Source organism: Citricoccus parietis, from assembly GCF_042433045.1.
Taxonomy (GTDB): domain Bacteria; phylum Actinomycetota; class Actinomycetes; order Actinomycetales; family Micrococcaceae; genus Citricoccus; species Citricoccus parietis.
The window spans coordinates 112,774-170,444 of the sequence record NZ_JBHLWH010000009.1 but is presented as its reverse complement, the minus strand read 5'-3'; the positions used below and the strand labels follow the sequence as shown (position 1 = coordinate 170,444).

The window sequence follows — 57,671 nt, the reverse complement described above, 5'->3', positions numbered from 1 at the left end:
GTGGCGCAGCAACGCCTCGGCCCGCGGTGGGCCGGCGACGGTGCGGTGGTCCAGGAAGGCGAGAGCCTCGAGAATCGATTCGGGTTCGGCGGACGCTCCGGAGAGCAACAGCAACAGGGCCAAGGTGGACTCCTCTCCGGGTCAGGACGATTATACGGACTTGGACAATGGCAGGATGGACGCGTGAAGCATCCATTGTTGGCCGCCGCGGCCGCGATCACCGCCGTGCTCGTGGGGGCCGCCTGCCTCGGCGGACCCTGGTTCTCGGTCGCCATCGCCGCGGTCCTGGTCATCGTGGCCGCCCTGGGCTGGCCCCAGCTGCTCGGGGCACCGGCACGGAAATCCCTCACGGCTGTCCTCGGCGTGTCCGGGTTGGCGGCCGTCGGTGCCGTGTCGCTGTGGCCCGGCCAGGGTCCCGGAGAGGGCCCCACCGCCTTCGGCGCGTCATTGATCGAACCCATTGCCGTCTGCGTGGCGCTGGGCGTGGTGGCGGCGTTCATGGTCCAGCTCTTCCGGGGCTCCGGCAGCCCCCAGCGGCTGGAGTCCACGGCCGGCACCATCACCGGCGTGGCGGTGATCTGCGCCGGCGCCGGGTGGGTCGCCCTCGCCCGGTTCGATGCCGGCCCGCTCGCCGTCTCCGTCGGCCTCTCGCTGGCGCTCGCGGCCCTGGCAGGGTTGGTGCCGTTCCCCGGCCGGAGCGGCCGCGGTCTGGCCGCTGGGCTCTCCCTGGTCCTGGCCGGCGTCGTCCCCGTGGTTCTGGAGCCGCTGTGGCCGGCCTCCTGGGGCGCGCTGCCCCTGCCGGCTGCCGTGGTGGCCGGGCTGTTGGGCGGGCTGGTGCTCGTCCTGACCGGACGCACCGCCCCGGACCGCGGGCTGGGCAGGCCGCTGGGGCGCCGTGCCGCGGTGGCCCTGGGGGTGGCACCCGTGGCGGTCGTGGGACTGCTGACCTATTTTGTGTTCAGGATCATGCCGGTCTGACCGGCGGGAGGAGTAAACATGTCTGAGGAAATGGCCGCCGCGAACTACACGGTGGCGTTGGAAGAGGGCGGTGACGACGCGTTCGAGCGGGTCTTCCGCTTCGTGGGCGGCGTGCTGACCCAGGTCCTGGGAGGCTCCGGGGCGGACGTCGTCGGGGTCTCCGTGGTGGTGCGCCGGCGCAGCGACGAGGAGGAGGTCCTGCGGATCGATGCCGTAAACCAGCAGGACGGGGATCAGATCCTGCAGGCGATCCAGCGGGACCTGGACACGTACCCCTCGGACGAGTTCGTCACCTTCTGGCTCGAACAGGTCCAGCACGGACGCCATGTGGCCGGCCGGGACGCGGACGGCACGCGCCTCGAGTAATCCCGCACGCGGGGGCGACCGGTCTGGAGTAGGATCGGGGCATGTCCCTTCTTGCACTCGAGGTCTTCTTCACCGTTCTTCTCGTCATCGCCGGACTGGCCATGGCCGCGTTCGCCGTGCTCGTGGTCTCCGGCCTGTACAAGGGCCAGCGCTGAGCATTCGTGCCCACTGAACTGCCTTTTGACCTGACCCCGGAGCTCGCTCCGCTGTCCTGGCTCATCGGCGCGTGGGAGGGGCAGGGCCGTCTCGGTTCCGGCGAGGAGGGTACCGAGATCTTCTACCAGCGGGTCGACTTCACCGACCATCGCCTGCCGTTCATCGAATACCGTGCCGAGTCCTGGCTGAGCGAGGCGGACGGCACCCTGCTCCGGCTCCTGACCGTGGAGAACGGCTTCTGGTCGCTGGACCGAGACCGCCGCGACGGCGACGTCGGTCCCGGGATGAGTCCCGGGGACGTGGTGCCGGTCCTCCGGTCCGCCGATGACGTGGAGGCCTTCCGCCGTGAGGACGGGTCCTTCCCGATCACCGCGCAGATCTCCCACCCCGGTTCCCTGACCGAGCTCTACTACGGCGTCATCAAGGGCCCCCAGCTGCAGCTGAAGACCGACTCCGTGCTGCGCGGTTCGGCGGCCGGCCCCTATGAGGGTGGCTCCCGGATCATGGGCCTGGTCAACGGCCAGTTGTTCTGGCGCTGGGACGCCACCCACCACGCTGGTGCCGGTGAAGAGCCGCACGCCTCGGCCATCCTGGACCGGATGCCCGATCCCACCCAGGGGCGCCTGGCCCCCGGCAGCCCCCGCACCTCGAACTGAGATTGAGGCCCCGCATGTTGTCTGTTCCTGGAGCAGTGGCCGGCAACGGCCCCGACGCTTCCGTAGCCGCCCATTACGGCCAGCCCACCGCAGAGCAGCGGGCTCTGGATGCCGGCACCGCCGTGGTCGATCTCTCCCACCGTGGCGTCGTGACCGTCTCCGGTCCGGACCGTCTGACCTGGTTGCACGTGCTGACCAGCCAGAAGCTCGACCGACTGGCACCGGGGACCTCCACGGAGACCCTCTTCCTGGACGTCCAGGGCCGCATCGAGTTCGACTGCCACCTGGTGGACGACGGTGAGACCACGTGGCTCACCGTCGAGCCCGGGGAGAACGCAGGCCTGGCCGACTGGCTGCAGAAGATGAAGTTCGCCTCCCGCGTGGAGATCGCGGATCGCATCGGCGAGATCGCCGTGGTGGGATCCACCGCAGCGATCCCCGGGTGGGACGAGCGGGAGGACATCGCCCGCTGGGAAGACCCGTGGCCCCGCATCGGCGAGGGCGGCTTCCCCTACACCGATGACCCGGATCCTGCCCAGCACCCCGCCGCGGACTGGTCCTGGAACGAGTACCTGGTGCCGGTGTCGTTGCTGGAGGAGCTGGCTGAACCATCGAGTCGTACAACGTCGAGCGGGGGCTCCGCCCTGCCCGAGGGGTGGACCCTCGCCGGGACGATGGCCTCCGAGGCGTTGCGCATCGCCGCCCTGCGGCCGCGGCACGGGATGGACACCGATGAGCGCACGATCCCGCACGAGATCGATCTGGTCCGCACCGCCGTGCACCTCGAGAAGGGGTGCTACAAGGGCCAGGAGACGATTGCCCGCGTCCACAACCTGGGACGTCCTCCCCGTCGGCTGACGTTCCTGCAACTCGACGGCTCCGGCCACACCTTGCCCGCTCCAGGTTCTGACGTCATCGTGCGTCCCGAATCCGAGGCGGAGGCCGCCACCGCTCGATCGGTCGGCACCGTCACCTCGGTGGCCCAGCACCATGAGATGGGCCCGATCGCCTTGGCCATCCTCAAGCGCAACACCGACCCCACGGCCGAGCTCCTGCTCCGCGACGGCAACGCCGAGGACGGCTGGTCCTTCACCGCGGCCACCCAGGAGACCGTGGTCTCTCCGCAGGCAGGCCAGGTCGTCGGACGCCAGTCCGGGTTCATCCGCAAGGGTGCTCGCTGAGCAGGTCCTACCCCAGTTGGTCCAGCTCCAGCCGGCCTCGGCCTAGTCGATCCTGCCTCAGTCGGGCCAGTCGCAGCCGGCCTCGGCCTAGTCGGTCCGCCTAGGCAGCCCTCGCGTACTCCACCCGCGTTCCGGGCCGGATCCGCGGCCCCATAAGGTCAACGGTTCTGATGTGCTCTTTGGTTCTGGGGCAGTCACCGGTTCTGAGGCCTTCGAGATCCCTGTGTCGGCCCCCTGCGAGGAGCGGCGTGGATGCCGGCAGCCTCACCGTTACGGGGGAATCTGTGGCACAGGCCGGATCCCTTGTTCCGCGCCGACGTTCGACAATGCCAGCGTCATCGCGAACGCCAACGCCAATGTCATCGACGTCAATGACGGCGCGAGGTGCCGGGGCGGGGCTCGCGGGGATGGCAGTGGCGGATGCGTTGGGCGGTGTGGACGCGATGGGTGGTGTGGACGAACCAGGTGTGGACGCGATGGGTGGTACGGACGAACCAGGCGCGGATGCGTCGGGTGGTGCGGAGAGCGGCCGGGACCGACTGGAATAGCGGTGTCCCGTTGGGGTCGTGATCTCGAGTTCGTTCGGGGATGCTCGATGCGACCATCCAGGGTGTTCCTTGGTGTAGTTGCAGCGAGCGCAGAGGCCGGAACCATTGCCGTAACTGGTGGGGCCGCCCTGACGATGAGGCGTGGCATGGTCGATGTGACGGATGGGTGCCCCGCAGTACGGCGTGCGGCAGATATTGTCCCGCAGAACGATCATGCGGCGTAGCTTGCCGGAGAACTCACGGAGCTGCGAGTCCATTGCCACCAGCTGTCCGGTCTCGGGTGACGTGTAGAGCCGGCGCAGGAACACCCTGGCCTCGGCGATCTCGTCGGTCTCGGGAATCTCAATGGCATCGGCGGCCTCGGGGGGCGCGGATGGTCCGGCGGCGGATGGTCGAGCGGCGAGATCGACGTCGCGCGTGCTAAGGGTCGACCCGTCTGCAGCTCCATGAGAAGTCTCGCCCGAAGTTCCCTCCGAAGTTCCCTCCGAAGTCTCGCCCGAAGTCTCGCCCGAAGTCTCGCCTGAAGCACCGCTTGAAGGCCCGCCTTGAGTGGCGCTGACGGCGAGTAGTTTCCGGGCGACGGCGGCCGGCAGGGGCCCGTGACCGGGGATCCACGCAGGTTCGTCGTCACCGGCGAACAGGGCGGCGTCCGTCATGATGAGCTGGACTTCCACCGGTGAGGCTTCGTCCGAGCTGCGGCCGGTGAGGCGTTCGACCATGATGTCAGTGAGGACCTGCTGGGGGCTGCGCCCCGCGGCTTCTCCGAAGGCCACCGCCGACCCTGCCTGGTCGGTCAGGGCCTGAAAGCAGGCAGCGGCTTCCAGGGCGGGCAGGAGGGCCGTCAGGTAGGCCATTCCGTTTTCAGCGGGCTTGAGGTTCACATGCCGGGTGGCCACGGCTTGGTCGTATTGCTCCGCTGCCGCCTCGGGATCTGCGCGATGTGCCACCGCTTGGGTCTCCAGCTTGAGATCGTGGATTCCCAGCACGGGGAGTCGGTCTGCCAGCGTGGAATCGACGCTCCGGCGGGCCTGCTCGGGAAGCCAATGGGTGTGCCGTTCCACCGTCGCGGCATGTTCCTCGCTGATCTGGCCGCATTGCAAGGCGGAGAGGGTGTTCGTCAGATCCCCGGTGAAGTGGAGGGCCTGGCGCAGTTGGATGCTGCCGCGCTGTTGGCTCACGCGGCGGGCCAGTGCGACCTCAGCACCCAGTCCGCGCCCACGCTGGGACGCCGGTATGCCGCGAGCCGCCTCCTCGCGGTGCCGGTGCTGGTGGAGGGCCGCCGTCTCGCGGGCCTGGGCTGCAGCACAGGCGGCCTTGAGGTCCTCCAATGCGCGGATCCGGGTGATGGCCTCGGCCTCGCGTGCCACGGCAGCCAGATCCTCATCGCTCGGACCGAAGCGAGGCTTGGGAGTGTGTGCTGCATCGGGCGTGGTGGTGTCGGAATCATGGTCGAAGGAGCCAGGGCTGCCGACGTCGAGGCTGGCCGATATCGTGGCGGCGGGAATCATGCCAGCGAGGGACACACGAAGGGCGATGAGCGACCGGGCGTCCTCCAGTGTGGGAACCGTCGGCATCTCGACGGTCTGGCTGGCATCGGCGCGCCCGGAGGTGTCCCCTGGGACTGATGTGCGCCCTGCCGAGTCGAACATGTGTACTACTCTACGGGTGATGACGGACACGGTAAAGAGAAGTGGTCCCGGCTGGGGATAAGTTGCTTCCCTGCTGCTTCCCTGCTTCCCTGCTTCCCGCTCGCTGTGGAGGGCGTGGTCCCGCCGGTCGGCTACTCGTCCCGAGCGGACAGCACGCAGAATTCATTGCCGTCCGGATCGGCGAGGACAGTCCAGGTGGCGTCCTCCGGTTCGCCGACGTCGATGAGGGTGGCCCCCAGCGCCTCCAGACGGTGGATCTCCGCGTCCCGGTCGTCCGAGGTATGGGGCGCGAAATCCCAGTGCAGGCGGTTCTTGCCGGACTTCTGATGCTCCACCGGGACGGAGACCATGCCGGGCGGAACGCGGTGGAACGGCAACGAGTCCGAGAGTTCGGCCGACCAGCGGGGGATCACCACGGACTCGAGATCGGATTCATAGGCGATCTCCCAGTCGAGCGCCGTCGCCCACCACCGCGCCCGGGCTCGGTGATCCGTTGATTCCACCACTGTCGAATACCACCTCAGGGACATGCCAACAGGGTAGGTCGGGCTTCAGCTGAGTGAATAGCGTCGACCCGCTGGCCAGCACCGACGGTCCCGCGAGCCCCTACTGGTTGAACAGCACCGTCGTCTGCGAGCCTGCGAGTTCGAATCCCAGCGACGCCGCCACCCGCTGCGCGCCGGCGTTCCCCAAGGCGGCCCGCCACTGGGGGATGAGCCCCTCGGTGAAGGCCTCCTCCATGGCGATCGCCCCCGCGTAGGCACCGAGGCCCCTGAGGCGGACATCGGGCCGGACCAACACGCCCAGGTGGCCGATGAGGCCCTGCCATTCCTCATACCCCGCGCCCGCGACCGGCTGGCCGGTCGGGGTGCCCGTGCCGTCGTCGGGAATGAGGGTGAAGGTGGAGTCCAGGCCGGACAGGCCCACCTCGGTGACGTCGTCCGCGGGGCACTGGGCCTCGAGTTCCCGGGCATCGGAAGCCTCGTAGGACACCGAGACGGAGGAGGAGCGGGCGATGTCCGGGATGTCCTCGGCGTAGTAGAGCACCCACTCGCCGAGGGAGCGGGCGGAGTGACCGGAACCCAACCGGATCATGGTGGACTCCAGGGCTAGCTCCTCGTCGTGCAGGCCGCGGGCGGCCTCCAGCAGCCAGGCCGGCCCGTACAGCACGGAGGACCCGTACAGCCGGACGAACGTGGCGATCTGGTCGTCCTCGCCCTGCTGCGAGTCGGCATCGGTCGGCACCTCGATCCGGCGCCCACCAGAGGATGAAGAGGAAGAAGAGGATGAAGCAGCAGTGAAGGCGCCGTCGTCCAGCCCCAGGATCCGGGACCAGGCCAACTCGATGATCTGGCGGGTGTGGGCGTTGACGGGCATGCACTCCACGCTACCCCTCCACGCCACCCCGCCGGGCCCGACGCCGGCCCGCCGGCTACCGGCCGAACAGCACCTTGGCCTCGTCGTAGCGGTGCTGGGGGACCTCCTTGAGGCCGTCCAGCGCTGCGCCCAGGGACACCTGGACGATCTCGGTGCCGTTGAGGGCGACCATCTGGCCGAACCGGCCCTGCGCCACCAGGTCGATGGCACCCATCCCGAAGCGGGTGGCCAGGACGCGGTCGAATCCGGTGGGCGCCCCGCCGCGCTGGATGTGGCCCAGGACGGTGCTGCGGGTCTCGATGCCGGACGTCTCCTCGATCTGCTGCGTGACCCACTCGCCGATCCCGCCCAGCCGCGCGCGCCCCGAGGCGTCCGCGCCGGCCTCGGACAGGGGGTCGTCGTGGCCCTCGGGGATGAAGCCCTCGGCCACCACCACGAGCGGTGACCGTCCACGGTCGTGCACCTGCTTCACCCACTCGCACACCTGCTCCATGGAGGTGCGCTGCTCCGGGATGAGGATCGCGTGCGCGCCGGCGGACATGCCCGAGTGCAGGGCGATCCAGCCGACGTGGCGGCCCATGACCTCGGCGACCATGCAGCGGTGGTGGGACTCGCCCGTGGTGCGCAACCGGTCCATGGCATCGGTGGCGATGGAGACCGCGGTGTCGAAACCGAAGGTGTAGTCCGTGGCCTTGAGGTCGTTGTCGATGGTCTTCGGCACGCCGACCAGGGGCACGCCGTCGTCGGACAACCGCTTCGCGCCGGCCAGCGTGCCCTCGCCGCCGATGGCGACCACCGCGTCCAGGCCCAGCTCTGCCATCCGCGCCTTGATGTTCTCCGGCCCGCCGCCCGGGTGGTCGTACGGGTGGGTGCGTGAGGTGCCGAGGATGGTGCCTCCCGTCCGGGCCAGCCCCCGGACCCTCTGGCGCGGAAGGTCTTCGACGTCGCCCTCGATCAGCCCCCGCCACCCGTCCCGGATGCCGACCAGTTCGTAGTCGTAGGACTTGATCCCGTGCAGGACCGCCGAGCGGATGACGGCGTTGAGACCGGGGCAGTCCCCGCCGCTGGTGAGGAGGCCGACGCGCATGTGGTGCCTTTCTGGAGGGGACACTGGAGGCTCTGGAGGGGACGAGGGCGGGCTAGAGCGGACGCTGCGTTCCGGGGAACACGCGCTCCAACGGAATCGTGTTGTCCTGCCACGGCAGCAGCACCCAGGCCACCAGGTACGTGGCAACGCCGATGAACGGCAGGATGAAGCTGAGCAGAACGACAATCCTGACCAGCGTAGGGTCCCAGCCGAATTTTGCCGAGAGTCCGCCGGCAACGCCGCCGACCCACCGCTTCGGGCCGCGGCGGAAGGGGATGTTCCTCAGGGAACGGTAGAAGGTGTCCATGGTGCTCCTCGATGCGTTTTGGTATGTGATTGGGGTGGACTAGGACGACTTGCTGCGGGCCGCGCCGGCGATGCCACCGGCCACCAGGGCCACGCCGCCGACCACGGCCAGGCCGATCATCACCAGAACCGGGTCGAGGTCCCAGTCAAGCACGGTCACGGACAGTGACCACAGGGCCAGCAGCAGGGCAATCACGCCCCAGACCAGGGTTCCGGTGCGGAGGGCGGATTTCTCCGGCCCGACGTCGGCCGGTCGGGTGTCGCTGTCCATGCGATGGGCGGCGTAGTCCCGGTCGTGGACAGTGCCCCGCGTGATCTCGTCCTCGAGGGCCTGGTCCTCGTCGTGGGTGGGGTCGTGGGAGAAGTCGTGGGGATGGGTGCTCATGTCATTCACTCCTGGGCAGTCTTGGCTAATCGACGTCAGTTCTGGGTGGTGCTGGTGGTGGTCGGGGCCTCGGCGCGGACGTTCAGGGTGGAGAAGGAGACGTCCGCCTCCACCACGATCTGCTCGTCACCGGGGGCGTCCACCACCTGGAGGCGGCCGGCGTCGTCGGTCCCGACGGAGGGGGAGTTGACGCTGCCGAAGGAACTGTCCGCGTCCAGGAAGACGTCCACGTCGTTCGGGACCACGAGGTCGGCCGTGGAGAAGCTCAGGTTCACGTCCACCGGGGTGGCCTCGGCGGCGCTGGATCCCGTGAGCTGCCGCAGGTCGATGGTGCCCTCGCCGAAGCTCAGCTCGTATCCCTCGGTGACGCTGCCGGTGACCACGCCGCCGTCCCAATTGCCGGTGTCCGTCCAGTTCGTGCCCCAGGGGCCGTCCTGGACGTAGGCGCCGGCGGTCGCGCCCACCACGGGGATCGCGAGGATCGCGGTGGTGACGGTCAGTCCGCCACCGCCGCGGCCGGCGATGGCCCCCGCGATGACGCCGATCGCCATGACAGCCAGCGCCGTGGCCAGGCTGGCGGCCCAGATGACGGGCCAGGCGGCCGTGAAGACGTCGAGATAGCGCAGCAGCGAGACCGCGGCACCGGCCAGCACCGCCAGCCCGACGACGACCAGCTGGGTCGCGCCGGACAGCGACGGCGGGGTGCGGTCGGCCGGGGGAGTGGGCGGCACTGTCGAAGCCGTGTGAGCAGGGTCGGCGCGTCGGTAGTCGGGCTGGTAGGGGTATGAGGCGGTGGCGCTCATGGGTTCGGGTCCTTCCGGGGAACGGTGGGCAGTGTCGGCAGTGCTGCCAGTGCCGGCGGCGGGGGTCGAATACCAACCGGTATCCGTGGGTGCCACGTAGAGGGGCTGGGTGGCCTGGGCGCTGGGCTGGCTTTCGGGGTGTGCACCGGTCAGGTCTCCGGGTTGGGAGGGTTCCGGGCCGGCGGCCGGGTCGGTGCCGGACGGAAGCTCCCGGGGGCGGCCGCGCTCGCCGTTCTGGGACAGGACCAGCCAGACGAAGAAGCCGATGATGCCCAGGCCGATCACGCTGCCGAAGCTCCAGAAGCCGTCGCTCCCGCCGAGGAAGCCGGGCCAGTTGAAGAGGTTGCCGATGCCGAGCACGGTGAAGACGAGCGCGCCGGTCATGCCGGCGGTCCACCGTCCCTGACCGGCCTCCTGGGAGTGGACGCGGCCGTCCGGCTCGGGCAGGAACATCCAGGCGAGCCCGAAGAACAGCACCGTCAGTCCGGAGGTGAGCAGGGTTAGGACCACGAACAGGGCGCGGCCCAGGGTGCGGTCCATGCCGATACGGTCGGCCAGGCCGGCGACGACGCCACCCATCCAGCGGTGGGGGGAGCGCACGGTGTGCAGCGAGTCGATCCAGGTGTAGAAGCCGCTGGTGCTGCCGGGGGCGGGGTTCTCGTTCATGTCTCCATCGTTCCGCCTGCGGGTCCCGGGCGGTATCCGGGGAGCCCCTGATCGGACCCGGAGAACCCCCGGATCTACGTCCGTAGCGCCACCCGGACGCCGCCGACTGAGGCAGGATGGAGGCATGACCACTGTCCTCACCCGCCCCCGGGAGCACCGGGCCATCGCCGGCGTCTGCGCCGGCCTGGCCCGCCATCTCGGTCTGCCCGTGGCCTGGGTGCGGGTCGGGGTCGTGGCCCTGGCGCTGCTCAGCGGGGTCGGCGTGGTGTTCTACGCCTGGTTGTGGATCTTCGTCCCGGATGAGCAGGAGGCCGTCGTCGGGGCCGCCGAACCCGTGCGTGGCGCCGCCGAGCAGACCCGGACGTGGGCCTTCGGCGACCGGCTGGGCGACCGGCTCGGCAGTTCGGCCGGCCGCGGCTGGCAGGTCATCGTCGGCATCGTGCTCCTCGTGCTGGCCGCGGCCCTCGGTCTGCAGATGACCGGGATCCGGCTGAACTGGGGCCTGATCGGGCCGGTCGCCGTCGTGCTCCTCGGGGTGGCGCTGGCCTGGCTGCAGCTCGACTCCCTCCGGGGCGATGCCACGGACCGGGCCGGGAGGACCCACCGCATCACCTCCCTCGTGCTCGGCCTGCTGCTGGTCATGGCCGGTATCCTGGCGCTCGCCGCCGGGCTCGTCGGTGCCCAGGACATGTGGCTGGGTCTCGTCGTCGCCATCGTCATCCTGGCCGGCGTCGTGCTCGTGGCCGCACCGTGGGTGATCAAGCTGTGGCGGGACGCCGCCGCGAAGTCGTCCGCGCTCGCCGTCCAGACCGAACGCGCGGAGATCGCCGCGCACCTGCACGACTCCGTGCTCCAGACCTTGGCGCTGATCCAGAAGAACGCGGACGACTCGGCCATGGTCGCCCGGCTGGCCCGCGCCCAGGAGCGAGACCTGCGCCAGTACCTCTACGCCGACCCGACCCGCCCCGACGGCAGCCTGACGGACCGGCTCCAGGACCTGGCGGCCGCCATCGAGGACGACCACGGCCAGCCGATCGAGGTCGTCACGGTCGGCGTGGCCACCGGGCCCTGGCTCGACCCGCTGCTGCAGGCCTCCCGAGAGGCCATGCTCAACGCGGTGCGCCACGCGGGGCCGGCGCGCGTCTACGCCGAAGCCGGCCCGGCCGCCGTCGAGATCTTCGTCAAGGACCGAGGCGACGGCTTCGACCTGGACGCCATCCCGCAGGACCGTCTCGGCATCCGCGAATCCGTGGTCGGCCGCATGGAGCGCGCCGGCGGGACGGCCACCATCTCCACCGGCGAGGGCGGCACGGAGGTCCGCCTGCACCTGCCGGTGCCCGAGCACGCCACTGGCCGTGGCACAGAAGAGGCCACAGAAGGGGCAACACCATGACCACACGCGTTGTCATCGTCGACGACCACGCCATCTTCCGCACCGGCCTGAAGGCCGACCTGGATCCGGCGGACATCGCGGTGGTGGGGGAGGCCGGTGACGTCGACTCGGCCATCCGGATCATCCACGAGCTCGAGCCGGAGGTGGTGCTGCTGGACGTGCACCTGCCCGGCGGCAAGGGCGGCGGCGGGGCCGAGGTCGCGGCGTCCTGCCAGGACCTGGCCCCCGAGGTCAGGTTCCTGGCGATCTCCGTGTCCGACGCCGCCGAGGACGTGGTCTCCGTCATCCGCGCCGGCGCCCGCGGCTACGTCACCAAGACCATCTCCGGGGCGGAGGTGTCCGCGGCCGTGCAGCGGGTGGCCGGCGGCGACGCCGTGTTCTCGCCCCGGCTGGCCGGCTTCGTCCTGGACGCCTTCGGCACCGCGGACGTGGCCGTGCGGGACGAGGAGCTCGACCTGCTCTCGGCCCGCGAACTCGAGGTCATGCGGCTGATCGCCCGTGGCTACACCTACCGCGAGGCCGCGAAGGACCTGTTCATCTCCGTGCGCACCATCGAGACCCATGTGTCCAACGTGCTGCGCAAGCTCCAGCTCTCCAACCGCCACGAGCTCACGCGCTGGGCGGGGGAGCGGGGGCTGCTTTAGATCCGGAACTCCGTGTCCGCCAGCGCCACCACGTCCGCCTCGTGGTGCGTGACGAGCACCGTGGTGCGCCCGGTCAGGACCTCGGCCAGCAGCTCGCGGATCTGCGGGACCACCTGGGCGTCCAGGGCGGACAGCGGCTCGTCCAACAGCACCAGCTCCGGCCCCGAGGCCAGCACCCGGGCGATCGCCGTGCGTTGCGCCTGGCCGCCGGACATCTCCCCGGGCCGGCGTGAGGCCAGCTGCCCCACGCCCACCCGCTCGAGCCAGTCCCGGGCCGCTTCGCGTCGGTCCCTCCGGCCCACGACGCCGGCGCGGGCCAGCCCGAAGGCGACGTTCGCCTCGGCCGTGAGGTGGGGGAAGAGCAGGGGGTCCTGCGTCAGGTAGCCGACATTCCGGCGTCGTGCCGGGATCCAGTTGTGCTCGTCGAAAAGGGTCATGTCCCCGAGCCGGGCGTGCCCGGTCTCCGGGCGCAGCCAGCCGGCGAGGGCGGACAGCACCGTGGACTTGCCGGATCCGTTGGGCCCGGTCAGGGCCAGGGTCTGGCCCTCGTCCACGGTGAAGGCGAGGTCCACCCCGCGTTCGGGGACGACCACGCGGCAGTCCAGGCCTGTCATGACTGTGCCCCCGTCCGCCGGCCGGCTCGGCGTCTATCCCTGCGCCCATAGGCCACGGTGATGACCACGAGGGCCACCACCACGAGCACGAGGGAGAGGGCGACGGCGGCCTCCGGATCGGTCTCGCGCTCGAGGTAGACCTGCAGCGGCAGGGTGCGCGTGGTGCCCTGCAGGGAGCCGGCGAAGGTGATCGTCGCACCGAACTCGCCCAGGGCGCGGGCGAAGGTCAGCACCAGTCCGGCGACGAGCCCGGGCACCAGGAGCGGCAGCGTCACGGTGAGGAACGTGCGCAGCGGGGAGGCTCCCAGGGACAGCGCGGTGCGCTCATGGGCCTCACCGCGTGTCAGCAGGGCACCTTCGAGCGCCACCACCAGGAACGGCAGGGACACGAAGACCTGCGCCATGACCACGGCCGCTGACGTGAATGCGATGTCGATCCCGAGCAGTTGCAGATGCTCGCCGATCAGCCCGCGCCGCCCGAACGCCTCGGTCAGCGCGATCCCGCCGACCACCGGCGGGACCACCAGCGGCAGCAGCACCAGGGACCGGGCGAAGCTGCGGCCCGGGAAGTCCAGCCGGGTGAGAACGAGGGCCAGCGGGGTGCCGATCACCAGGCAGATCGCGGTGGCCGTCAGCGCGGTCCGCAGGGACAGCCCGAGGGCGTCCAGGGCGGAGGGTGAGGTGAGCAGTTCGGGCAGCCGGGTGAGGTCCACGCCGGCCACCAGGGCGACGAACGGCACCAGGAGCACGGCCCCGCCCAGGATCCCGACGACGGCCAGCCCGGCCGGCGGGCGGACCCGCACCTCTCGGTTCCGTGCCTCCCAGACCCGCACCTCTCGGTTCGGTGTCAATCCTGCCGCGCGCCCCGGACGAGCCGTCACGGAGCGCCGAACCCGTCGGCCTCGAGCACCGACTGGCCGTCCTCGGAGAGCACATAGTCGACGAAGCGCTGGGCCAGTTCAGGGTGCTTCGGGCCGTTCTCCGCGGCAGCGGCCAGCACGGTGATGGGGTAGGTGTTCACGGCGGAGTGGGCGTTCTCGAGCTCGATGGCGTTCACGGACTCACGAGCACCGGCACCGAGAGCGTCCGTGACATAGACCAGGCCGGCGTCGGCCTCGCCGGAGGTGACCTTGCCGAGCACGTCGGTGACGCTGGCCTCCTCGCTGACGGGGGAGAGCTCCACGCCGGCGTCCTCGGCCACGTCGAGGGCGGCGCGGCCGCAGGGGACTTGGGGGGCGCAGACCACGAGCTTCACGCCCTCGGCCGCCGCGTCCTCGAGGGAGGTGATGTCGGGGATATCGGCCGAGGTGTCGGCCGGGATGTCGGCCGGGGTGACGAGCGTCAGGACGTTGGTGGCGAACGGTTCCGGCTCCCCGGAGTTCTCGCCGGCCGCCACGACCGTGTGCATGTTCGGTTCGTCGGCCGAGGCGAAGACGTCGGCGGGGGCACCGGCCAGGATCTGCTCCGCGAGGGAGGACGAGCCGGCGACGTTGTATTCGACCTCGACTCCCGGGTTCTCCTGCTCGAAGCCTGCCGCCAGTTCCTCGAAGGAGTCGCCGAGGGACGCTGCCGCGAAGACGGTGAGGGTGGTGCCGGATTCCGCGGAGCCACTTGCGCTGCAGCCGGCCAGGACCACCCCGGATCCCACGATCGCGGATCCCACGATGAGTCCCAGGGCAAGGCCGCGGTTGCGTCCGGTACGGCCCCGCATCAGCCGTCCGCCCGTTCGGTGCGTTCTGCTCGTTCCGTTCGTTCGGTTCGTTCCGTGCGTTCCATCCGTTCCACGATGACGGTGGTCGCCTTCACGATGGCCGTGGCGGGCATCCCCGGCTCGAGGCCGAGTTCCCGGGCCGCCTCCGCGCTCATGAGGGAGACCACCCGGAAGGGGCCGCACTGCAGCTCCACCTGGGCCATGACGGTGTCCATGACCACGTCCGTCACCAGCCCGTGGAAGCGGTTCCGTGCTGAGGAGGGGACGCCGTCGTCATCGGCGCCGTTGAGGGTGCTGTTGCCGTCCTTGACCAGCCGGGCCACCTCGACACCGTCGACGGCGGCCCGGCCGGTCCCGTCCGTGTGGGCGCTGAGCCGGCCGGAGGCGACCCACCGGCGGACGGAGTCGTCACTCACGCCGAGGAAGCGGGCGGCCTCAGAGATCCGCAGAAGCGTCATACAGGACACCCTAGGCGACGCAACTGCGGATCAGAACCTCGGATTGATCCGCACTTGCACAGTCCACCAGCCGATTGGGGGGAGGGCTGCCAGGCGAGACTAACGGGCGAGGAGCTGCTGGATCCGGCCGATGCCCTCGGCGAGGTCGTCGTCGCCCAGGGCGTAGGACAGGCGCAGGAAGCCCGAGGGGCCGAAGGCCTCGCCGGGCACGACGGCGACCTCGGCCTCGTCCAGGATGTAGCCGGCCAGCTCCGCCGATGTCTGGTGCTGGTGTCCATCGCCCAGCGCACCGCGGACGTCCACGTACGCGTAGAAGGCCCCGGCCGGCGTCGGGCAGGAGAATCCGGGCACCGCGTTGAGGCCCTCCACGATGGCCTTGCGGCGGCGGTTGAAGGCCGTCTTCATCTCCTCGACGGCGTCCAGCGGGCCGGCGACGGCGGCGAGGGCCGCGCGCTGGGAGACGTTCGCGACGTTCGAGGTGGCATGCGACTGCAGGTTGGTGGCCGCCTTGATGATGTCCACCGGACCGGCCATCCACCCCACGCGCCAGCCGGTCATGGCGTAGGTCTTGGCCACGCCGTTGAGGATGATGACCTGCTCGGCCATCTCCGGCACGGCGGCGGCGATCGAGGTGAAGGGGACGTTGTCATAGGTGAGGTGTTCGTAGATCTCGTCCGTGACCACCCAGAGGCCGCGGGATACGGCCCACTGTCCGATCGCGGCGGTCTCCTCCGGGTCGTACACGGCCCCGGTGGGGTTGGAGGGGGAGTTGAACAACAGCACCTTGGTCCGCTCGGTGACCGCGGCCTCGAGCTGGTCCACCGTGACCTTGTAGCCGGTCTCCGGGCCGGCGAACACCTCCACCGGCACGCCGCCGGCCAGGCGGATGGACTCGGGGTAGGTGGTCCAGAACGGGGTGGGGACGATGACCTCGTCGCCCGGATCCAGCAGGGTCGCGAAGGTGTTGTAGACGGCCTGCTTGCCGCCGTTGGTCACCAGGACCTGCTGGGGCTCGATCTCGAATCCGGAGTCACGCAGCGTCTTCTCCGCGATGGCCTGCTTCAGCTCGGGCAGGCCGCCGGCGGGGGAGTAGCGGTGGTTCTTGGGGTCCTGGGCGGCGTTCACGGCGGCCTCGACGATGTACCCCGGGGTGGGGAAGTCGGGTTCACCGGCGCCGAAGCCGATCACCGGTCGCCCGGCGGCCTTGAGGGCCTTGGCCTTGGCGTCGACGGCGAGGGTGGCGGATTCGGCGATCGAGCCGATGCGCTCGGAGACGCGGCTGCGGGGCGGGGTGGGCTGCGAGGTGGACAGCGAGCTAGACATGGGGTCCTTCCGGCGGGTGGTTTCCGGGGGTCGTCGCGATCCAGCCTAGTGGTACCCGGCACAGCTGTGGCTGTGTGCGCGCCCCGGAGAAGCGGCCGGTTCGACTCACTGCCCCCGATGGCGTAAAGTTGATCCCCGGTGTTGAAAAGCACCAGGCTGGGCCGTGCCGTGGGAAACCACTTCCGGCCCCTAGGGTAGTGGCGCAATTGGTAGCGCAGCGGTCTCCAAAACCGCAGGTTGCAGGTTCGAGTCCTGTCTACCCTGCGCAGGGTGGTCTTTCGGTGATCCGAGAAGCCCCCGGCAGGACAGTTTCAGTGTCGACCTAGCAAGTGAGGCCACGTGACCGAGGCAGTTGCGAACAGCACCGGGGACCAGAACCCCGGCACGCCACGGAAGCGCGGTTTCTTCGGCAGAATCGCCCTGTTCCTGCGGCAGGTGGTGGACGAGCTCAAGAAGGTCGTCACCCCCACCCGTGAGGAGCTGGTGAAGCTCACGGGCGTCGTGCTCGCCTTCGTGATCTTCATGATCTTGCTGGTGACCTTGTTGGACTTCTTGTTCGGCATGGGCGCCTCCTTCGTCTTCGGCGACGGCAGCGTCTGACGCTTCCCGCCGGTGGACGCATGCCCTGCCGGAAGTACGTTGAACGCGTGAAGAAAGCAGGAACCAGTGTCCGAGCAGGAACTCGAACCGCAGGCCGACGCCCTCGCTGAGGCTGACGCCCTCGAAGAGGAGCAGTCCCAGCCGTCTCAGGACCCCAAGACTGCTGAGGACGCCGCCGTCGCCGGTGACCCCGTCGTGCCGGCCGATTCCGGGGAGCCGGAGGCCGACGTCGACCCGCAGGTCGCCGTGGACCCGGCGATCGAGGCCGACGGCATCGACGAGAGCTACGACGAGGCCGCCGAGCCGGAGGTCGATCCCCAGGCTGAGACCCGCGAGGTCGCCTCTGAGGAATCCGCTGAGGACCAGGGTCAGATGACCCTGCAGGAGGAAGACCTGGCCCAGAGCGGCGCTGAGTCCGCCGATCGGCCCGACGCCGACCTGGTGGGCGAGGATTCCCTGGACGTGGAGCCGGTCGAGGCTGAGCCGGCCGCCGCGGCCGAGCCGGAGGTCGACCCCTCCGAGGAGCTCCGCACCCGCCTGCGCCGCCAGCCCGGCGACTGGTACGTCATCCACACCTACGCGGGCTACGAGAAGCGCGTGAAGACCAACCTGGAGACGCGAGTCCAGACCCAGGAGATGGAGGATTACGTCTATGAGATCGAAGTCCCCATGGAAGAGGTCGTGGAGATCCGCAACACCACGCGCAAGCTCGTCAACCGGGTGCGCATCCCCGGTTACGTGCTCGTCCGCATGGACCTGACGGACGCCTCCTGGGGCGTGGTCCGCCACACCCCGGGCGTCACCGGATTCGTGGGCAACGCCCATGACCCGTTCCCGCTCTCCCTCGACGAGATCCACTCCATGCTGGCCCCCTCGGTCATGCAGGAGGCCACCAAGGCCGCCCAGGCCGAGGGCCGGCCCGCCCCGGCGGGCGCCGAGACGTCCGCCCCGGCCATCGAGGTCGACTTCGAGGTCGGCGAGTCCGTCACCGTCAACGACGGTCCGTTCGAGACGTTGCCGGCCACGATCTCCGAGGTCAAGGTCGAGTCCCAGCAGCTCGTGGTCCTCGTGACCATCTTCGAGCGAGAGACTCCGGTCACCCTGTCCTTCAACCAGGTCACGAAGATCCGGTAGTAGGCACCACCAGACTTCGCCCCCTCCGGTTGCTTCGGCTGCTTTGGCCGGACGGTGGCGGACCGGTCACCGCGCCACGGTGGCCACCAGCTCCGGAACACGCTCCTGTGCTTCGGGGAACACGCAAGAAGTTACAGAAGAAGGACCCGATTATGGCCCCCAAGAAGAAGGTCGCAGGCCTGATCAAGCTGCAGATCCAGGCAGGAGCCGCCAACCCGGCCCCTCCGATCGGCCCTGCGCTCGGTCAGCACGGCGTGAACATCATGGAGTTCTGCAAGGCGTACAACGCTGCGACGGAATCCCAGCGTGGCAACGTCGTCCCCGTCGAGATCACCGTGTACGAAGACCGTTCGTTCACCTTCATCACCAAGACCCCGCCGGCCGCCGAGCTCATCAAGAAGGCTGCCAAGGTCGCCAAGGGCTCCTCCACCCCGCACACGGACAAGGTCGGCAAGCTGACCCAGGCCCAGTGCGAGGAGATCGCCCAGACCAAGATGGAAGACCTCAACGCCAACGATGTCCAGGCTGCAGCCAAGATCATCGCCGGCACCGCCCGCTCCATGGGCATCACCGTCGAAGGCTGACGGAGACACCTCTTTTCAGCACGGCAACACAGCACATTCCAGTGGCAGGGTCGCGCGCGACCCGCAGACCACGACTGCATAAGGAGAACAAGCAGATGGCACAGCGCAGCAAAGCATACAAGGCGGCTCAGGAGAAGATCGGCGAGGACATCTACGGTCCCGTCGAGGCCATCGCCCTGGCCAAGGACACCAACCCGTCCAAGTCGGACGCCACCGTGGAGGTCGCGTTCCGCCTGAGCGTCGATCCCCGTAAGGCCGATCAGATGGTGCGCGGCACCGTCAACCTGCCGCACGGCACCGGCAAGACCGCCCGCGTGGTCGTCTTCGCCACCGGTGACAAGGCCGCAGCGGCCGAGGCCGCCGGCGCCGACTGGGTGGGCTCGGACGACCTGATCGCCAAGGTCCAGGGCGGCTGGACCGACTTCGACGCCGCCGTGGCGTCCCCGGACATGATGGGCAAGGTCGGCCGTCTCGGCAAGGTCCTCGGCCCGCGCAACCTGATGCCGAACCCGAAGACCGGCACGGTTACCCCGGACGTGGCCAAGGCCGTGACCGACATCAAGGGCGGCAAGATCGACTTCCGCGTCGACAAGCACTCGAACCTGCACTTCATCATCGGCAAGACCAGCTTCGATGCTGACAAGCTGACCGAGAACTACGCCGCTGCCCTGGAGGAGGTGCTGCGCCTGAAGCCGTCCGCGTCCAAGGGCCGGTACATCTCCAAGGCCACCATCTCGACGACCTTCGGCCCCGGCATCCGGGTGGACCCGAACGTGGTCAAGATCGAGACCGAGGCGTCAGCTCAGGCCTGATCTCAGGTCGAAGCACTGGCTTCAAGTCAGTTTCACCACCAGCTTCATCATCAGGGCCGGAACCAGCGAGAGATCGCGGTTCCGGCCCTGGTGCGTTGATGCACACGGTCACACAGCCCGGTGCGGCATCATGAACACCATGAGGATCGAATGGCTGGACCTTCCCGACGCCCTGGACCAGACGCGGTTGCCGATGCCGCCCCCCACGGCGGACTTCCTGCAGGTCACGCAACTCGCCAACCTGGTGACGTCCCTGTTCTGGGGCAACAACGACTTCTACGTCTCCCCGGAGAACCAGTTGGCCGGCGCCACGTCCCGGGATGACGTACGCACCTCCTACGCCGTCGCCCGGGAGCCCCTGACCGGGGACCGTCCGGACCGCATCATCGGCTACGCCGCCCTGAGCCTGCCCTGGGAGCCGGGAGCCTCGGCGGATGCCCAGCCCACCGCCGCCGAGGTGCACGTGGCCGTGCACCCCGACTTCCGGCGTCGTGGGGTGGGGTCCGCCCTGCTGCGCGAGGCTGAGGCCGAAGCGGTGCGGCGGGGACGCACCGTGCTGCAGTCCTGGACGGACAACGCCCTGCTGGACCCGGCCGCCGTCGGATCCGGCCCGGTGTTCGTCGCAGGCACCTCGCTGGAGACCGGACTGACCCCGGTGGTCCGGACACCTGCGGAATCGGTGCCCGACGCCGGCCGGGACCGGGTCCGCTGGCAGGCGCCGGATGCGGCGTTCGCCGCCGCCCACGGCTACGAGCTGGCCCAGGTGGAGTGGGCGTCCGTGCTGGACCTACGGGAGGCAGCCGGTGCCGCCCTGGTGGCCGAATCCGGCTCCGGAGCCGCCGAGGAGCACGGCTATGACCTGGTCGGCTGGGAGGGGGCCTGCCCGGAGGAGGATGCCGGATCGATGGCCGGGCTGCTCGGCCGGATGGCGGCCGAGGCGCCCGCCGGGGCCCTGGAGCGGGTGGCAGAGCACTGGGATGTGCCCCGGCTGCGAGCCGAGGAGCGGGCCCGCCGGGAGATGGGACTGACCCTCATCACGACGGCGGCCCGCGACCGGTCGACCGGGCAGCTCGTCGGGCACTCGGACATCGAGACCTTCGCCGACCTGCCCCAGGCGGCCTACCAGGGCAACACCCTGGTCCACCCGGAGCACCGGGGCCGGGGACTGGCGGTGCTGCTCAAGGCCGTCAACGTCTCGCAACTGCTGCGGCTGAGGTCTGAGACCGAACGCCTCTACACCTGGAACGCCGCCGAGAACGGGGCAATCCTGCGCGCCAACCAGGAGCTGGGATTCGTGCCGGTGGCCACCCATCCCGCCTGGCAGAAGAAGGCCTGATAGAAGCTCCCGCATAGAAGCTCCCGCAGTTCCTATTCAATGGGAATCAACCTCCCGGCTTCGGTGGACGTGGGTGACGATGGACCGTGAGCCGCGTCACGGGCGCGGTGCCATATCCCGACTCGACGCAGACCTGGGCAGAACGCAGGCCTAGGCACTATGCAGACCTGGGCAGAACGCAGACCAACGCAAACTCAGGCAGAACAAGGCAGGCCCATGACCGAGAACCCTTCCGCACAGACGATTCCGACGCTCGCGCCGTGGGATCACGAGGTGGACCTCCTGGTGCTCGGCACCGGTGCCGCGGGTCTCGCCGCCGCCCTGACGGGTGTCCAGGAGGGGCTCACCGTGCTGGTCCTGGAGAAGACCGACTACATCGGCGGCACCACGGCCTACTCGGCCGGGACCTGCTGGATCCCCAACAACCACTTCCAGCGTGAGGACGGCATCACCGACGACGCCGACAAGGCCGAGCGCTACCTCGACCGGTTGGTGGGGGACAAGTCGGACAAGGCGCTGCGCCAGGCGTACCTGGACAACGGTCCCGCGATGCTGCGCTACATGGAGGACCTGGGGGTGACGTTCCGGCGGTCACCCGCCGTGGTGGACTACCACTCGGAGCTGCCGGAGACCGGCCAGACCGGACGCGCCCTGGAGCCGGAGCCCTTCGACGGCCGCACGCTGGGCCGGAACCGCTTCCGCCACGTCCGGCCGCCGGTGCCCGAGTTCGCGCTCATGGGCGGGACCATGATGCTGCGCCGGGCCGAGGTCGGCACCCTGTTGGGCCTGTTCTCCAAGAAGGCCGGCAAGACGGCGAAGGCCGGCGCCACGGCCCTGGGCCTGGGGGCGCGTTGGGCCCTGGACATGGTCCGGAATCCGCGCGGCACCCGGCTGGTGATGGGCAATGCCCTCGTGGCCCGCATGTACGCCGAGGTGCTCGGCCGGGGCGGGGAGGTGTGGCGCAACGCCTACACCACGGAGCTGTTGCGGGACCAGGACCGGGTGACGGGCGCCGTCGTGGGCCATGGGGGCCGCGAGCTGCGGATCCGGGCCCGGCGCGGAGTGGTGCTGGCCGCGGGCGGGTTCGCCCAGAGCCCCGAGCTGCGGGAGAAGTTCCTGCCCGAGCCCACGCCGCAATTCTCCCGTGCCGGGGAGGGCGCCACGGGTGACACCCTGCGCCTGAGCGAGGCGGTCGGTGCGGCGGCGGGAACAGACAACGGCGAGAACGCGCTGTGGTTCCCGTCCTCGATCGGGACCCGGGCGGACGGCTCCACCGTGGTCTTCCCGCACATCTGGGACCGGGCCAAGCCCGGCCTGATCGCCGTCAACGCCGCCGGCCGGCGCTTCGTGGACGAATCGCACTCCTACCACCGCTTCGTGCGGGCCATGTATGCATCGCACCAGACGGTGCCGACCGTCCCGGCCTGGCTCGTGGTGGACTCCAGCACCCTGGCGAAGTACGGGCTGGGCATGATCACCATGCCGCACCTGCCCGCCGCGATGCTGCAGAAGTACATCGACGACGGCTACCTCCACCGCGGCTCCACCCTGCGGGAGCTGGCCGAGGGGATCGGCGTGGACCCCGCCGGCCTCGAGGAGACCGTGCGCCGGTACAACGGCTTCGCCGAGACCGGTGTGGACGAGGACTTCCAGAAGGGAGAGCTGATGTTCGGGCGGGTGGCCGGGGACCCGGAGCACACGCCGAACCCGAACATCGGACCGATTCGGCAGGGGCCGTTCTACGCCGTGGCCGTGGTCCCGACCCCCTTGGCCACCGCCTACGGGATTCGGATCAACACGCAGGCCCAGGTGGTGGGCCGTGACGGCGCGGCGCTCGAAGGCCTGTACGCTGCCGGCAATGATGCCGCCTCCGTCATGGGCAGCGAATACCCGGGGGCCGGCTCCCAGGTCGGTGCCGGCATGACCTTCGGCTGGGTGGCCGCACGCCACGCGGCCGGGACCGACTGACCACCTGACGAGGAGGCACACCCATGGGCAGGACCCTGTCACTGCTCCTGGCGCTGGCCGGCGGCGTGGCGATTGCAATTCAGGCCCGGATCACCGGAGCCCTGAGGGCCGAGCTGGGGGATGCCTCCCTGGCCGCGACGGTGACCTTCGGCTCCGGCCTGGTGCTGATGCTGCTCGTCAACGGCCTGGTCCGGGCGAACCGCCGCGGGGTGGTCGAGCTGGTCCGAGGTGCGGCCACGGGGCGGTTCCCGTGGGTGTTCGTCTTCTCGGGGCTCCTCGGCGCCTTCGCCGTGTACGGACAGGCCGTCACCGTGGACCTCGTGGGCGTTGCACTGTTCTCCCTCGTCTTCATCTCCGGCCAGATGCTCTCCTCGACGCTGATGGACACGCTCGGGTGGGTGCCCTCCGGGCGCCACCGTCTGAGCCTGCGGAGGGCGGTGGGCGTGCTCGCGGGACTGGCCGGCGTCGGGCTGGCGCTCTCCCCGCGCCTGTTCGGGGGTGGGTTCGGAGTGGGTCCGGGGACGGCCCCGGACCCGGAGCTGCTGCTGGCCCTCGGCCTGCCCCTGTTGATCGTCCTCGCCGGCGGCCTGCTCCAGCCGCCCCAGATGGCGATGAACGCGGTGATGGGTGCAGCCGTCGGCCGGGTCGAGCCGCTCGTGCTGTTCAACTACCTGATCGGGACGCTGGCTCTGCTGGCCGTGGCCGCACCGCAGATCGCGGCCGGTGGCCTGGCCCGGCTGCCCTGGGGCCCGGGGGACTGGTGGTACTACACCGGCGGCCTGCTGGGTTCCGTGGTGGTGATCGGCGGAGCCCTGCTGACGCGGACCATCGGCTCGCTGTTGTTCACCCTCGGGCTCGTCGCCGGCCAGCTGGCCGGGTCACTGGTGGTGGACGCGGTATGGCCCACGCACGGCGCCGAGGTGACCTGGCAGGTCATGACCGGGGCAGTCATCACGCTGTTGGCCCTGGTGCTGGCCTCCTCCAGCACGCTGCGGACCTCGCTCCGGACCTCGCCGAGGACATCGCACCGGACGCCGTCTCAGACGCCGTTGCAGGCCACCCGGAGTGGGGGCTCCTGATGGCCAACTCACGTTCGGGCGAATCGCTCATCCAGCGCCTGGTGCGGGTGCTGCATGCCTTCGATACCGACCACCCGGAACTCACGGCCTCCGAGCTGGCCGTCCGCACGGGCCTGTCCACCTCCACCGCCCACCGCCTGGCGGGGGACATGGCCGAGGAGGGGCTGCTGCGGCGCACCCCGGACGGCCGGTTCCGGATCGGCCTGGTGCTGTGGGAACTGGGCCAGCGCAGCTCCACCTATCAGGAGTTCGGCCAGGCGGCGCTGCCGTTCATGGAGGCCGTGCACGTCACCCAACGCCAGAACACCTCGCTGGCCATCATGGACCACGACGACGGCACGATCATCTATCTGGAACGACTGATCAGCAAGGACGTGCCGACGGACCTGACCAAGGTCGCGGGCCGGTTGCCGGTGCTCTCCACGGCCCCGGGACTGGCCATCCTGGCGCACTCACCGCGCCAGCTGCAGGAGCGGTACCTCACCTCGACCTGGGACCGGGCCACGCGCAATTCCGGCATCACCGAGGTGGGGCTGCGCCGTCGACTCGCGCAGGCCCGCACCGACGGCTATGCCCACCTGCGCGGGGTCACCGTGTCCGGCTCCTCGGGGACGGCCGCACCCGTCTTCGGACCGGGTGGCCGGGTCCTGGGCGCCATCTCGATCGTGGCCGAGGTGGACCAGATCAACCTCCAGATCCAGGTCCCCGTCCTGCTGGCTGCGGCGAGGGGACTGTCCCGCCAGATGGGCTCACGGGGGAAGACTGCGGGTTGGGAGCCCTCCTGAAGGCTGGGCTGGGCTGGTGTTGGGGTTGACGGCCGGTCGGACTGGCGATCTGACGGCCGTCGAGCGCTCCGCATTGCCATTCAATGGGAATGTGGAGGCGGAGGAGGGCCTCCTCCCGGCACGATGGTCTGTAATGCCGGTCACAAGGCCGGCGTGCATCGACCCGAGGAGCTGCACCCATGGCCGCCTACGCCGTCACCTACGCCTACGTCCCCGAGACCGAGGAGATGGTCGCCACCCGTCCGTCCCATGTGGAGTTCCTCTCCGGTCTCCACGAGCAGGGCACGCTCCTGGTCTCCGGTCGGCTGACCGAGGGTGATCCGCTGGGCGCCCTGCTGATCATCAAGGGCGAGTCCGTGGACGAGGTCTCCTCGGTCATGGACGGCGACCCGTTCTTCCAGGGCGGGTTCGTCGCCGAGCGCACGGTGCGCAAGTGGAACATCGCCTTCGGCTCGATCGAGGGTGCCGAGTAATCTCATGACCTCGACCACCCCCGCCCCGGCAACCAGCACCGATCCCGCCGCCAGCGCTGCCGCCAGCGCTGCCGGCACCGCCCGCATGGCGACCGCAGCCGTGACCACGAGCCGCCGCACCATCGAGTACCGCAGCATCGCGGCACCGGTGCCGGCGCCCGGCATGGCGGTCATCCGGATGGCCTCCGTGACCCTCTGCGGTACCGATGCGCACATCTGGGATGACGACTACGCCACCGAGCTGCCGATCATCCAGGGCCATGAGGCTGCCGGCACCATCGTCGCTCTCGATCCTTCGGACACGGGCTCGGGGACCGGCGGCTGGGCCGTGGGCGACCGGGTGGCCATCTCCCCGATGTTCTACTGCGGGCTGTGCCACGCCTGCTCCATCGGGCGCGTCAACGCCTGCCGGCACATGAGCGTCTACGGCTGCTACGAGGACGGCTCGCTGGTGACCGAGCAGGCCGTCCCGCTGGAGAAGCTGTACCGGGTTCCGGACGGCCTGGAACTGTCCTTGGCACCGATGTCCGAGCCGACCTCCATCGCCATGCAGGCCGTCAACCGCGGCCGCGCCCAGGCCGGCGAGAAGGTCCTCGTCTCCGGTGCCGGGCCGATCGGCCTCCTGGCCACCGTCTACCTCAAGGACCTCGGCTGTGACGTCACCGTCTCGGACATGAACCCGTCCCGGCTGGCGCTGGCCACGGCCCTCGGCGCAGACCGCACCTTCACCGTCACTCCCGGGGATTTCCCGACGGCGGCGCAGCGGACCGAGCTGGACCAGCTCACCCGCGGCGACGGTCCGTCCCTGGTCATCGACGCCACCGGCGCCCCCGCCTCGGTGGCCACCGGGGTGGACCTGGTGGCCACGGCCGGCCGCGTCGTCTGTGTCGGCATCTCCGACGCGGAACTGCGCCTGACCCTGCGCACCCTGCCGGTCAAGGAGATCGACCTGCTCGGCTCGCGCAACTCACAGAACCTCATCGGCCAGGCGCTGGACCTGCTGGACCGCCACCAGGACAGCATCGGACGGCTGTTGACCCACCGGTTCGCGTTCGCGGACCTGGACGCCGCCTTCGAGACCCTCGTGGACCCCACGGCCGGCGTCGGGAAGATCGCGATCGACTTCCCTGAACGTTCTGAATTCCCTGAGATCCCTGAAGGAGCCAGCCGACCATGACCGACGCAGTGGAGACCCGTTCCCTCCTCACTCCGGTTCCGGAGCTCGCCGAGCGCTATGACCTGGTCGTCATCGGCTCCGGTGGCGCCGGGATGACAGCGGCCCTGGTGGCCCGCCAGGCTGGAGCCTCCGTGCTGGTGCTGGAGAAGGCGGACCGGCTGGGCGGGACCACGGCGGCCGGCGGCGGGGTGATGTGGGCGCCGAACAACCATCTGATGGGCGCTCGTGACTTCTCGGACAGTGATGAGGATGCCGCCGCCTATGTGCGGGCGGCCACGGCCGGGAAGCTCTCCGAGGAGGAGATCTCCTGGTACGTCTCCACCGCCGCCGAGGCGGTCCGCTTCCTGGATGCGAACACCAGGGTGGACTATGCGCCCCTGTTCCGCCCCGATTACCACATGGAGTGGCCGGGAGCCACGCCGGGTGGGCGGGGCCTGGACCACCGGGAGTTCGACCCCTCGGTGGTGCCCGGACTGGCCGAGGCCCTGCGCCCGCCCACGTACCTGCCGCTGATCACCATGGACGAGCGCGACCAGCTGCATGGCGCGGCTCCCGATCCCGCGCTGCTCACCGGCCGCGCCGAGCGCGGGGTGCGCACGATGGGCGGGGCGCTGGCGGGTGCCCTGACCGCCTCGGCCTGGGAGGCCGGCGTCGTGATCGCGGCTTCTGCCCCGGCCACGGGACTGCGGCGTGCTGCCGGCACAGCTACCAGTACTGAAACCGGCGGCTGGCAGGTGACCGTGGCCGGAGAGCGGGAGATCGCGGCCACATCCGTGGTCATCGCCTCCGGCGGCTTCGAATGGTCGCCCGAACTGACCGGCACCCTGCTGAAGTTCCCCGTCACCCCGATCTCGGCGCCGAGCAATGCCGGGGACGGACTGAAGCTGGGTCTGTCCGTGGGCGGTTCCTTCACGGAGACCACGGACATCTGGGGCGTGCCGGTGATCACCGCCCACGGTGCCACCTACGACGGCCGGCCCTCGGGCCGGATGGGCAACGTGGAGGCCACCCTGCCCGGCGGCATCGTGGTGAACTCCGCCGGCCGGCGCTTCGTCAACGAGGCCCTGAACTACCACGACTTCTCCCGGGTCTTCGCGAACATCGACCCCGCGACCTCCCAGTACGCCAACATCCCGGCCTACCTGGTGATGGACTCGAGGTTCGTCTCCCGGTACCCCGTCGCCGGGAACCCGGTCTTCGCCGAGCCGGCCGAGGCGCCGGACTGGCTGGTCCGGGCGGACACCCTGGCCGAGCTGGCGCAGATCATCGGGGTGGACCCGGCCGGCCTCGAGGAGACCGTGGCCCGATTCAACCCGGCGGCGGAACGCGGTGAGGACCCCGAGTTCGGCCGCGGGTCCTCCGCCCAGGACCGGCACCTGGGAGACCCTCAGAACCTCCCCAATCCCTGCCTGGCGCCCCTCGCGGCCCCACCGTTCTACGCCGTGCAGCTGCATCCCGGCGCCCTGGGCACCGCGGGCGGACTGCGCGCCGACCTGGACGGACGGGTCCTGGACTGGGACGGGGCCCCGCTGCCCGGACTGTATGCCGCCGGCAACTGCTCGGCGACCGTCTTCAAGGACGCCTATCCCGGCGGCGGGGCCACGATCGGCTCGGCGGTGACCCGCGCCTATGCCGCAGGCCGGCATCTCTCCCGGACCCATCTCTCCCAAGCCGGTCTCGGCGGGGAGACCGGTGCGGAGGACGTCCACGCATGAGCGCCACTGGACCCACCGCCGGGTCGGCCGTCCGCACTCTGCGCGTCGGCATCGCCGGAGGCGGTGCGATCTTCCGCAACCACCTGGAGGCCTACCGCGCCCTGCAGGACGTCGAGGTGGTGGCCGTGTGTGACATCGACGCCGAGCGGGCCGGTGCGGTCGCCGCGGCCCACGGGATCGAGCACGCCTTCGGGTCCGTCACGGACCTGCTGGCCTGGCGCGGTGCGGACGGCTGCGGGATCGACCTGATCTCGGTGTGCACCCCGCACCCCACCCACGAGGCCGTCGTCACGGAGGCCGCCGCCGCGGGTGTGCACGTGCTGTGCGAGAAGCCCATCGCGATCGACCTCGCGGCCGCCGAGCGGATGGTGGCCGCCTGCCGCGAGGCCTCCGTGACCTTCGGCGTGCTGTTCCAGCGCCGGTTCTGGCCCGCCGCCCAGCGGATCCGGGCGGCCATCGACGACGGGACGCTGGGCACCCCGATCCTCGGCCACTGCTCCGTGCTGCTGCACCGGGAACCCGAGTACTACTCCGCCACCGCCTGGAGGGGCACCTGGGCCTCGGACGGCGGCGGGGTGCTGATGACCCAGGGCATCCACTACATCGACCTGCTCCAGTGGTTCATGGGCGAGGTGGTCGAGGTGCACGGGCACATGGCGACCTTCGTGCACGGCGACCACATCGAGGTGGAGGACTCGGCCGTGGCGACCCTGAGGTTCGCCTCCGGGGCCATCGCCACCGTGCAGGCCTCCACCGCCGTCACCCCGTCACTGGGCGTCCAGGTGCGCGTCACCGGTTCCACGGGCGCCACCGCGCAGGTGACCGAGTTCCCGGAGGGCACCGACGGCCGGGTGGACATCTGGGCGGCCGGGGACAGTGTCGGTGCCCAGGAGACCTGGCCGTCCTCGCTCAACCCCAACGTGGACCTGGCCACCATCAACGGTGCCCTGATCCCGTGGCACCGGGCCCAGGTGGCCGACTTCGTGGACGCCGTCCGCACCGGCGGCACCCCCGCCGTGACGGGCGAGGAGGCCACCAAGTCCCTGCGCATCCTGCTGGCGGTGTATGAATCCTCCCGCACCGGCAAGCCGGTGGTGTTCTGAGCCGATCGGCCCGCTGACCTTGGTCTGAGACCGCCCATCCGAGAGGACTTCGCATGACCACCGTTGACCAGAACCACACACTGACCGGGACCGGAGTCGACGGCGTCAGTATCCCCGCCGTGGGGTTCGGCACCTGGCCCCTGACCGGGGCGGAGTGCACCGCGTCCGTCCTGCAGGCCCTGGAATTGGGCTATCGGCAGGTGGACACGGCCCAGAACTACGGGAATGAGGACGCGGTCGGTGCTGCCGTCCGCGAGTCCGGCCTGCCACGGGACGAGGTCTTCGTGACCACCAAGTTCAACCGGGAGTCCCATGGCGATGTCGCCACGCTGCGCCGGGCCGCGGAGGCCTCCCTGGAGCGGATGGGACTGGACCACCTGGACCTCCTGCTGATCCACTGGCCCAATCCGGACCAGGATCGGTACGTCCAGACCTGTGAGTCGCTCGCGACGCTCGTGGAGACGGGGCTCATCCGTGCCTGGGGCGTCTCCAACTTCACGCCGGCCCACCTGCACCGCGTGCTCGACGCCGGGCTGGTCCCGCCGGTCAACCAGGTCCAGCTGGACCCCCGGTGCGCCCAGCGTCAGGCCCAGGCGGCCCATGCGGCGGCAGGCGTGCGCACGGCGGCCTACAGCCCGCTGGCCCGCGGGGGCGAGGTCCTGGGCACGCCAGAGGTGACCGGGATCGCCGCCCGGCTGGAGCGGACCCCGGCGCAGGTCGTCCTGCGCTGGCACCTGCAGCAGGGCCGCCTGGTCGTTCCCCGCTCGGCCAACCGCGGGCGCCAGCAGGAGAACCTCGAGGTCTTCGGCTTCGAGCTCACCGCGGAGGACGTGGCGGTCATCGACGCCCTGGACACCGGCGAGGGGCCGCGGCTGGATGCGGACACGTACGGCCACTAGTACGGCCACCAGTGCGGCCACAATACGGCACTGGCACGGATCCCCAGCCGGGAGGTCACCTGAGGTGACGACAGGCAACGGCGCCCCCTTCCTGATGGAAGGGGGCGCCGTCGTCGTGGTGGTGTTGGTGTTGGTGGTGGAGATCCCGGTCAGGGGATCAGGACGGACAGTCCCTCGTCCTTGTCCTTCAGCGCCTGCTTGCGGCGCAGGCGCATCTGGCGCAGCGGGGGCAGCAGGAGTGCTGCGGCCGAGATGGCGAAGAGCACCAGGGCGATGGGGCTGGTGAGGAATCCGGTCCAACCGTCGCCGATCAGGGTGCGCCGCAGGTTGGATTCCGCGAGGGGACCGAGGATCAGGCCGAGGACGGCTGGTCCGGCGGGGAAACCGAAGCGGAGCATGAACAACCCGATCAGGCCCATGATCAGCATGACGAAGACGTCGAAGACCGAGTTGCTGATGGAGTAGGTGCCGACCATGCAGAACACCAGGATGATGATCCAGAGGTACTGGTTCTTCAGCTCCAGCAGCTTCACCATCGACTTCATGCGGACCAGGGACAGGCCCAGCGAGAGCACGGTTGCCACCAGCAGGATCGTTGCCAGGGTGTAGACCAGCGATGGATCGTTGGTGAACAGGGCCGGGCCCGGCTGGATGCCCCAGATCATCATGGAGCCGATCAGGACGGCCATGACCGAGTCGCCCGGCACGCCCAGGGCCATGGTGGTGGTGACGGAACCGCCGAGGGTGGCGGTGGACGAGGTGTCGGCGGAGGTCAGGCCCTCGATGGAGCCCTTGCCGAACTCCTCCTTGCGCTTGGAGAAGCGCTTGGCGTTGTCCCAGGCGATGATGCCGGCGATGTCCCCGCCGACGGCCGGGACCAGGCCCACCACGGACCCGGTGCCGGCGCCGATGCCCATGGGCTTGATCAGCCGGCGGAACATCGCCCGGTCCGGCATCCACTGTCCCAACTGACTGATGGGCTTGTCCTGGACCGCGTTGCGGCGGTGGGTGACCATCTGGTTGAGGACCTCGGCCACACCGAACAGGCCGATGATCACGGGGATGAAGGGCACTCCGCCGTTGAGCTCCAGGATGTCCAGGGTGAAGCGCTGGTCACCGGTGATCGGGTCACGGCCCACGGTGGCCAGCAGCAGGCCGAAGGCGCCGGCGACCAGTCCCTTGAAGATGCGGCCGGAGGAGACGCCGATCATCATCGTCAGTCCGAAGACCACCAGGGCGAACATCTCCGGTGGCCCGAACTGGCGGGCGAGGCCGGCCAGGGGGATGGCGAACAGCGAGAGCACGATGATGCCGATGATCATGCCGAACGCGGAGCCGAAGGCGGAGGCGGTCATCGCCAGGCCCGCCTTCCCCTGCTTGGCCAGGGGGTAGCCGTCGAAGGTGGTCGCGATCGAGGCCGGGGTGCCGGGGGTGTTGATGAGGATGGCCGGTACCCGGTCGCCGAACTGCGCGGCCACGTAGATCGTCAGCAGCACGGCCAGGCCCTGGATGGGATCCATGGTCAGGGTGAAGCCGGAGGCCAGGGCCACGGCCATGGTGGCCGTGACGCCGGGGAACGCGCCGACCAGCATGCCCACGAGCATGCCCAGGCCGATGTACAGCAGGGTGTCCCACTGCAGGACCACGCCGATGCCGTCGGTGACGGCGTTCGCCGCGATGGGCAGGGGCAGTTGCGGCAATTGCGGCAGTTGAGGCAGCTGCGGCAGCTGCGGCAGCTGGAGAAGGAGTTCGGGGATCACAGGGGCACCTTCAAGAGGACGATGAACAAGAGGTGCAGCAGGGCACCGATGATGATCGGGAGGAAGACGAGGACCTTCCAGTTCCGGATGCCGTAGAGCAAGAGCAGCACCACGGTGACGACCATGGTGATCAGCCAGAACTGCAGGACGTTGAACAGCAGCAGGTAACCGATCAGCACGGCGAAGGTCGCCGCCATCCGGCCGATCCCGGTCCAGTTCATGTCCTCGGGGATGTCTGAGGGACGGACCCCGCGCAGCACGTTCGTGAACACCAGCAGGACGCCGAGCCCGATGAGTGCCCAGGCGAGCATGGTCGGCCAGAACCGTGGGCCCAGGGCGTCCCCGCCCCGGTCGGTGATGCCACCGACCAAGACGAGGATCGTGATCCCGAGGCCGATCGACGCGACCACGGGAATCAGTTCCCGCAGCCGGTACGGCAGGTTCTTCAGCAGGACCAGATCCTCCGGATGGTCACCCGGACGTTCCGCGGTCCCGGCAGAAGAACCCATAGTGGAACCGGATGTGGAGCCGGTCGTGGAACCGGTCGTGAAACCAGAAGTGTCAGTCGGGGACACGATTAGCCCTGCTTGGACTTCGCGAGCTCGATCCAGGGGCCGTAGCGCTCTTCCTCGGCCTGGATGAACTCGGTGAACTCCCCGGCCGGAACGGAGACGGGGACCAGGTTGGACTGCTCGATGACGGACTGGTAGTCCTCGTCCTCCGTGGCCGCCACGATGGCGTCCGAGAGGGTCTGGACGACGTCGTCCGGGGTTCCGGCAGGAGCCATCAGCCCCGTGAAGGAGGCGTTCTGCAGGTCGACGCCCTGCTCGGCCGCGGTGGGCACGTCCGGGAATTCCTCCACGCGCTCCTCCGCCAGGACAGCCAGGTAGCGTAGCTCGCCGCCGTCCACCTGGGCCTTCTGGGAGCCCATGGCATCGATGGAGAAGTCCACGTCACCGGCCGCCGCGGCGGCGATCGAGGGGGCGGAGCCGTCATAGGGGACGTTGGTCAGCTCGATGCCGGCCATCTCCTGGAAGCCCTGGGCGGGGTTGTCCCACACGGAACCGACGCCGGGGGATGAGTAGGTGATCTCGCCCGGAGCCGCCTTCGCGGCATCGATCAGGTCCTGCAGCGTCTCGTAGGGGCTGTCCGCCTTGACGGCGATCGCGCCGGGGCCCTCGAGGATCTTGCCGAGGAAGGCGTAGTCGGCCGGGGCGATGTCGTAGTCCATGAACTGGAGGGTGGCCACCTCGGCTCCCAGCATGGAGAGGTTGTAGCCGTCCGGCTCCTGCTCCTTGAGCCAGTTGTAGCCCACGGAGCCGTTCGCGCCGGGGCGGTTCTCCACGATGACGCTGACGCCGAGCTCATCCTCGAGCAGCGGGGCCAGGGTGCGGGCGGAGAGGTCGCCCGAGCCGCCGGCGGCCCAGGGCACGACGAGGCGGATGTCCTCGGTTGGGAACTCGTCGCCTCCGCCTCCGCCTCCGGAGTTCGAGGCGCAACCGGACAGCAGCAGTCCGGCGGCGGCCAGGGTGGCCGCGGAAGTCATCAGGGTGCGTTGTTTCATGTCCGGCTCCTTGGGGGATAACTCGGGGATAAGTCGGGTTAAGACGGGTGCGGTGATGTGCCGTCGGCGTGGGCGGTGATGACGCTCACACCGGCAGGGTGGACAGAAGAATGGCATGAACCGAAAGTGATTGCCAGTCGATTGCCAAAAATTGCGGAAATGAAAGGGCTGTGACGCGGATTTCGTCCCTTGTGGCCCGTCACCAGGCGGATCGGCGAAAAATACATGCTGGACGAATCGCGGCAAAGAGTGGAAAGATCCTGCATGTCCAGTCGGTGCCCTCCGTCCCGGGTGGGACGACGCCGGCACCCTCCACCTCACGCGAAAAGTTGACAACACCATGGATGTTGAACGGGACGATGCCGCTGCGGCGAGGGTTCGCCTTGAAGACGTGGCCCGGGCGGCCGGTGTGGCCCCGTCCACGGCATCCCGCGCGTTCACGCGGCCCGACCGGGTGAACTTCCAGACGGTGGAGCGGGTCATGGATGCGGCCGCCCGGCTGGGATACCGGCGTGAGCCCCCGCGTGCGGCGGCCGTGACCCCGGCCCCCGCCTCTCGCGCGGTGAACCTCCTGGTGCAGGACCTGGCCAACCCCTTCTTCGCTGACCTGCTCAAGGGCGCCGTCAGTCAGGCGCGCTCCGCGGGTTTTCTGGTGACCCTGGGCGATGCCGAGGAGTCCGCCACCATGGAGCGGACGCACCTGGAGCGGTTGACCGGGGATGCGAACGGTGTGGTCGCCGCGGCCCGCTGGACCTCTGATGCCGAGCTGCGGGAGATGGCGCGGCGTCGGCCTCTGGTGCTGTTCAACCGGGAGGTGGCGGGCATCAGCTCCGTGGTGGCCGGGGACGCCGATTCCAGTCGGCATCTGATCGAACACCTGCATGCCCTGGGGCACCGGAAGATCGTGTACTGCGCGGGGCCGCACAATGCGTGGAGCAACGTCCTGCGCCAGAAGGCCCAGGACGAGGTGGCCCAGGCCTTGGGGATCGAGTTGATCACCACGGGGCCGTTCAAACCGCTGATCGGACAGGGTGCCGCCGCGGCTGCCTTGGCCTGGGCTCGGAGGCCGACCGCCATCATCGGCTACAACGACCAGCTGGCCGTCGGCATCCTCCGGCACCTGCTCGCCAACGGTGTGGACGTCCCAGGGGATGTCTCCGTGGTCGGCTACGACAACACCTATGGCTCCGACTTCGTGCATTCGGGTCTGACCTGTGTGGACGCGCCCGTGGAGCAGGCCGGCCGGGCGGCCGTGGACCTGCTGCTGGCCCGCATGGCGGGAGAGCGGACCGTGCACCAGCTCCGGCTGGCTTCGGGGCTACAGGTCCGTGGCTCGACCGGTCCGGCGTCCCCGTCCCCGTCCCCCTCCTCGGCCCCCAACCTGTCCACGGTGCGCCGGTGAGGAGCTGACCATCTGGGGAACCGGACCCGCCCGATTTGGTGAATGGCCGGCGTCGGGCCTAAGATCGGTTGCACCAAAGACCGCCGGTCGGCAGGTACCCGGATGTTCCCTGAACCTCTGGATGCCCGTCCGTAAAGCTCTCCCGATGGAGGCGACCTGCGCAGGTGAAACCGAGCAACGCTTGAAGGATGGCTGGACCCAGGTCCGCCGTGACGTCAACGCCACGCCCTGTGCACCTGCACGGGGCGTTTTTCATTGTCAGGGGGTACCGGCCCCACAGCAATGGAAGGAGTGCCATGGCGACGTCTGAAAAGAACGCTGTTGTGGCGGAGCTGGCGGAACTCTTCCGCACCTCCACCGCAGCAGTATTGACGGAGTACCGTGGTCTCACCGTGGCCGAGCTCAAGCAGCTCCGCCGTGCACTCGGTGAGAATGCGACCTACGCCGTGGTGAAGAACACGCTGACCGAGATTGCGGCCGATCAGGCCGGCGTCGATGCCTTCAAGGGCAAGATGACCGGCCCGTCCGCTATTGCCTTCGTCTCCGGTGATCCGGTGGACGCGGCCAAGGCGATGCGTGACTTTGCCAAGGACCACGAGGCCCTGGTCGTCAAGGGCGGCTACATGGAGGGCCAGTTCCTCGATGAGGCCGGCATGAAGAAGCTGGCGGACCTTGAGTCCCGCGAGGTTCTGCTGGCCAAGCTGGCAGGTGCCATGAAGGGCAACCTGACCAAGGCCGCCTACATGTTCCAGGCCCCCCTCTCGCAGGCTGTCCGCACCGTGGAAGCCCTGCGCGCGAAGGTCGAGGAGCAGGGTGGCGCAGCTGCGCCGGCCGCCGAGTAACACCACCCCGGTCGCTCTTGCGGCCACCCCACACCATCACATCCGTGAAAACTCATCCGTGATCACACGGAAGTAAAGGAGCCCACCATGGCTAAGCTGTCCACCGAAGAGCTGCTCGAGGCCTTCTCCGAGCTGTCCCTCATCGAGCTGTCCGAGTTCGTCAAGGCCTTCGAAGAGAAGTTCGAAGTGACCGCTGCCGCTCCGGTCGCCGCTGCCGGCGCCGCTCCGGCTGCCGCTGCCGCTGAGGCCGAGGAAGAGCAGTCCGAGTTCGACGTGGTCCTCGAGGCCGCCGGCGACAAGAAGATCGGCGTCATCAAGGAGGTCCGTGCACTGACCTCCCTGGGTCTGAAGGAAGCCAAGGACCTCGTCGACTCCGCTCCGAAGGCCGTCCTGGAGGGCGTTAACAAGGAGACTGCCGACAAGGCCAAGGAGCAGCTCGAGGGCGCCGGCGCCACCGTCACCCTCAAGTGATGACGGCGGCTTGAGCCGCTGTTCGTCTCTTCCAGTCTGGTCCCATCCGACCCGCTCATGCGGGAAGGGTGGGGCCGTTCTGCTTTAATGCCGGTTCAGCAATTCCGGTTCAGCAACCCCGGCTCAGTCCTGTTCTCATCGGATTCCCAGCAACCGCCCAGATTGGGTTCGTAAGGTAACGAAATCATAAAGGACGGGATGCAAGCAGAGTCCGACGCGCGGGGGACGGGAACCAGAGCGTGGCGCGGCTCGGTACGTGAGGGAGGGCGTCGACCCATGGTCGCGACGACGGAACTGCCGCGGATCGAGGTAGACCAGCAGGTTGGTCACCAGGCAGATCAACAGGTTGGTCAGCAGGTAAGTCAGCGGACAGACCACCAGGTAGGTCGCCGGGCACAGGACCAGACGGCCGATCGGCCCCGCCCCCGCCTCGCCCTGCTGGACGGGCTCCGACTGGTCGCCGCCCTCGCCGTGGTGCTCTTCCACTGGACCGCCTGGCACCACGATCATTGGGGCCGCCACGGGGAACCGGCCGCCGAGGCGTGGCCGTGGTTGAGCCAGTTCAGCTCCGTCGGGGCGCTCGGCGTGCAGCTCTTCTTCATCATCTCCGGCTTCGTGATCCTGCTCTCCTCCTATGGGAAGTCGCCGGCGAGGTTTATCGGTTCCCGGGTGGGGCGTCTCTACCCGGCCTACTGGGTCGCGGTGCTGGCCACCTCCACGCTGACCTTCGTCCTCTGGCCGGAGATGGGAACCCAGCGGTCGCCGGCGGACATCCCGGCGAACCTGACGATGTTCCAGGGCGGCCTCGGCGTCGGGCATATCGACGGGGTCTACTGGACCCTGTGGGTGGAGATGAAGTTCTACCTCTGGATCCTCGCGTTCACCCTGATCGGCATGACGGTGGGCCGGGTGCTCGTGTTCGCCTTCGCGTGGCCGATCCTCGGCAATGCGCTGTACTTCGGCCTGCATGCCGCCGGCCAGCCCATAGGCTGGGTGGAGCACGTGTTCTTCCCCCAGTACTCGGCCCTGTTCGCCGGCGGGATGGCACTGTTCCTGCTGTTCAAATTCGGCCATACCCCGCTGCGGTGGGCGGCCTTCGTGCTGAACGCGGGTGCCGGCAGCCTGTGGTCCGCCCGGGCCCAGCAGGCCGAGACGGTTAAGCTCACCGGCTACGACTACCCCTTCTGGGCCTTCGTCGCCATCGTCGTCGGGCTGTTCGTCCTGGTGGCGCTCATCGTGCTGACCCCCTTGGCCTCGCTCCGGGTGCCGGGGATGACACTGGCCGGACAGCTGACCTATCCGGTCTACCTCCTGCACCAGCTGTGGGGGTGGTGGCTGATCTCCCTGCTCTCGCCGTACCTGCCGCGCGAGGTGGTGCTCGTCCTCACCCTCGCCGCGATCCTGGGTGCCGCGTGGCTGCTGCACCGGTGGGTCGAACGCCCGCTGGGGCCGGGCCTACAGCGAGCGGTGACGGCCGGCGTCGGGACATTGCCGGTGGTGGGGCGGCGACTGGGTCGGGCGCGCACGCCGGTCTCCCGGGGATCCTCTGACGTCCGGCGTTCCTAGCATATTCACAGCCACGGGAACAGGACCGACTGGACTTCGGGCGTGCCGAAAGTTAGTATGGTTCCTTACGTCTCCCCTGAAGTCCACTTTGTCATGCCACCGGTCGTGTCCGGGGGCATCTCGGTGTGGCATTCGGTCTGGCCTTCAAATAGCGGTGGGCCCCGGTGCTGTGGACCAGTGGGGGAGTGCACGGAAGTAAAGACGGTCTGTGGAAGGATCCCTCTTGGTCGCCTCGAGCACCTCAAATACCGAAACCGCTAATTTCCCCGGGGGCGTCTCGCCCCGCTCCGGCGCCAGTGCCGGCCGAATCTCGTTCGCGAAGATTCATGAGCCGCTGGAGGTCCCGGACCTGCTGGCCCTGCAGACCGAGTCGTTCGACCGGCTCGTGGGCAACGAGCGCTGGGCCGAACGGGTGGCCCACGCTCGCGAGATCAACGACGACTCCGTGGCTGTCACGTCCGGCTTCGCGGACATCTTCGAGGAGATCTCCCCGATCGAGGACTTCCAGGGCACCATGTCCCTGTCCTTCACCGATCCGGAGTTCTCGGACCCGAAGATGCCGGTCGACGAGTGCAAGGAGCGCGACACCACGTACGCGGCTCCGCTGTACGTCAAGGCCGAGTTCATGAACAACAACACCGGCGAGATCAAGCAGCAGACGGTGTTCATGGGTGACTTCCCGCTCATGACGGACAAGGGCACCTTCGTGATCAACGGCACCGAGCGTGTCGTCGTGTCCCAGCTCGTCCGCTCGCCCGGTGCCTACTTCGAGCGCACCCCGGACAAGACCAGCGACAAGGACATCTTCACCGCGAAGATCATCCCGTCCCGTGGCGCCTGGTTCGAGCTCGAGGTGGACAAGCGCGACCAGGTCGGCGTCCGCCTCGACCGCAAGCGCAAGCAGCCGGTCACCGTGCTGCTCAAGGCCATGGGCTGGTCCGAGTCCCGCATCCTCGAGGAGTTCGGCCAGTACGACTCCATCCGTGCCACCCTCGAGAAGGACCCCACCGAGGGCCAGAACGAGGCGCTGCTGGACATCTACCGCAAGCTCCGCCCGGGCGAGCCCGCCGCCGTGGACGCCGCGCAGAACCTGCTGAACAACCTGTACTTCACCCCGAAGCGCTATGACCTGGCGAAGGTGGGCCGTTACAAGCTCAACCGCAAGCTGGGCGTGGACATGCCGCTGTCCGATCCGCACGCCTCCGTGCTGACGCAGGACGACATCGTCCAGATGGTCCATTTCATCGTGGCCCTGCACGCCAACGAGAAGACGATCACCGGCAAGCGCGCCGGCGAGGACGTCGAGGTGCGCGTGGAGGTCGACGACATCGACCACTTCGGCAACCGTCGCATCCGCGCCGTGGGCGAGCTGATCGAGAACCAGATCCGCACCGGCCTGTCCCGCATGGAGCGCGTCGTGCGTGAGCGCATGACCACCCAGGACGTCGAGGCGATCACCCCGCAGACCCTGATCAACATCCGCCCCGTGGTGGCCTCGATCAAGGAGTTCTTCGGAACCTCCCAGCTGTCCCAGTTCATGGACCAGAACAACCCGCTGGCGGGCCTGACCCACAAGCGGCGCCTGTCCGCGCTCGGCCCGGGCGGCCTGTCCCGTGACCGTGCCGGCATGGAAGTCCGTGACGTGCACCCGTCGCACTACGGCCGCATGTGCCCCATCGAGACCCCGGAAGGCCCGAACATCGGCCTCATCGGCTCGCTGGCCACGTTCGGGCGCATCAACCCGTTCGGCTTCATCGAGACCCCGTACCGCAAGGTCGTGGAGGGGATCGTCACCGAGCAGGTGGACTACCTCACCGCCGATGACGAGCTGGAAGCCCAGATCGCCCAGGCCAACGCCCCGCTGAACGACGACGGCTCCTTCGCCGAGGACCTCGTGCTCTGCCGCCAACGCGGCGGCGGCGGCGAGCCGGTGCTGTCCACCGTGGACGACATCGACTACATGGACGTCTCCCCGCGCCAGATGGTCTCCGCCGCCACGGCGCTGATCCCGTTCCTCGAGCACGACGACGCCAACCGCGCCCTCATGGGTGCGAACATGCAGCGACAGGCCGTGCCGCTGCTCCAGGCCGAGGCGCCCCTGGTGGGCACCGGCATGGAGAAGTACATCGCCGTCGACGCCGGCGACTCCATCACGGCCGACGCCCCCGGCGTCGTGACCGAGGTGGCGGCGGACATGGTGACCGTCATGAACGACGACGGCACGATGCGCCACTACCCGATCATGAAGTTCGCCCGCTCCAACCAGGGCAACGCCTACAACCAGCGGGTGCGCGTCTCCGAGGGTGACCGCGTGGAGAAGCTGTCCATCATCGCCGACGGCCCCGCCACGGACCACGGCGAGCTGGCGCTCGGCAAGAACCTCCTCGTCGCGTTCATGCCCTGGGAGGGCCTGAACTACGAGGATGCCATCATCCTGTCCCAGCGCATGGTCTCCGAGGACGTGCTCACCTCGATCCACATCGAGGAGCACGAGGTCGACGCCCGTGACACCAAGCTGGGCGCCGAGGAGGTCACCCGGGACATCCCGAACGTCTCCGACGAGGTGCTGGCCCAGCTCGACGAGCGCGGCATCATCCACATCGGTGCCGAGGTCGAGGCCGGGGACATCCTGGTCGGCCGCGTGACCCCGAAGGGCGAGACCGAGCTGACCCCGGAGGAGCGCCTGCTGCGTGCCATCTTCGGCGAGAAGTCCCGCGAAGTGCGTGACACCTCCCTGAAGGTGCCCCACGGCGAGTCCGGCACCGTCATCGGCGTGCGCATCTTCGATCGCGACGAGGACGACGACCTGCCCCCGGGCGTGAACCAGCTGGTCCGCGTGTACGTGGCCCAGAAGCGCAAGATCACCGACGGTGACAAGATGGCCGGCCGCCACGGCAACAAGGGCGTCATCTCCAAGATCCTGCCGATGGAGGACATGCCGTTCCTCGAGGATGGCACCCCGGTGGACATCATCCTGAACCCGCTGGGCGTTCCGGGCCGTATGAACCTGGGCCAGGTCATGGAGCTGCACCTGGGCTGGGCCGCGTCCCGCGGCTGGGACATCCAGGGCGAGCCGGAGTGGATCAAGGACCTGCCGAACTTCCCACGGTCCTCCGGTCCGGTCAACGTCGCCACCCCGGTGTTCGACGGTGCCGAGGCCCACGAGATCGAGGGCCTGCTCGGCCACGTCAACGTCACCCGTGACGGCGACCGCCTGATGGGCACCAACGGCAAGGCCACCCTGTTCGACGGCCGCTCCGGCGAGCCGTTCCCGGACGCGGTCTCCGTGGGCTACATGTACATGCTGAAGCTGCACCACCTGGTGGATGACAAGATCCACGCGCGCTCCACCGGCCCGTACTCCATGATCACGCAGCAGCCGCTGGGTGGTAAGGCACAGTTCGGTGGTCAGCGCTTCGGTGAGATGGAGGTCTGGGCCCTGGAGGCGTACGGCGCTGCCTACACCCTGCAGGAGCTGCTGACCATCAAGTCGGATGACATCCACGGTCGTGTGAAGGTCTACGAGGCCATCGTGAAGGGCGAGAACATCCCGGAGCCGGGCGTTCCCGAGTCCTTCAAGGTCCTCATCAAGGAAATGCAGTCGCTGTGCCTGAACGTGGAGGTCCTCTCCGCCGACGGCACCGCGATTGAAATGCGTGACTCGGAGGATGAAGTCTTCCGGGCCGCCGAGGAACTGGGCATCGACCTGTCCCACAACGAGCCCAGCTCGGTTGAAGAGGTCTGAGCAACACCCGTTCCCCGTCCCACCCCAGACTTCATCAACGTTACGAATCAGGAGTTCAACGGACCATGTCCAACGACAACTCATCATTTGGCCTCATGCGCATTGGCCTCGCGACCGCGGACGAGATCCGCAATTGGTCCTACGGCGAGGTCAGGAAGCCCGAAACCATCAACTACCGCACCCTGAAGCCCGAGAAGGACGGACTCTTCTGCGAGAAGATCTTTGGCCCCACCCGGGACTGGGAGTGCTACTGCGGCAAGTACAAGCGAGTGCGCTTCAAGGGCATCATCTGTGAGCGCTGCGGCGTCGAGGTGACCCGTTCCAAGGTGCGTCGCGACCGGATGGGCCACATCGAGCTGGCCGCCCCGGTCACCCACATCTGGTACTTCAAGGGTGTGCCCTCCCGCCTGGGCTACCTGCTGGATCTGGCCCCGAAGGATCTCGAGAAGATCATCTACTTCGCGGCCTACATGATCACCTCGGTGGACGAGGAGGCACGCCACGCCGACCTGCCCAACCTGCAGGCCGAGCATGACCAGGAGACCCGTCACCTGACGGACACCCGCGATGCCGACATCGCCGCCGTCGCCGGTGACCTGGAGAAGGACCTCGCCAAGCTCGAGTCCGAGGGGGCCAAGGCCGCCGAGAAGAAGAAGGCGCGCGATTCCGCGGACAAGACCATGGCGCAGATCCGCAAGCGGGCCGACGCCGAGCTGGACCGGATGGAGAAGATCTGGGACCGCTTCAAGAACCTCAAGGTCGCCGACCTCGAGGGCGACGAGGGCCTGTTCCGTGCGATGCGTGACAAGTACGGACAGTACTTCGAGGGCTCCATGGGCGCCGAGTCCATCAAGAAGCGCCTGGAGACCTTCGACCTCGAAGCCGAGGCCGAGTTCCTGCGCGAGGTCATCAAGACCGGCAAGGGCCAGCGCAAGACGCGTGCCCTGAAGCGCCTGAAGGTCGTCAACGCGTTCCTCACCACGGACAACTCCCCGCTGGGCATGGTCCTGGACGCCGTCCCGGTGATCCCGCCGGAGCTGCGCCCGATGGTGCAGCTGGACGGTGGCCGCTTCGCGACCTCCGACCTGAACGACCTGTACCGCCGCGTGATCAACCGCAACAACCGCCTGAAGCGACTGCTGGACCTCGGTGCCCCCGAGATCATCGTGAACAACGAGAAGCGCATGCTCCAGGAAGCGGTCGATTCCCTGTTCGACAACGGCCGTCGCGGCCGTCCCGTCACCGGGCCGGGCAACCGTCCGTTGAAGTCGCTCTCCGACATGCTCAAGGGCAAGCAGGGACGCTTCCGGCAGAACCTGCTCGGCAAGCGCGTGGACTACTCCGGCCGTTCCGTGATCGTGGTGGGCCCGCAGCTCAAGCTGCACCAGTGCGGCCTGCCGAAGCAGATGGCCCTGGAGCTCTTCAAGCCCTTCGTGATGAAGCGCCTGGTGGACCTCAACCACGCCCAGAACATCAAGTCCGCCAAGCGGATGGTGGAGCGTTTCCGCCCGCAGGTGTGGGATGTGCTGGAAGAGGTCATCAGCGAGCACCCGGTGCTGCTGAACCGTGCACCCACCCTGCACCGCCTCGGCATCCAGGCCTTCGAGCCGATGCTGGTGGAGGGCAAGGCACTGCAGCTGCACCCGCTGGTCTGTGGCGCCTTCAACGCCGACTTCGACGGTGACCAGATGGCAGTGCACCTGCCGTTGAGCCCCGAGGCGCAGGCCGAGTCGCGACTGCTGATGCTGTCCTCCCACAACATCCTGAAGCCCTCCGACGGCCGCGCTGTGGCCGTTCCGGCCCAGGACATGATCATCGGCCTCAACCACCTCACCACCGTGCGTGAGGACGAGGTCGGCGCCGGGACGGAGTACTCGTCGGTCGCCGAGGCCATCATGGCCTTCGACGCCGGACAGCTGCACCTGAACGCACCGGTCAAGATCACCGTGGACGGCTTCGTCCCGTCTGCCCAGAGCCCGGCCCCCGAGGGCTGGGAAGAGGGCACCTCGGCCGTGCTGGACACGACCCTCGGCGTGGTGCTGTTCAACGAGCTGCTCCCGGTCGACTACCCGTGGCTCTCCACGCAGGCGACCAAGGGCACCCTCGGCGCACTGGTCAACGACCTGGCCGAGCGGTACCCGATGGTGCAGACCGCCGCGACGCTGGACAACCTCAAGGACGCCGGCTTCCACTGGGGCACCTGGTCGGGCGTCACCGTGGCCATCTCGGACATCACCTCGGACTTCGACAAGGCCTCGATCATGGCCGGGTACGAGGACCAGGCACTCAAGGTCCAGGCCCAGTACGAGAAGGGCCTGATCGCTGACGAGGAGCGCCGTTCCGAGCTGATCGACATCTGGAACAAGGCCACCGACGAGGTCGCCGCCGCCATGCAGGCGGGGCTGCCGAAGCTCAACACCATCAACCGCATGGTGACCTCCGGTGCGCGTGGTAACTGGCTGCAGGTCCGGCAGATCGCCGGCATCCGCGGCCTCGTGGCCAACCCGCAGGGCGAGATCATCCCGCGTCCGATCAAGTCCTCCTACCGTGAGGGCCTGTCCGTGCTCGAGTACTTCATCGCCACCCACGGTGCCCGTAAGGGCCTCGCGGACACGGCGCTGAAGACCGCCAACTCGGGTTACCTGACCCGTCGTCTGGTGGACGTGTCCCAGGACGTCATCGTCCGCGAAGAGGACTGCGGCACCGAGCGTGGCCTGACCGAGATCATCGGCGTGCCGAACGCCGACGGCGAGCTGGTGCGCCACGAGACCGTGGAGAACTCCTCGTTCGCCCGGACCCTCGCGGTCGATGTCACCTCCGAGGACGGCACCGTGCTGGGCCAGTCCGGCGAGGCTATCGGCGACGTGGCGATCGACGCCTACATCGCCGCAGGTGTCACCGAGATCAAGGTGCGCTCCGTGCTCACCTGTGAGTCCGCCGTCGGGACCTGCGCGAAGTGCTACGGCCGCTCCATGGCCACGGGTCAGCTCGTGGACATCGGCGAGGCCGTGGGCATCATCGCCGCACAGTCCATCGGTGAGCCGGGAACCCAGCTCACCATGCGTACCTTCCACACCGGTGGTGTCGCCTCCGCAGACGACATCACCCAGGGTCTGCCCCGTATCCAAGAGCTCTTCGAGGCCCGCACCCCGAAGGGTGTGGCCCCGATCTCCGAGGTCGCCGGCCGCGTGGTCATCGAGGACGGCGAGAAGCAGCTGCGGCTGGTGCTCACCCCGGACGACGGCTCCGAGGAGATCGCCTACCCGGTGCTGCGCCGTGCGCGTCTGCTGGTGTCCGATGGCGAGCACGTGGGCGTCGGTACCCAGCTGGTCGCCGGTGCCGTGGACCCGAAGCAGGTGCTGCGTGTGCTCGGTCCCCGGGCCGCCCAGAAGTTCCTGGTCCAGGAGGTCCAGGACGTGTACCAGTCCCAGGGTGTGGGCATCCACGACAAGCACGTGGAGGTCATCGTCCGCCAGATGCTGCGCCGCATCACCGTCATCGAGTCGGGCGAGACCGACCTGCTGCCGGGCGAGCTGACGGACCGCGCCCGCTTCACCGCCGCGAACCGCAAGGCCGTGGCGGAGGGCCGCCAGCCGGCCTCCGGTCGTGACGAACTCATGGGCATCACCAAGGCCTCGCTCGCCACCGACTCGTGGCTGTCCGCCGCATCCTTCCAGGAGACCACCCGCGTCCTGACGCAGGCGGCCATGGAGGGCAAATCGGATCCGCTGCTGGGCCTGAAGGAGAACGTGATCATCGGCAAGCTGATCCCGGCCGGCACCGGCCTGGATCGCTACACCAAGGTCAACGTCGAGCCCACCGAGGAGGCCAAGGCCAACCTGTTCACCGGGCCGGCCGGCTTCGCGGACTTCGACTACCCGGGCCTGGATTCCTCGGCCACGCCGGAGTTCCACGCGATCTCGCTGGACGACTACGGCATGGGCGGCGACTTCCGCGGCTGATCGCTGAGCCAGCACATCGCTGAGCCAGCACATCGCTGAATCAGCACACACAGAGTGGCCTGATCCCGTCTCACCAGACGGGGCCAGGTCACTCTGTGCGTTAAGGCCCGGTGGATCTTCCCGACGCCGGCGTGACAGGCTGGGTGCCATGGTCACCCAGAGATATGCTCCACTGTCCGGCACCAACACCAACACCAACACCAACACCGGAACCGGAACCGGCGGCGCCGGCACCAGCAACGCACGCCCGGCGGTCCAGATCCCCCTGATCGGGCTCGGTACCTGGCCGATGACCGGCGCCGAGTGCAGCGAGGCGGTGACGAGCGCGCTGGAGGCCGGATACCGGCACGTGGACACGGCCGAGAACTACCGGAACGAGGACGCGGTGGGGCGCGCCGTCGTCGGCTCCGGGATCAGCCGGGATGAGGTCTTCGTGACCTCCAAGTTCAACCGGGAGTGGCATGGGCCCGTGGACACGGTGCGCGCCGGCCTCGAGGCCGGGCTCGAGCGGACGGGGCTGGACTACTTCGACCTGTACCTGGTGCACTGGCCGAACCCGGGACTGGACCGCTATGTGCAGGCGTGCGAGTCGCTGGCCGAGCTGACGGAGTCCGGACTCATCCGGTCCTGGGGCGTCTCCAACTTCAAGCCCGCGCACCTGCAACGGGTGCTGGAGGCGGGACTGGTGCCGAGCGTCAACCAGATCCACTGCCAGCCGATCGATGCCCAGGCAGACGTGCAGGAGGCTAACACCGCGGCCGGAGTCCTGACGGCGGCTTACACCCCGATCGGGCGGGGGAGTGAGTTGCTCGACCGCCCCGAGATCACCACGATCGCCTCACGGCTGGGGCGGACGCCAGCGCAGGTGGTGCTGCGCTGGCACGTGCAGCAGGGGCGGATCGCCATCCCGAAGTCGGCCGACCCACAGCGGCAGCGGGAGAACCTGGACGTGTTCTCCTTCGAACTGGCCGCAGATGAGATGGCGGCGCTCGACGGACTCGATGCCGGCGTCCCCTCGGAGACCCGCCAGGACGCGGACGAGTTCGGGCACTGACAGGGGTGTGCAGGGGTGTGCAGGGGTGTGCTGCGCCGGGGCGTTCAGCCCCGGCGGGACATGTACAGGTTGAAGCCGCGGGCCAGCACCCGGTTCACGGGGTAGTCCCACTCGCCGAGCGTCTGCACCACGTCGGCCCCCATAGTCGTCTTGAACCGGGTCAGCCCCGCCAGCTCGTACTCCGGGTCCAGTGACGGGCTCATCCCGCCGAGGTCGTACCAGGTGCACCCGGCGGCGAGGGAGTCCTGGATCTGACGCAACTGCAGGGCACGCGGGGCGTAGCGCTTGCGTTCCTCTGAGGACGAGGCCCCGTAGACGTACCACCCGAACTGGCCCTGGCGGACGTAGATGGCGGCGGCCAGCAGTTGCTCGCCGAAGTGGGCCAGGTACAGGGTGCACTCGGTGTCCATTGCGCTGTCCCCGGAGCCACCGGAGCCACCCGAGCCCGCGGAGTTCAACTCGGTGAACATGCGCTGGAAGTAGGCGAGCGGACGCCCGGTGAAGCCGTCACGCGCCGCGGTCTCCTCGTAGAGGGCCTGCCACGCCGGCAGGTCCTCGACCGTGCCCACGGACACCGTGAGTTCGGACCGGGTCGACTTGCGGGTCTGCCGGCGGGAGGTCGAGTCCATCCGGTTCAGCGCAGCCTCCAGGGCGGGGGACTCACCGTTCTTGTTGGGCTCAGCCTTGGTGCCATCAGGCGCGATGTCCAGCTCCGGCTGCAGCGGGATGCGTGCCTGGAACTGGGGCTGCCCGGCCTCGAATTCCTCCGACTCGGATGGAGCCTGCCAGCCCAAGGCCAGGAGGCGGGAACGAACGTCCTCGGCGGCGGGGTCGGTGTGGAGGGGCGTGAGGTCGGTGACCGAGCGGTGCGTGCCGGCGGCCAGGGCCTTGCGGACCTCGGATCCGTCCCAGCGGTTGACGACGCCCGGCAGGCCCACGCGGACGAGGAACGCGCCCCGGGACTTGAGGTACTGCACCAGCGGGACGAGGACGGACTCCAACTGGACGGCGGAGGAGTCGAACACCGGTCCCTCGGCGACGTAGGCGAGGGAGCGCTTCTTCAGCACCGGGACCGGGACGGGCAGCCCGCGGAACAGCACCAGGGCCGTGGCCTTGAGGCTGTGGCCGTCGAAGAAACCCAGGGAGTCCCCGCGCCAGTCGATCTTGACCCCGGGCCACTGCGGGTTCTGGAGGAAGGAGGCCCTGGGGTGATCCGCCAGGAACCGCCCATGGTCTGCGGGAGTGATCCGCCGGACGGTCAGGGGCCGGGAGTCCTGGCCGGAGGGGGTGGGGGAACCGAACGGGGAAGCTAGATCAGGCACGGTCCCCACCCTAGCCGCCGGTAGCATCGAAGCCATGGAAGACCCCGCTGCCTCCTCGGCCAAGCCATCAGCCAGCCCGTCAGTCATTCCCACGGAGCAGCCCTTCGTGCCGGTGATCACCGGGGGAGACGTGGGCGCGTACTCCCTGGCCCGGGAGTTCCACGAGGCCTACGGCGTGATCTCCGCGGTGGTCCCGACGTCCCTGAACCGCAACCTGAAGCACTCCGCCATCCTGGAGGCGTTCCCGGCCGGGCCCATGACGGAGGAGCAGTCCGTCATCGACGCGCTCGTGCGGGTCGCCGGGCGATTGCGCGGGGAACCCCGCCGACCGCTGTTGCTGCTGGCCAGCTATGACCACCTCGTGCGCTTCGCCGTACGCCACCGCGAGACCCTCGAGGCCGCCGGCTACACCGTTCCCTATCCGGATGAGGACGCCCTGGACGCGGCAGCCCTCAAGGAGAACTTCTACGCGCTGTGCGAGCAGCACGGGGTGCCGTATCCGAGGACCGCCACCTACGACGCCGGCTCCCACACCCCCGAGGCCGCGCGCCGGTTCGCTGCCGGACTGGGCCTGACGTACCCCGTGATCCTCAAGGCCGGCGACGGCGGGGCGTGGGCGGACATCCGCTTCGAGGGCCGGCGCAAGGTGCACATCATCGAGGGCACCGACACAGGCACCGGGGGAAGTGACACCGACCCAGGCTTCGGGGGAGGCGGAGCCGCCGAGGTGGAGGCCCTCCTCGGCAAGGCCAGCGCGGCCGGCTATCGAGGAGCCTTGATCGTCCAGGAGATGGTGCCCGGGCCGGACTCCCAGCTGGGTATCGCCACGTTCTTCCGTGACCGCACCGGTTCCACCCGGCTCGTCTCCTACGGAGAGGTCATCGTCGAGGACCATGCCCCCGGCCTGGAGGGCAACGCGCGAGCGGTGCTGGCCTCCGCACACCCGGTGATCGCGGACCAGGGCATCACCCTGATGGAGGCGCTCGACTGGCACGGTTTCGCGATGTTCGACACCAAGATCGACCCCCGCACCGGCGTGGCCCAGTTCCTGGAGATGAACCCACGGCTGGGCCGGAACCACTACTACCTCACGGCTGCCGGGGAGAACCCGGCCCCATACCTGGTGGAGGAGTACCTGAACCTGGACCTCAAGACGGACCTGCGACTGGACGAGGGGCGGGTGACCACCACCGGTCCCGCCCTCATCACCACCATCCCGCTCTCCTTGGTGGATCAGTACGCCACCGACGCGCAACGGCAGCGCATCCGGCAGGCGAAGCGGGCCGGGCGGGTCGTGCGTCCCTTCTCCTACCCCGCGGACCGCGACCTGCGGCGCGAGCTCTATCTCCGCGCCGCCGAGCTGAAGGCACGTCGGGTGTTCCGTAACCACCCGGCTCCCCGGGATTAGCCGGGCCGGCCCCTTCTCTGCCCGTCCCTTCTGTTCGACCCCCTCTCCACCCGGCCCCACCCTCTCCACCCGACCTCACCTTCTCCACCGGTCCCACCCTCTCCACCGGCCCCACCCTCTCGCCGGCCCTCAGTTTCACCGCTGCCCCCGGGGGGTGGTAGGCTGGTCTCAATTGTTTTTGTGTGGCAATAGGGACACAGTCCGGGTTGCGGGGTTCTTGCGCAGCGAATGCCACACTTTTGCACGCCTGCGGTCGTTCTCGCTGAACCCCCCGGGTGCGAAGAAACGACCATCAGCAGTCCAGGTTGACGCGGGCCCGTCCTGTGCGCCCGCCGGGCTGGAAGCAGGACAGCTGTGAGAGCAGCCAACCTGGAACCGAACAACGGAGAGACCAAGAGTGCCTACGATTCAGCAGCTGGTCCGCAAGGGCCGCTCACCGAAGGTCGTCAAGACCAAGGCCCCTGCACTGCAGGGGAACCCCATGCGCCGTGGCGTGTGCACCCGTGTGTACACCACCACCCCGAAGAAGCCGAACTCCGCACTGCGCAAGGTGGCACGTGTCCGCCTCAACGGCGGCATCGAAGTCACCGCCTACATTCCGGGCGAGGGCCACAACCTGCAGGAGCACTCCATCGTGCTCGTGCGCGGCGGTCGTGTGAAGGACCTCCCGGGCGTCCGCTACAAGATCGTCCGTGGCGCCTTGGACACCCAGGGTGTCAAGGGCCGCGGCCAGGCCCGCAGCCGCTACGGCGCGAAGAAGGAGAAGAAGTAATGCCACGTAAGGGTCCTGCGCCGAAGCGCCCCCTCGTCGTCGACCCGGTCTACGGGTCCCCGCTGGTCACCCAGCTGATCAACAAGGTGCTGGTGGACGGCAAGAAGTCCACCGCCGAGCACATCGTCTACGGTGCCCTCGAGGGTACTCGTGACAAGGGCGGCGCCGATCCGGTGGCCACCCTCAAGAAGGCCATGGACAACGTCCGCCCGGCCCTCGAGGTCCGCTCCCGCCGCGTCGGCGGCGCCACCTACCAGGTGCCCGTCGAGGTCAAGCCGGGGCGTTCCACCGCGCTGGCCCTGCGTTGGCTCGTGGGCTACTCCAAGGCCCGTCGCGAGAAGACGATGACCGAGCGCCTCATGAACGAGATCCTCGACGCGTCGAACGGTCTCGGTGCCGCGGTCAAGCGCCGCGAGGACACCCACAAGATGGCCGAGTCCAACAAGGCATTCGCCCACTACCGCTGGTGATTCTCGTGCGCCCGGAAACCGTTACGGCGGTTTCCGGGCGCCGTGCCGCCTGCACTCGCTGCCGGCACCGGCTACCGGCATCACTACAGGACCCACCCACCAACCTTAGGGAGACACCGTGGCACAGGACGTGCTGACCGACCTCAAAAAGGTCCGCAACATCGGCATCATGGCGCATATCGATGCTGGCAAGACCACCACCACCGAGCGCATCCTCTTCTACACGGGCGTCAACCACAAGTTGGGCGAGACCCACGACGGCGCCTCCACCACGGACTGGATGGAGCAGGAGAAGGAACGCGGCATCACCATCACCTCCGCCGCGGTGACCTGCTTCTGGGACGACAACCAGATCAACATCATCGACACCCCGGGCCACGTCGACTTCACCGTCGAGGTGGAGCGTTCCCTGCGCGTGCTCGATGGCGCCGTTGCCGTGTTCGATGGCAAGGAAGGCGTGGAGCCGCAGTCCGAGACCGTGTGGCGCCAGGCTGACAAGTACAACGTGCCCCGCATCTGCTTCGTCAACAAGATGGACAAGCTCGGCGCCGACTTCTACTACACCGTCGACACCATCGTGTCCCGCCTCGGCGCCAAGCCGCTCGTGATGCAGCTGCCGATCGGTGCCGAGAACGACTTCGTCGGCGTCGTCGACCTGCTGTCCATGAAGGCGCTCGTCTGGGAGGGCGACGCCAAGGGCGACGTCACCATGGGTGCCGCCTACGAGACCCGCGAGATCCCGGCCGACCTCCAGGAGAAGGCCGAGCAGTACCGCGCCCAGCTCATCGAGGCCGTGGCCGACACCTCCGAGGAACTCATGATGAAGTACCTCGAGGGTGAGGAGATCTCCAACGAGGAGATCCAGGCAGGCGTGCGCCACCTGACCATCAACGCCGAGGCCTACCCGGTCTTCTGTGGTTCCGCGTTCAAGAACCGTGGTGTGCAGCCGATGCTGGACGCCGTGGTCTCCTACCTGCCGAACCCCATGGACGCCGGGGCCATCACCGGCCTCGACGTGAAGGACGAGGAGAAGGAACTGACCCGCGAGCCCTCGAAGGACGGTCCGTTCGCGGCCCTGGCCTTCAAGATCGCCGCGCACCCGTTCTTCGGTCAGCTGACCTTCATCCGCGTGTACTCCGGGCGCTTGAACCCCGGTGACCAGATCCTGAACTCCACCAAGGGGAAGAAGGAGCGCATCGGCAAGCTGTTCCAGATGCACGCGAACAAGGAGAACCCGGTCGAGGAGGTCGTGGCGGGTCACATCTACGCCGTGATCGGCCTCAAGGACACCACCACCGGTGACACCTTGTGCTCCATCAGCGATCCGATCATCCTCGAGTCCATGTCCTTCCCGGAGCCCGTGATCTCCGTGGCCATCGAGCCGAAGACCAAGGGCGACCAGGAGAAGCTCTCCACCGCCATCCAGAAGCTCGTCGCCGAGGACCCCACGTTCACCGTGAACCTCGACGATGAGACCGGCCAGACCGTCATCGGCGGCATGGGCGAGTTGCACCTGGACGTCTTCGTGGACCGCATGCGCCGCGAGTTCAGGGTGGAGGCCAACGTGGGCAAGCCCCAGGTGGCCTACCGCGAGACCATCAAGAAGAAGGTCGACAAGGTCGACTACACGCACAAGAAGCAGACCGGTGGCTCCGGCCAGTTCGCCAAGGTGCAGATGGCCTTCGAGCCGATGGACACCTCCGAGGGCGAGTTCTACGAGTTCGTCAACGCCGTCACCGGCGGTCGCATCCCGCGCGAGTACATCCCCTCCGTGGACGCCGGCATCCAGGACGCCATGCAGTTCGGCATCCTGGCCGGCTACCCCATGGTCGGCGTGAAGGCGACCCTCCTGGACGGCGCCTACCACGATGTCGACTCCTCGGAAATGGCGTTCAAGCTCGCCGGCTCCATGGTCTACAAAGAGGGCATGCGCCGGGCCAACCCGGTCATCCTCGAGCCGCTGATGGCCGTGGAGGTCCGCACCCCGGAGGAGTACATGGGCGATGTCATCGGCGACTTGAACTCCCGCCGTGGCCAGATCCAGTCCATGGAGGACGCGCAGGGTGTCAAGGTCGTCAAGGCCAACGTCCCGCTGTCCGAGATGTTCGGCTACATCGGCGACCTGCGGTCCAAGACCCAGGGTCGTGCCGTGTACTCGATGACGTTCGACTCCTACGCCGAGGTCCCGAAGGCCGTGGCCGACGAGATCATCCAGAAGAACAGCGGCGAATAGTCAGCTGTCACAGAACGTGTCCGGAAGGGTGGCGGATTCCCTGGTACTCCAGGGGATCCGCCACCGGACCGGACAGGTGGCCCGTCCGCACTCCGGAGGATGGAACCACCACAGGACGGAAGGTCGGTCCGCGGAACAGGCGGTCCGAGTGGCCTGATCCAGGACCGGTCCTGACGCAATCCGGAGAATTATCACCAGCAGACAGATCGAAGTAGACTTTCCCAAGTTGTCAGCACGCCACCCGTGTCTGAGAAGTCTCTTCAGATGAACAGTTCTAGGAGGAACCTGTGTCGAAGGCAAAGTTCGAGCGGTCGAAGCCGCACGTTAACGTCGGTACCATCGGCCACGTTGACCACGGTAAGACCACGCTGACCGCCGCTATCTCGAAGGTCCTGTACGACAAGTACCCGGACATCAACGAGGCACGCGACTTCGCGACGATTGACTCGGCGCCGGAAGAGCGTCAGCGCGGCATTACCATCAACATCTCCCACGTGGAGTACCAGACCGAGAAGCGCCACTACGCCCACGTGGACGCCCCGGGCCACGCGGACTACATCAAGAACATGATCACCGGCGCTGCCCAGATGGACGGTGCCATCCTCGTGGTCGCCGCCACTGACGGCCCGATGGCCCAGACCCGTGAGCACGTCCTCCTGGCTCGCCAGGTTGGCGTTCCCGCCCTGCTGGTCGCCTTGAACAAGTCCGACATGGTCGAGGACGAGGAGCTCCTGGAGCTCGTCGAGATGGAGGTCCGCGAACTGCTGTCCTCCCAGGAGTTCGACGGCGACGACGCCCCGGTCATCCGCACCTCCGGCCTGAAGGCCCTCGAGGGCGATGAGAAGTGGGTCAAGTCCGTCGAGGAACTGATGGACGCCGTGGACAGCTTCATCCCGGATCCGGTCCGCGACAAGGACAAGCCGTTCCTGATGCCGATCGAGGACGTCTTCACCATCACCGGCCGCGGCACCGTCGTGACCGGCCGCGCCGAGCGTGGCACGCTGAAGATCAACTCCGAGGTCGAGATCGTGGGCATCCGCGATATGCAGAAGACCACGGTCACCGGCATCGAGATGTTCCACAAGCAGCTCGACGAGGCCTGGGCCGGCGAGAACTGTGGCCTGCTGCTTCGCGGTCTGAAGCGTGAGGACGTCGAGCGCGGCCAGGTTGTTGTGGCTCCGGGTTCCATCACCCCCCACACCAACTTCGAGGGCAACGTCTACATCCTGTCCAAGGACGAGGGCGGCCGTCACAACCCGTTCTACTCGAACTACCGCCCGCAGTTCTACTTCCGCACCACCGACGTCACCGGCGTCATCACGCTGCCGGAAGGCACCGAGATGGTCATGCCGGGCGACACCACCGAAATGTCGGTCGAGCTGATCCAGCCGATCGCCATGGAGGAGGGCCTCGGCTTCGCCATCCGTGAGGGTGGCCGCACCGTGGGCTCCGGCCGCGTCACCAAGATCCTCAAGTGATCTAAGGCGTCAGCCAAGCATCAGCGAGAACCCCTTCGGCTTCGGCCGGAGGGGTTCTGGCGTTTAATGCTGTGCCTGTTCGCGCCTTGGGTGCTTGCGCTCCCTGGTCAGGTTCTCCGGTTCGATACCTCCTGTCAGGTCTGGCGTTCCGGTGACGGCGTCCTGTCAGGGGTCACAGCTGTGGACAACCGGGTCCGACCTGCGGTGGCACCGTACGCTGTCGGTGTGGGGATCTTCATAGCGTTGGTATTGGGGCTGCTCGTCGGCGCGGCCGTGGCTCGGTTCGTGGTGCGCCGTGGGTCCACCACGGCACCCGGTGAGGTGATGGGGACGTACTCGCGCTCGGACCTCGCCCGCGCGTGGCAGCAGGGGTACGACGCCGGCTCGGCCGCCTCCGGTGTCCCGGCCGCCTCTGGTGTCCCAGCCGCCTCCAGTGTCCCAATGGTGTCTGGTGCCCCCATGGGATCTGGATCTCCGGTTGCTCCAGTGGGCCCGACTGATCACGTCGCTGCACCCTTCCCTCCACCGGTCGCTCCGCCCGTCCCTTCTCCGTCGCCTCCTGTGTCTCCTCCAACCTCCCCGCCAACCTCCCCGCCAGCCCCTCCTCGTGTCTCTCCTCCTGTCGCCCCTCCGAACTCTCCTTGTGCCTTCCTGCCGCCGGCATCGTCCCTCCCGGTGCAGACGCCTGAAGAACGTGCGGCGGAGAAGGAGCGGCGCGATCGGCGCAACGTCAACATCACCCTGTACACCGCTTGCCTCCTGCTGGTGGCAGCTGCCTCCCTGTTCATCGGGGCCGCCCTGCCGGTGACGGCCAGGGTCGCGGGACTGGCCGTCGTCGTGGGCCTGTTTTACGGCGCGGGACTGGTGGTGCACGCGACGAGCCGCACCCTGCGACCGGCGTCCACCGCCTTCACCGGGACGGGGCTGGCGCTGGTGCCCGTGGCCGGCGTGGCCCTGGATGTGCTTGTCCTGCACGACCCGGCCCTCTCCTGGCTGCTCACCTCGGCGGTGGGGACCGCCATGATGGTGTTCGCGGCAGTGCGCCTCGACAGCCGGATCGTGGCCTACCTGACCGTGCCGTTCCTGCTCAGCACCGTCATGGCCTCCGGCGCCGCAGTGCAGCAGGGCCTGGTGTGGGCCCTGATCGCCTCGATCGGCCTGGCCGTCCTGATGGCGTGGATCTCTGTGGAGGGGCCTGGCCGCAACCGTTGGTTGCCGGCCGCCTTTCGGACGGCCTTCGCCCAGACCCATCAATGGATCGTGCCCGGCATGGTGGTCCTGGGACTGACCGTCGGCGTTTGGATCGAGCCGGTGCAGATGTTCCTGCTCCTGTTGTCCGCGTGTGCCTACTACGCCACCGTTGCGGTGATCGGGCCGGAGCGATACCGGCTGGCGGCCACCTACGCCGTGCGGTGCGGAGTCCTGGTGGCACTCGTCCCGTGGGCACTCATGCTGGACTGGTCGGCGGATCTCATGCTGACCTCGCTGGTCGTCTACCTCTGCCTGCAGATCCCGCTGGTGTGGCACGGGGACGGTGCCCAGGGCTACCTGCCGGTCGGGGCGGCGGCGATGGTGGACCACGCGGTCTGCTGGCTGGTGGCCGTGGCCCTGGCGGCCTCGTCCCAGTTGGCCGCGCTGGCCGGGCCGGTGCTCGGGACAGAAGGGCTGTTGCGGTTGACGCCGGGCATCGGCGTGGCAGCGGCGGTCGTGGTGGTCACCACCGCGGTGTTCTCGCTGCTGTTCCTCCATACGAATCGCCTGGGCGAGGTGGGGGCACCGGGAACCGCGGACCTGCTCTGGCAGGTGACGACGCCGGTAGCCCTGACACCGCTGCTGATCCACCCCCTGCTGCGCCCTGAGGGCTACGCCGGGGCCGGTGATGGCCGTGGCTGGAACCTCGAAATCATCCTTCTGGTGATCATGGCGGTCGAGGCCATCGCCCTGGTTCTGCTGCGGCGCCGCGGCCAGCACCGCCGGATCGACACCCGCCTGGTTCCCCATGTCATCGCCGCCAGTGGTGTCGCCCTCGTGTACCTGGCCGCCGCACGCTGGGTGGGTCCGGCCGACGATACAGCGCTGACACTGACCGCCCTCGCCGCGGTGCTCTGGGCCACGGTCACCGCCCTGCACCAGGGGCCGCTGACGGTGCGCGGTGGTCTCACCACGGACGCCGAGGGGCGGATCGCCACAGACCAGGCGGCCGGCAGAGAGAATCCAGCAGGCACAGAGAAGCCAGCCGGCACAGAGCTGCCAGCCGACGCGACGCTGCCGGTGGTGGTCTGGTCAGGAGCCAGCCTGCTGGCCGTGCTCCTCCTGCTCACCCCGTCACTGTCCCACGGCGGTGTGCTGCTGGGCTGGTATGTCCTCGCCGGGATCACGGCAGCGGTGGCCCTACGGTGGCTGGGTACCGGCGGGCTGGGGGGCCGGCAGCTCATCTGCCGCACGATCGTGCTGATCGTGGGCGGACTGACGCTGCTCACCGCAACCCTCCGGTTCGCCGACGCGGCTGAGGAGGCTAGTACCTCCATCAGCACCTCGGACCCCTCCACCGGAGTCTCGTCCTGGCACGTGGTGATCGCGCTGGTGCTGCTGACGGGTTGGTTGGTGACGGTCGCCGTCCTCACCCGGGGCCGGCTGCCGCAGGCCACCCGCACGGTGGTCCTGCTGGCCGGTTAGGCCTCGTCCGCCGTGCTGGTCTCCACGGTGGTGGACCGGCTCGGAGGCAACGAGTCCGCGGCCCGCGCCGCCGCCGTCGTGGCCCTGGTGGTCGGCTTGGCCCTGCGTTCCCGCTATGCAGGGCGGTTGCCGGGCTCGGACGAGAGCGGGGGATCGGCGGGGTTCCTCACGGCTCCTGCCACGTCCTGGCTGGTGACGGGCGCAGTGATCCTCCTGTGGTTCGTGGAGCTCGCAGCAGGGGAGGGCGACCGCGCCGCGCTCATGGTCATGGCACTGGCCCTGATAGGGGCCGGGCTGGTGCTGCGGGTCTCCGCCGGTGGTCACTGGGCCGTGCTGGCGGGTGCGGTGGGACTCGTGGTGGTGGCCAGCGCCTGGTTCGACCTGACGGGCGGCTGGCTGCCGGCCGCCCTGTTCCCGACGTCGGCCGCCGCGGCCTTGATCCTGCTGCTCACCCTGTCCGTGGCCGCCTGGGAGATCGCGGTCTCGACGGGGCGGCTGATGCCGAGCGCCGGCAGCGATCCGGCCTCCTTGTCCGCCTCGTCCTCCTGGCCCTCCTTGTGGCCCTCCTTGCCCTGGCTGAACGACCTCGCCCTCTTCCGTCCGGTGGCAGCGGCGACCGGGTGGGCCGTAGCCCTCGTGTTGGGCCTGACCGGCGAGCTGGACCGGGATCCGCACTCCGGCGCCCTGGGGATGACGGTGGCCGTGGGGGCACTGGTGCTGTATGTCTTCGCCCGGACGCGGGGGATGGTGGCGCTGGTGGCCGGGACAGTCATCGGTGTGCCCCTGTCCGGGTGGCTGCTCTTGCCCTGGTGGAAGGAGCGGGGGTGGTGGGTCCCGGACGAGGCGTGGACGGCCGTCATCATCGGCGTACTGTCGGCGGCGGTACTGGGGCTGTGGGCGCTGGTGGATGGGCGCCAGGGTCACAGGTCGTCGGTGACTGCGGAAGCAGTTCAAGCAGTTCAAGTTGCCGAATCGGTTGC

At 68.8% G+C, this 57,671-nt stretch carries 50 protein-coding genes and 1 tRNA gene (2 of these 51 only partly in view); 34 read left to right on the top strand and 17 right to left on the bottom strand.

The genetic code is table 11. The features are described from left to right. Positions 1-123: the start of a winged helix-turn-helix transcriptional regulator gene (locus ACFFIO_RS03200; protein ID WP_378040155.1), read on the bottom strand. 561 nt of this gene lie to the left of the window's left edge; only the first 123 of its 684 coding nucleotides appear in the window; its start codon is at positions 121-123; its stop codon lies off the left edge, out of view. Positions 124-183: 60 nt separating this feature from the next. On the opposite strand from ACFFIO_RS03200, the gene ACFFIO_RS03195 reads away from it, so the two are divergent. The 4 genes from ACFFIO_RS03195 (at position 184) to ygfZ (ending at position 3,337) form a co-directional block, all read left to right on the top strand. Continuing rightward, positions 184-978, top strand: coding sequence for a hypothetical protein (locus ACFFIO_RS03195; protein ID WP_378040154.1), 795 nt, complete (start codon positions 184-186; stop codon positions 976-978). 18 nt (positions 979-996) lie between these two features. Beyond that, positions 997-1,344, top strand: a complete 348-nt coding sequence (locus ACFFIO_RS03190) for a hypothetical protein (protein WP_378040153.1) — start codon at positions 997-999, stop codon at positions 1,342-1,344. A gap of 161 nt (positions 1,345-1,505) precedes the next feature. Beyond that, a complete protein-coding gene (locus ACFFIO_RS03185; RefSeq protein ID WP_378040152.1) occupies positions 1,506-2,156 on the top strand; it encodes a nitrobindin family protein in 651 nt (216 codons plus the stop codon). A gap of 14 nt (positions 2,157-2,170) precedes the next feature. Then, complete coding sequence (gene ygfZ, locus ACFFIO_RS03180) at positions 2,171-3,337, top strand: CAF17-like 4Fe-4S cluster assembly/insertion protein YgfZ (protein ID WP_378040151.1); 1,167 nt, start codon at positions 2,171-2,173, stop codon at positions 3,335-3,337. A 100-nt stretch (positions 3,338-3,437) separates the two neighbouring features. Here the strand turns inward: ygfZ and ACFFIO_RS03175 are convergent, their stop codons facing one another. The 7 genes from ACFFIO_RS03175 to ACFFIO_RS03145 all read right to left on the bottom strand — a co-directional run bounded on the left by ACFFIO_RS03175 (position 3,438) and on the right by ACFFIO_RS03145 (position 10,158). Further along, positions 3,438-5,459: an HNH endonuclease gene (locus tag ACFFIO_RS03175; RefSeq protein WP_378040150.1), complete on the bottom strand. Its 2,022-nt coding sequence runs from the start codon at positions 5,457-5,459 to the stop codon at positions 3,438-3,440. A 206-nt stretch (positions 5,460-5,665) separates the two neighbouring features. Next, positions 5,666-6,064: a VOC family protein gene (locus tag ACFFIO_RS03170; RefSeq protein ID WP_378040149.1), complete on the bottom strand. Its 399-nt coding sequence runs from the start codon at positions 6,062-6,064 to the stop codon at positions 5,666-5,668. A gap of 76 nt (positions 6,065-6,140) precedes the next feature. Then, positions 6,141-6,911 (bottom strand): GNAT family N-acetyltransferase, encoded by a 771-nt coding sequence (locus tag ACFFIO_RS03165; protein WP_378040148.1) that lies wholly within the window; start codon positions 6,909-6,911, stop codon positions 6,141-6,143. A gap of 55 nt (positions 6,912-6,966) precedes the next feature. Next, positions 6,967-7,998, bottom strand: coding sequence for a 6-phosphofructokinase (locus tag ACFFIO_RS03160; protein ID WP_378040147.1), 1,032 nt, complete (start codon positions 7,996-7,998; stop codon positions 6,967-6,969). 52 nt (positions 7,999-8,050) lie between these two features. Continuing rightward, a complete protein-coding gene (locus tag ACFFIO_RS03155; protein WP_378040146.1) occupies positions 8,051-8,305 on the bottom strand; it encodes a PspC domain-containing protein in 255 nt (84 codons plus the stop codon). A gap of 39 nt (positions 8,306-8,344) precedes the next feature. Next, positions 8,345-8,689: a hypothetical protein gene (locus tag ACFFIO_RS03150; RefSeq protein ID WP_378040145.1), complete on the bottom strand. Its 345-nt coding sequence runs from the start codon at positions 8,687-8,689 to the stop codon at positions 8,345-8,347. 35 nt (positions 8,690-8,724) lie between these two features. Continuing rightward, positions 8,725-10,158 carry a PspC domain-containing protein gene (locus ACFFIO_RS03145; protein WP_378040144.1) on the bottom strand — a complete coding sequence of 478 codons (1,434 nt, stop codon included), beginning with the start codon at positions 10,156-10,158 and terminating at the stop codon, positions 8,725-8,727. Positions 10,159-10,282: 124 nt separating this feature from the next. On the opposite strand from ACFFIO_RS03145, the gene ACFFIO_RS03140 reads away from it, so the two are divergent. Together ACFFIO_RS03140 and ACFFIO_RS03135 are read left to right on the top strand one after the other, a co-directional pair. Beyond that, on the top strand, positions 10,283-11,551 hold the full coding sequence (locus ACFFIO_RS03140; RefSeq protein WP_378040143.1) for an ATP-binding protein: 1,269 nt from the start codon (positions 10,283-10,285) through the stop codon (positions 11,549-11,551). Continuing rightward, entirely contained in the window at positions 11,548-12,195 is a 648-nt protein-coding gene (locus ACFFIO_RS03135; RefSeq protein ID WP_115931925.1) for a response regulator, read from the top strand. Before ACFFIO_RS03140 ends, ACFFIO_RS03135 begins: the two co-directional genes overlap by 4 nt. Here the strand turns inward: ACFFIO_RS03135 and ACFFIO_RS03130 are convergent. The 5 genes from ACFFIO_RS03130 to ACFFIO_RS03110 all read right to left on the bottom strand — a co-directional run bounded on the left by ACFFIO_RS03130 (position 12,192) and on the right by ACFFIO_RS03110 (position 16,301). Next, positions 12,192-12,809 (bottom strand): ATP-binding cassette domain-containing protein, encoded by a 618-nt coding sequence (locus ACFFIO_RS03130; RefSeq protein WP_378040142.1) that lies wholly within the window; start codon positions 12,807-12,809, stop codon positions 12,192-12,194. The two genes, ACFFIO_RS03135 and ACFFIO_RS03130, sit on opposite strands and share 4 nt — an antisense overlap. Then, on the bottom strand, positions 12,806-13,612 hold the full coding sequence (locus ACFFIO_RS03125) for an ABC transporter permease (RefSeq protein WP_378040141.1): 807 nt from the start codon (positions 13,610-13,612) through the stop codon (positions 12,806-12,808). Before ACFFIO_RS03125 ends, ACFFIO_RS03130 begins: the two co-directional genes overlap by 4 nt. Positions 13,613-13,686: 74 nt before the next feature. After that, positions 13,687-14,520, bottom strand: coding sequence for a molybdate ABC transporter substrate-binding protein (modA, locus tag ACFFIO_RS03120; protein ID WP_378040140.1), 834 nt, complete (start codon positions 14,518-14,520; stop codon positions 13,687-13,689). After that, entirely contained in the window at positions 14,520-14,978 is a 459-nt protein-coding gene (locus tag ACFFIO_RS03115) for a TOBE domain-containing protein (protein WP_378040139.1), read from the bottom strand. Before ACFFIO_RS03115 ends, modA begins: the two co-directional genes overlap by 1 nt. A 99-nt stretch (positions 14,979-15,077) precedes the next feature. Beyond that, positions 15,078-16,301 (bottom strand): pyridoxal phosphate-dependent aminotransferase, encoded by a 1,224-nt coding sequence (locus ACFFIO_RS03110; protein ID WP_378040138.1) that lies wholly within the window; start codon positions 16,299-16,301, stop codon positions 15,078-15,080. Positions 16,302-16,492: 191 nt separating this feature from the next. Between ACFFIO_RS03110 and ACFFIO_RS03105 the strand changes: the two genes are divergently transcribed. The 14 genes from ACFFIO_RS03105 to ACFFIO_RS03040 all read left to right on the top strand — a co-directional run bounded on the left by ACFFIO_RS03105 (position 16,493) and on the right by ACFFIO_RS03040 (position 29,966). Then, positions 16,493-16,565 (top strand) — tRNA-Trp (locus ACFFIO_RS03105). Between the two features lie 75 nt (positions 16,566-16,640). Continuing rightward, entirely contained in the window at positions 16,641-16,901 is a 261-nt protein-coding gene (secE, locus tag ACFFIO_RS03100) for a preprotein translocase subunit SecE (protein WP_378040137.1), read from the top strand. A 273-nt stretch (positions 16,902-17,174) separates the two neighbouring features. Next, positions 17,175-18,035, top strand: a complete 861-nt coding sequence (gene nusG / locus ACFFIO_RS03095; RefSeq protein WP_378040165.1) for a transcription termination/antitermination protein NusG — start codon at positions 17,175-17,177, stop codon at positions 18,033-18,035. Positions 18,036-18,187: 152 nt separating this feature from the next. Then, on the top strand, positions 18,188-18,619 hold the full coding sequence (gene rplK / locus ACFFIO_RS03090; RefSeq protein WP_378040136.1) for a 50S ribosomal protein L11: 432 nt from the start codon (positions 18,188-18,190) through the stop codon (positions 18,617-18,619). Positions 18,620-18,714: 95 nt separating this feature from the next. Next, positions 18,715-19,431 (top strand): 50S ribosomal protein L1, encoded by a 717-nt coding sequence (gene rplA / locus ACFFIO_RS03085; RefSeq protein ID WP_378040135.1) that lies wholly within the window; start codon positions 18,715-18,717, stop codon positions 19,429-19,431. A gap of 139 nt (positions 19,432-19,570) precedes the next feature. After that, complete coding sequence (locus tag ACFFIO_RS03080; RefSeq protein WP_378040134.1) at positions 19,571-20,767, top strand: GNAT family N-acetyltransferase; 1,197 nt, start codon at positions 19,571-19,573, stop codon at positions 20,765-20,767. A 216-nt stretch (positions 20,768-20,983) separates the two neighbouring features. Next, entirely contained in the window at positions 20,984-22,735 is a 1,752-nt protein-coding gene (locus ACFFIO_RS03075; RefSeq protein ID WP_378040133.1) for an FAD-binding protein, read from the top strand. A gap of 23 nt (positions 22,736-22,758) precedes the next feature. Further along, positions 22,759-23,814 carry a DMT family transporter gene (locus ACFFIO_RS03070; RefSeq protein WP_378040132.1) on the top strand — a complete coding sequence of 352 codons (1,056 nt, stop codon included), beginning with the start codon at positions 22,759-22,761 and terminating at the stop codon, positions 23,812-23,814. After that, positions 23,814-24,599, top strand: a complete 786-nt coding sequence (locus ACFFIO_RS03065) for an IclR family transcriptional regulator (RefSeq protein WP_378040131.1) — start codon at positions 23,814-23,816, stop codon at positions 24,597-24,599. Before ACFFIO_RS03070 ends, ACFFIO_RS03065 begins: the two co-directional genes overlap by 1 nt. A 179-nt stretch (positions 24,600-24,778) precedes the next feature. Then, a complete protein-coding gene (locus ACFFIO_RS03060) occupies positions 24,779-25,072 on the top strand; it encodes a YciI family protein (RefSeq protein WP_188806029.1) in 294 nt (97 codons plus the stop codon). A 4-nt stretch (positions 25,073-25,076) separates the two neighbouring features. Continuing rightward, positions 25,077-26,249, top strand: a complete 1,173-nt coding sequence (locus tag ACFFIO_RS03055; protein WP_378040130.1) for a zinc-binding dehydrogenase — start codon at positions 25,077-25,079, stop codon at positions 26,247-26,249. Continuing rightward, a complete protein-coding gene (locus ACFFIO_RS03050; protein WP_378040129.1) occupies positions 26,246-27,964 on the top strand; it encodes an FAD-dependent oxidoreductase in 1,719 nt (572 codons plus the stop codon). Before ACFFIO_RS03055 ends, ACFFIO_RS03050 begins: the two co-directional genes overlap by 4 nt. Further along, positions 27,961-29,067: a Gfo/Idh/MocA family protein gene (locus ACFFIO_RS03045; RefSeq protein WP_378040128.1), complete on the top strand. Its 1,107-nt coding sequence runs from the start codon at positions 27,961-27,963 to the stop codon at positions 29,065-29,067. The genes ACFFIO_RS03050 and ACFFIO_RS03045 overlap by 4 nt, the downstream gene beginning before the upstream one ends. 53 nt (positions 29,068-29,120) lie before the next feature. After that, the gene (locus tag ACFFIO_RS03040) at positions 29,121-29,966 is read left to right on the top strand and encodes an aldo/keto reductase (RefSeq protein ID WP_378040127.1); all 846 of its coding nucleotides are present in this window, start codon (positions 29,121-29,123) and stop codon (positions 29,964-29,966) included. Positions 29,967-30,115: 149 nt separating this feature from the next. Here the strand turns inward: ACFFIO_RS03040 and ACFFIO_RS03035 are convergent, their stop codons facing one another. From ACFFIO_RS03035 to ACFFIO_RS03025, 3 genes are all read right to left on the bottom strand, one after another. After that, positions 30,116-31,726 (bottom strand): tripartite tricarboxylate transporter permease, encoded by a 1,611-nt coding sequence (locus ACFFIO_RS03035; RefSeq protein WP_378040126.1) that lies wholly within the window; start codon positions 31,724-31,726, stop codon positions 30,116-30,118. Next, the gene (locus ACFFIO_RS03030; protein ID WP_378040125.1) at positions 31,723-32,235 is read right to left on the bottom strand and encodes a tripartite tricarboxylate transporter TctB family protein; all 513 of its coding nucleotides are present in this window, start codon (positions 32,233-32,235) and stop codon (positions 31,723-31,725) included. The genes ACFFIO_RS03035 and ACFFIO_RS03030 overlap by 4 nt, the downstream gene beginning before the upstream one ends. A gap of 68 nt (positions 32,236-32,303) precedes the next feature. Next, complete coding sequence (locus ACFFIO_RS03025) at positions 32,304-33,290, bottom strand: tripartite tricarboxylate transporter substrate binding protein (RefSeq protein WP_378040124.1); 987 nt, start codon at positions 33,288-33,290, stop codon at positions 32,304-32,306. Between the two features lie 340 nt (positions 33,291-33,630). Here ACFFIO_RS03025 and ACFFIO_RS03020 point away from each other — a divergent pair, with 340 nt between their 5' ends. From ACFFIO_RS03020 to ACFFIO_RS02990, 7 genes are all read left to right on the top strand, one after another. After that, positions 33,631-34,692: a LacI family DNA-binding transcriptional regulator gene (locus tag ACFFIO_RS03020; protein ID WP_378040123.1), complete on the top strand. Its 1,062-nt coding sequence runs from the start codon at positions 33,631-33,633 to the stop codon at positions 34,690-34,692. Between the two features lie 296 nt (positions 34,693-34,988). Beyond that, the gene (gene rplJ, locus ACFFIO_RS03015) at positions 34,989-35,534 is read left to right on the top strand and encodes a 50S ribosomal protein L10 (RefSeq protein WP_378040122.1); all 546 of its coding nucleotides are present in this window, start codon (positions 34,989-34,991) and stop codon (positions 35,532-35,534) included. Between the two features lie 87 nt (positions 35,535-35,621). Further along, positions 35,622-36,005: a 50S ribosomal protein L7/L12 gene (gene rplL, locus ACFFIO_RS03010; RefSeq protein WP_378040121.1), complete on the top strand. Its 384-nt coding sequence runs from the start codon at positions 35,622-35,624 to the stop codon at positions 36,003-36,005. A gap of 276 nt (positions 36,006-36,281) precedes the next feature. Further along, positions 36,282-37,571 (top strand): acyltransferase family protein, encoded by a 1,290-nt coding sequence (locus ACFFIO_RS03005; RefSeq protein WP_378040120.1) that lies wholly within the window; start codon positions 36,282-36,284, stop codon positions 37,569-37,571. Positions 37,572-37,794: 223 nt separating this feature from the next. Further along, entirely contained in the window at positions 37,795-41,316 is a 3,522-nt protein-coding gene (gene rpoB, locus ACFFIO_RS03000) for a DNA-directed RNA polymerase subunit beta (protein ID WP_378040119.1), read from the top strand. Positions 41,317-41,381: 65 nt separating this feature from the next. Beyond that, positions 41,382-45,278 (top strand): DNA-directed RNA polymerase subunit beta', encoded by a 3,897-nt coding sequence (locus ACFFIO_RS02995; protein WP_378040118.1) that lies wholly within the window; start codon positions 41,382-41,384, stop codon positions 45,276-45,278. A gap of 148 nt (positions 45,279-45,426) precedes the next feature. After that, positions 45,427-46,332: an aldo/keto reductase gene (locus tag ACFFIO_RS02990; protein ID WP_378040117.1), complete on the top strand. Its 906-nt coding sequence runs from the start codon at positions 45,427-45,429 to the stop codon at positions 46,330-46,332. A 44-nt stretch (positions 46,333-46,376) separates the two neighbouring features. Here ACFFIO_RS02990 and ACFFIO_RS02985 read toward each other — a convergent pair whose 3' ends face one another. Further along, entirely contained in the window at positions 46,377-47,654 is a 1,278-nt protein-coding gene (locus ACFFIO_RS02985) for a lipid II:glycine glycyltransferase FemX (RefSeq protein ID WP_378040116.1), read from the bottom strand. Between the two features lie 34 nt (positions 47,655-47,688). Here ACFFIO_RS02985 and ACFFIO_RS02980 point away from each other — a divergent pair, with 34 nt between their 5' ends. The 7 genes from ACFFIO_RS02980 to ACFFIO_RS02950 all read left to right on the top strand — a co-directional run. Then, complete coding sequence (locus ACFFIO_RS02980; RefSeq protein WP_378040115.1) at positions 47,689-49,062, top strand: carboxylate--amine ligase; 1,374 nt, start codon at positions 47,689-47,691, stop codon at positions 49,060-49,062. Between the two features lie 397 nt (positions 49,063-49,459). Further along, positions 49,460-49,834 (top strand): 30S ribosomal protein S12, encoded by a 375-nt coding sequence (gene rpsL, locus ACFFIO_RS02975; RefSeq protein WP_091692838.1) that lies wholly within the window; start codon positions 49,460-49,462, stop codon positions 49,832-49,834. Next, complete coding sequence (gene rpsG / locus ACFFIO_RS02970; protein WP_115931898.1) at positions 49,834-50,304, top strand: 30S ribosomal protein S7; 471 nt, start codon at positions 49,834-49,836, stop codon at positions 50,302-50,304. The genes rpsL and rpsG overlap by 1 nt, the downstream gene beginning before the upstream one ends. Before the next feature lie 118 nt (positions 50,305-50,422). Then, a complete protein-coding gene (gene fusA, locus ACFFIO_RS02965; protein WP_378040114.1) occupies positions 50,423-52,537 on the top strand; it encodes an elongation factor G in 2,115 nt (704 codons plus the stop codon). A 287-nt stretch (positions 52,538-52,824) separates the two neighbouring features. Then, positions 52,825-54,015 (top strand): elongation factor Tu, encoded by a 1,191-nt coding sequence (gene tuf, locus ACFFIO_RS02960; protein WP_378040113.1) that lies wholly within the window; start codon positions 52,825-52,827, stop codon positions 54,013-54,015. A gap of 675 nt (positions 54,016-54,690) precedes the next feature. Then, on the top strand, positions 54,691-56,691 hold the full coding sequence (locus ACFFIO_RS02955; protein WP_378040112.1) for a hypothetical protein: 2,001 nt from the start codon (positions 54,691-54,693) through the stop codon (positions 56,689-56,691). A 12-nt stretch (positions 56,692-56,703) separates the two neighbouring features. Then, on the top strand, positions 56,704-57,671 hold the beginning of the coding sequence (locus ACFFIO_RS02950) for a hypothetical protein (protein ID WP_378040111.1). 1,024 nt of this gene lie beyond the right edge of the window; 968 of the gene's 1,992 nt are visible here — the first part of the coding sequence; it begins with the start codon at positions 56,704-56,706; its stop codon lies off the right edge, out of view.

What these genes read in the sequence shown, in the direction of transcription:
- ACFFIO_RS03150 (WP_378040145.1), bottom strand. Translation starts at nt 8,689, where the DNA reads ATGAGCACCCATCCCCACGACTTCTCCCACGACCCCACCCACGACGAG.
- ACFFIO_RS03130 (WP_378040142.1), bottom strand. Translation starts at nt 12,809, where the DNA reads ATGACAGGCCTGGACTGCCGCGTGGTCGTCCCCGAACGCGGGGTGGAC.
- ACFFIO_RS03165 (WP_378040148.1), bottom strand. Translation starts at nt 6,911, where the DNA reads ATGCCCGTCAACGCCCACACCCGCCAGATCATCGAGTTGGCCTGGTCC.
- rplK (WP_378040136.1), top strand. Translation starts at nt 18,188, where the DNA reads ATGGCCCCCAAGAAGAAGGTCGCAGGCCTGATCAAGCTGCAGATCCAG.
- ACFFIO_RS03115 (WP_378040139.1), bottom strand. Translation starts at nt 14,978, where the DNA reads ATGACGCTTCTGCGGATCTCTGAGGCCGCCCGCTTCCTCGGCGTGAGT.
- ACFFIO_RS03140 (WP_378040143.1), top strand. Translation starts at nt 10,283, where the DNA reads ATGACCACTGTCCTCACCCGCCCCCGGGAGCACCGGGCCATCGCCGGC.
- rplL (WP_378040121.1), top strand. Translation starts at nt 35,622, where the DNA reads ATGGCTAAGCTGTCCACCGAAGAGCTGCTCGAGGCCTTCTCCGAGCTG.
- ACFFIO_RS03175 (WP_378040150.1), bottom strand. Translation starts at nt 5,459, where the DNA reads ATGCCGACGGTTCCCACACTGGAGGACGCCCGGTCGCTCATCGCCCTT.
- ACFFIO_RS03005 (WP_378040120.1), top strand. Translation starts at nt 36,282, where the DNA reads ATGGTCGCGACGACGGAACTGCCGCGGATCGAGGTAGACCAGCAGGTT.
- ACFFIO_RS03020 (WP_378040123.1), top strand. Translation starts at nt 33,631, where the DNA reads ATGGATGTTGAACGGGACGATGCCGCTGCGGCGAGGGTTCGCCTTGAA.
- ACFFIO_RS03160 (WP_378040147.1), bottom strand. Translation starts at nt 7,998, where the DNA reads ATGCGCGTCGGCCTCCTCACCAGCGGCGGGGACTGCCCCGGTCTCAAC.
- ACFFIO_RS03070 (WP_378040132.1), top strand. Translation starts at nt 22,759, where the DNA reads ATGGGCAGGACCCTGTCACTGCTCCTGGCGCTGGCCGGCGGCGTGGCG.
- rpsG (WP_115931898.1), top strand. Translation starts at nt 49,834, where the DNA reads ATGCCACGTAAGGGTCCTGCGCCGAAGCGCCCCCTCGTCGTCGACCCG.
- ACFFIO_RS03050 (WP_378040129.1), top strand. Translation starts at nt 26,246, where the DNA reads ATGACCGACGCAGTGGAGACCCGTTCCCTCCTCACTCCGGTTCCGGAG.
- ACFFIO_RS03080 (WP_378040134.1), top strand. Translation starts at nt 19,571, where the DNA reads ATGAGGATCGAATGGCTGGACCTTCCCGACGCCCTGGACCAGACGCGG.
- ACFFIO_RS03065 (WP_378040131.1), top strand. Translation starts at nt 23,814, where the DNA reads ATGGCCAACTCACGTTCGGGCGAATCGCTCATCCAGCGCCTGGTGCGG.
- ACFFIO_RS03190 (WP_378040153.1), top strand. Translation starts at nt 997, where the DNA reads ATGTCTGAGGAAATGGCCGCCGCGAACTACACGGTGGCGTTGGAAGAG.
- ACFFIO_RS03145 (WP_378040144.1), bottom strand. Translation starts at nt 10,158, where the DNA reads ATGAACGAGAACCCCGCCCCCGGCAGCACCAGCGGCTTCTACACCTGG.
- ACFFIO_RS03040 (WP_378040127.1), top strand. Translation starts at nt 29,121, where the DNA reads ATGACCACCGTTGACCAGAACCACACACTGACCGGGACCGGAGTCGAC.
- ACFFIO_RS02980 (WP_378040115.1), top strand. Translation starts at nt 47,689, where the DNA reads ATGGAAGACCCCGCTGCCTCCTCGGCCAAGCCATCAGCCAGCCCGTCA.
- ACFFIO_RS03075 (WP_378040133.1), top strand. Translation starts at nt 20,984, where the DNA reads ATGACCGAGAACCCTTCCGCACAGACGATTCCGACGCTCGCGCCGTGG.
- ACFFIO_RS03135 (WP_115931925.1), top strand. Translation starts at nt 11,548, where the DNA reads ATGACCACACGCGTTGTCATCGTCGACGACCACGCCATCTTCCGCACC.
- modA (WP_378040140.1), bottom strand. Translation starts at nt 14,520, where the DNA reads ATGCGGGGCCGTACCGGACGCAACCGCGGCCTTGCCCTGGGACTCATC.
- ACFFIO_RS03045 (WP_378040128.1), top strand. Translation starts at nt 27,961, where the DNA reads ATGAGCGCCACTGGACCCACCGCCGGGTCGGCCGTCCGCACTCTGCGC.
- ACFFIO_RS03030 (WP_378040125.1), bottom strand. Translation starts at nt 32,235, where the DNA reads ATGGGTTCTTCTGCCGGGACCGCGGAACGTCCGGGTGACCATCCGGAG.
- rplJ (WP_378040122.1), top strand. Translation starts at nt 34,989, where the DNA reads ATGGCGACGTCTGAAAAGAACGCTGTTGTGGCGGAGCTGGCGGAACTC.
- ACFFIO_RS03055 (WP_378040130.1), top strand. Translation starts at nt 25,077, where the DNA reads ATGACCTCGACCACCCCCGCCCCGGCAACCAGCACCGATCCCGCCGCC.
- ACFFIO_RS03110 (WP_378040138.1), bottom strand. Translation starts at nt 16,301, where the DNA reads ATGTCTAGCTCGCTGTCCACCTCGCAGCCCACCCCGCCCCGCAGCCGC.
- ACFFIO_RS02990 (WP_378040117.1), top strand. Translation starts at nt 45,427, where the DNA reads ATGGTCACCCAGAGATATGCTCCACTGTCCGGCACCAACACCAACACC.
- ACFFIO_RS03060 (WP_188806029.1), top strand. Translation starts at nt 24,779, where the DNA reads ATGGCCGCCTACGCCGTCACCTACGCCTACGTCCCCGAGACCGAGGAG.
- ygfZ (WP_378040151.1), top strand. Translation starts at nt 2,171, where the DNA reads ATGTTGTCTGTTCCTGGAGCAGTGGCCGGCAACGGCCCCGACGCTTCC.
- ACFFIO_RS03025 (WP_378040124.1), bottom strand. Translation starts at nt 33,290, where the DNA reads ATGAAACAACGCACCCTGATGACTTCCGCGGCCACCCTGGCCGCCGCC.
- ACFFIO_RS03155 (WP_378040146.1), bottom strand. Translation starts at nt 8,305, where the DNA reads ATGGACACCTTCTACCGTTCCCTGAGGAACATCCCCTTCCGCCGCGGC.
- rplA (WP_378040135.1), top strand. Translation starts at nt 18,715, where the DNA reads ATGGCACAGCGCAGCAAAGCATACAAGGCGGCTCAGGAGAAGATCGGC.
- ACFFIO_RS02995 (WP_378040118.1), top strand. Translation starts at nt 41,382, where the DNA reads ATGTCCAACGACAACTCATCATTTGGCCTCATGCGCATTGGCCTCGCG.
- ACFFIO_RS03170 (WP_378040149.1), bottom strand. Translation starts at nt 6,064, where the DNA reads ATGTCCCTGAGGTGGTATTCGACAGTGGTGGAATCAACGGATCACCGA.